Annotated in this window: 52 protein-coding genes and 1 tRNA gene (2 of these 53 running past the window's edge); 33 read left to right on the top strand and 20 right to left on the bottom strand. The window is 43.5% G+C overall.

Annotated elements, in window-relative coordinates:
* Both DK188_RS17150 and DK188_RS17145 read left to right on the top strand, forming a co-directional pair.
* Positions 1-637, top strand: partial view of a ferredoxin--NADP reductase gene (locus DK188_RS17150; protein ID WP_111672067.1) — the 3' portion only. 467 nt of this gene lie to the left of the window's left edge; the window shows 637 of its 1104 coding nt (coding positions 468-1104); its start codon lies beyond the left edge, outside the window; it ends in the stop codon at positions 635-637.
* 13 nt (positions 638-650) lie between these two features.
* Positions 651-1145: a hypothetical protein gene (locus tag DK188_RS17145; protein ID WP_157963267.1), complete on the top strand. Its 495-nt coding sequence runs from the start codon at positions 651-653 to the stop codon at positions 1143-1145.
* Between the two features lie 53 nt (positions 1146-1198).
* Here the strand turns inward: DK188_RS17145 and DK188_RS17140 are convergent, their stop codons facing one another.
* The 7 genes from DK188_RS17140 to polX all read right to left on the bottom strand — a co-directional run bounded on the left by DK188_RS17140 (position 1199) and on the right by polX (position 7783).
* A complete protein-coding gene (locus DK188_RS17140; protein WP_111672065.1) occupies positions 1199-2125 on the bottom strand; it encodes a DUF4097 family beta strand repeat-containing protein in 927 nt (308 codons plus the stop codon).
* An 18-nt stretch (positions 2126-2143) separates the two neighbouring features.
* Positions 2144-2944 (bottom strand): hypothetical protein, encoded by an 801-nt coding sequence (locus tag DK188_RS17135; RefSeq protein WP_111672064.1) that lies wholly within the window; start codon positions 2942-2944, stop codon positions 2144-2146.
* A gap of 58 nt (positions 2945-3002) precedes the next feature.
* Positions 3003-4046 (bottom strand): porin family protein, encoded by a 1044-nt coding sequence (locus DK188_RS17130; protein WP_111672063.1) that lies wholly within the window; start codon positions 4044-4046, stop codon positions 3003-3005.
* 36 nt (positions 4047-4082) lie between these two features.
* Entirely contained in the window at positions 4083-4883 is an 801-nt protein-coding gene (locus DK188_RS17125) for a hypothetical protein (protein WP_111672062.1), read from the bottom strand.
* Positions 4876-5445 carry an RNA polymerase sigma factor gene (locus DK188_RS17120; RefSeq protein WP_111672061.1) on the bottom strand — a complete coding sequence of 190 codons (570 nt, stop codon included), beginning with the start codon at positions 5443-5445 and terminating at the stop codon, positions 4876-4878. The genes DK188_RS17125 and DK188_RS17120 overlap by 8 nt, the downstream gene beginning before the upstream one ends.
* 147 nt (positions 5446-5592) lie before the next feature.
* The gene (locus DK188_RS17115; RefSeq protein ID WP_111672060.1) at positions 5593-5880 is read right to left on the bottom strand and encodes a hypothetical protein; all 288 of its coding nucleotides are present in this window, start codon (positions 5878-5880) and stop codon (positions 5593-5595) included.
* A 193-nt stretch (positions 5881-6073) separates the two neighbouring features.
* A complete protein-coding gene (polX, locus tag DK188_RS17110; protein WP_111672059.1) occupies positions 6074-7783 on the bottom strand; it encodes a DNA polymerase/3'-5' exonuclease PolX in 1710 nt (569 codons plus the stop codon).
* A gap of 201 nt (positions 7784-7984) precedes the next feature.
* Here polX and DK188_RS17105 point away from each other — a divergent pair, with 201 nt between their 5' ends.
* From DK188_RS17105 to DK188_RS17090, 4 genes are read left to right on the top strand one after another with little or no spacing between them, the layout of a single operon-like run.
* Positions 7985-8383 (top strand): EVE domain-containing protein, encoded by a 399-nt coding sequence (locus DK188_RS17105; RefSeq protein ID WP_111672058.1) that lies wholly within the window; start codon positions 7985-7987, stop codon positions 8381-8383.
* The gene (locus DK188_RS17100; protein WP_111672057.1) at positions 8380-9996 is read left to right on the top strand and encodes a transcriptional regulator; all 1617 of its coding nucleotides are present in this window, start codon (positions 8380-8382) and stop codon (positions 9994-9996) included. Before DK188_RS17105 ends, DK188_RS17100 begins: the two co-directional genes overlap by 4 nt.
* Positions 9997-10030: 34 nt before the next feature.
* Positions 10031-10579 (top strand): bifunctional pyr operon transcriptional regulator/uracil phosphoribosyltransferase PyrR, encoded by a 549-nt coding sequence (pyrR, locus tag DK188_RS17095; RefSeq protein WP_111672056.1) that lies wholly within the window; start codon positions 10031-10033, stop codon positions 10577-10579.
* A gap of 2 nt (positions 10580-10581) precedes the next feature.
* On the top strand, positions 10582-11508 hold the full coding sequence (locus DK188_RS17090) for an aspartate carbamoyltransferase catalytic subunit (RefSeq protein WP_111672055.1): 927 nt from the start codon (positions 10582-10584) through the stop codon (positions 11506-11508).
* Between the two features lie 84 nt (positions 11509-11592).
* Here the strand turns inward: DK188_RS17090 and DK188_RS17085 are convergent, their stop codons facing one another.
* The gene (locus DK188_RS17085; RefSeq protein WP_111672054.1) at positions 11593-12198 is read right to left on the bottom strand and encodes an OmpW family outer membrane protein; all 606 of its coding nucleotides are present in this window, start codon (positions 12196-12198) and stop codon (positions 11593-11595) included.
* 172 nt (positions 12199-12370) lie between these two features.
* Between DK188_RS17085 and DK188_RS17080 the strand changes: the two genes are divergently transcribed.
* The 4 genes from DK188_RS17080 (at position 12371) to DK188_RS17065 (ending at position 16939) form a co-directional block, all read left to right on the top strand.
* Positions 12371-13087, top strand: coding sequence for an ABC transporter ATP-binding protein (locus tag DK188_RS17080; protein ID WP_111672053.1), 717 nt, complete (start codon positions 12371-12373; stop codon positions 13085-13087).
* On the top strand, positions 13080-14717 hold the full coding sequence (locus DK188_RS17075; protein ID WP_111672052.1) for a putative ABC exporter domain-containing protein: 1638 nt from the start codon (positions 13080-13082) through the stop codon (positions 14715-14717). The genes DK188_RS17080 and DK188_RS17075 overlap by 8 nt, the downstream gene beginning before the upstream one ends.
* A gap of 188 nt (positions 14718-14905) precedes the next feature.
* Complete coding sequence (locus tag DK188_RS17070) at positions 14906-16273, top strand: cystathionine beta-synthase (protein WP_111672051.1); 1368 nt, start codon at positions 14906-14908, stop codon at positions 16271-16273.
* A gap of 9 nt (positions 16274-16282) precedes the next feature.
* Positions 16283-16939, top strand: a complete 657-nt coding sequence (locus DK188_RS17065; protein ID WP_111672050.1) for a DUF2189 domain-containing protein — start codon at positions 16283-16285, stop codon at positions 16937-16939.
* Here the strand turns inward: DK188_RS17065 and DK188_RS17060 are convergent.
* On the bottom strand, positions 16917-17645 hold the full coding sequence (locus DK188_RS17060) for a lysophospholipid acyltransferase family protein (RefSeq protein ID WP_317046879.1): 729 nt from the start codon (positions 17643-17645) through the stop codon (positions 16917-16919). The genes DK188_RS17065 and DK188_RS17060 overlap by 23 nt on opposite strands.
* 326 nt (positions 17646-17971) lie before the next feature.
* Between DK188_RS17060 and rpsA the strand changes: the two genes are divergently transcribed.
* Positions 17972-19744: a 30S ribosomal protein S1 gene (gene rpsA / locus DK188_RS17055; RefSeq protein ID WP_111672049.1), complete on the top strand. Its 1773-nt coding sequence runs from the start codon at positions 17972-17974 to the stop codon at positions 19742-19744.
* A 167-nt stretch (positions 19745-19911) separates the two neighbouring features.
* Complete coding sequence (locus DK188_RS17050; RefSeq protein WP_111672048.1) at positions 19912-20508, top strand: outer membrane beta-barrel protein; 597 nt, start codon at positions 19912-19914, stop codon at positions 20506-20508.
* A gap of 45 nt (positions 20509-20553) precedes the next feature.
* On the opposite strand, the gene DK188_RS17045 is transcribed toward DK188_RS17050, so the two are convergent.
* A tRNA-Cys gene (locus DK188_RS17045) sits at positions 20554-20624 on the bottom strand.
* A gap of 363 nt (positions 20625-20987) precedes the next feature.
* Here DK188_RS17045 and DK188_RS17040 point away from each other — a divergent pair.
* The 21 genes from DK188_RS17040 to DK188_RS16940 all read left to right on the top strand — a co-directional run bounded on the left by DK188_RS17040 (position 20988) and on the right by DK188_RS16940 (position 48000).
* The gene (locus tag DK188_RS17040) at positions 20988-22247 is read left to right on the top strand and encodes a c-type cytochrome (RefSeq protein WP_111672047.1); all 1260 of its coding nucleotides are present in this window, start codon (positions 20988-20990) and stop codon (positions 22245-22247) included.
* 39 nt (positions 22248-22286) lie between these two features.
* Positions 22287-25367, top strand: coding sequence for a TAT-variant-translocated molybdopterin oxidoreductase (locus DK188_RS17035; protein ID WP_111672046.1), 3081 nt, complete (start codon positions 22287-22289; stop codon positions 25365-25367).
* Positions 25368-25384: 17 nt separating this feature from the next.
* Positions 25385-26749 carry an NrfD/PsrC family molybdoenzyme membrane anchor subunit gene (gene nrfD / locus DK188_RS17030; RefSeq protein ID WP_111672045.1) on the top strand — a complete coding sequence of 455 codons (1365 nt, stop codon included), beginning with the start codon at positions 25385-25387 and terminating at the stop codon, positions 26747-26749.
* A gap of 2 nt (positions 26750-26751) precedes the next feature.
* Complete coding sequence (locus DK188_RS17025; RefSeq protein WP_111672044.1) at positions 26752-27282, top strand: DUF3341 domain-containing protein; 531 nt, start codon at positions 26752-26754, stop codon at positions 27280-27282.
* Positions 27283-27295: 13 nt separating this feature from the next.
* On the top strand, positions 27296-27985 hold the full coding sequence (locus DK188_RS17020; RefSeq protein WP_111672043.1) for a c-type cytochrome: 690 nt from the start codon (positions 27296-27298) through the stop codon (positions 27983-27985).
* Between the two features lie 2 nt (positions 27986-27987).
* Positions 27988-29283 carry a quinol:cytochrome C oxidoreductase gene (locus DK188_RS17015; protein WP_111672042.1) on the top strand — a complete coding sequence of 432 codons (1296 nt, stop codon included), beginning with the start codon at positions 27988-27990 and terminating at the stop codon, positions 29281-29283.
* A gap of 23 nt (positions 29284-29306) precedes the next feature.
* Positions 29307-30344: a cytochrome c oxidase subunit II gene (locus DK188_RS17010; RefSeq protein WP_111672041.1), complete on the top strand. Its 1038-nt coding sequence runs from the start codon at positions 29307-29309 to the stop codon at positions 30342-30344.
* 11 nt (positions 30345-30355) lie between these two features.
* Positions 30356-32236: a cytochrome c oxidase subunit I gene (locus tag DK188_RS17005; RefSeq protein WP_111672040.1), complete on the top strand. Its 1881-nt coding sequence runs from the start codon at positions 30356-30358 to the stop codon at positions 32234-32236.
* On the top strand, positions 32220-33296 hold the full coding sequence (locus DK188_RS17000; protein WP_111672039.1) for a COX15/CtaA family protein: 1077 nt from the start codon (positions 32220-32222) through the stop codon (positions 33294-33296). Before DK188_RS17005 ends, DK188_RS17000 begins: the two co-directional genes overlap by 17 nt.
* A gap of 1 nt (position 33297) precedes the next feature.
* Positions 33298-34203 carry a heme o synthase gene (gene cyoE / locus DK188_RS16995; RefSeq protein WP_111672038.1) on the top strand — a complete coding sequence of 302 codons (906 nt, stop codon included), beginning with the start codon at positions 33298-33300 and terminating at the stop codon, positions 34201-34203.
* A gap of 3 nt (positions 34204-34206) precedes the next feature.
* The gene (locus DK188_RS16990; protein WP_111672037.1) at positions 34207-34788 is read left to right on the top strand and encodes a cytochrome c oxidase subunit 3; all 582 of its coding nucleotides are present in this window, start codon (positions 34207-34209) and stop codon (positions 34786-34788) included.
* 28 nt (positions 34789-34816) lie between these two features.
* Positions 34817-35593, top strand: coding sequence for a cytochrome c oxidase subunit 3 (locus DK188_RS16985; RefSeq protein WP_111672036.1), 777 nt, complete (start codon positions 34817-34819; stop codon positions 35591-35593).
* A gap of 23 nt (positions 35594-35616) precedes the next feature.
* Positions 35617-35946, top strand: coding sequence for a cytochrome C oxidase subunit IV family protein (locus tag DK188_RS16980; RefSeq protein WP_111672035.1), 330 nt, complete (start codon positions 35617-35619; stop codon positions 35944-35946).
* A gap of 74 nt (positions 35947-36020) precedes the next feature.
* Positions 36021-36689: an SCO family protein gene (locus tag DK188_RS16975; RefSeq protein ID WP_111672034.1), complete on the top strand. Its 669-nt coding sequence runs from the start codon at positions 36021-36023 to the stop codon at positions 36687-36689.
* Positions 36676-37230, top strand: a complete 555-nt coding sequence (locus DK188_RS16970; RefSeq protein ID WP_111672033.1) for a DUF420 domain-containing protein — start codon at positions 36676-36678, stop codon at positions 37228-37230. Before DK188_RS16975 ends, DK188_RS16970 begins: the two co-directional genes overlap by 14 nt.
* A gap of 37 nt (positions 37231-37267) precedes the next feature.
* Positions 37268-37513 carry a hypothetical protein gene (locus DK188_RS16965; RefSeq protein ID WP_198673038.1) on the top strand — a complete coding sequence of 82 codons (246 nt, stop codon included), beginning with the start codon at positions 37268-37270 and terminating at the stop codon, positions 37511-37513.
* A gap of 54 nt (positions 37514-37567) precedes the next feature.
* Positions 37568-41275, top strand: coding sequence for an ATP-binding protein (locus DK188_RS16960; RefSeq protein WP_111672032.1), 3708 nt, complete (start codon positions 37568-37570; stop codon positions 41273-41275).
* Positions 41276-41321: 46 nt separating this feature from the next.
* Positions 41322-44786 (top strand): hypothetical protein, encoded by a 3465-nt coding sequence (locus DK188_RS16955; RefSeq protein WP_232825759.1) that lies wholly within the window; start codon positions 41322-41324, stop codon positions 44784-44786.
* A 63-nt stretch (positions 44787-44849) separates the two neighbouring features.
* Positions 44850-45554 (top strand): SDR family oxidoreductase, encoded by a 705-nt coding sequence (locus DK188_RS16950; protein WP_111672030.1) that lies wholly within the window; start codon positions 44850-44852, stop codon positions 45552-45554.
* Positions 45555-45557: 3 nt separating this feature from the next.
* Positions 45558-47540, top strand: a complete 1983-nt coding sequence (gene ispG, locus DK188_RS16945; RefSeq protein WP_111672029.1) for a (E)-4-hydroxy-3-methylbut-2-enyl-diphosphate synthase — start codon at positions 45558-45560, stop codon at positions 47538-47540.
* Positions 47541-47805: 265 nt separating this feature from the next.
* Positions 47806-48000, top strand: a complete 195-nt coding sequence (locus DK188_RS16940) for a DUF6728 family protein (RefSeq protein WP_111672028.1) — start codon at positions 47806-47808, stop codon at positions 47998-48000.
* A gap of 42 nt (positions 48001-48042) precedes the next feature.
* On the opposite strand, the gene DK188_RS16935 is transcribed toward DK188_RS16940, so the two are convergent.
* The 10 genes from DK188_RS16935 to DK188_RS16890 form a co-directional block, all read right to left on the bottom strand.
* Complete coding sequence (locus DK188_RS16935; protein WP_111672027.1) at positions 48043-48933, bottom strand: sterol desaturase family protein; 891 nt, start codon at positions 48931-48933, stop codon at positions 48043-48045.
* A 146-nt stretch (positions 48934-49079) separates the two neighbouring features.
* Positions 49080-49703 carry a hypothetical protein gene (locus DK188_RS16930; RefSeq protein WP_111672026.1) on the bottom strand — a complete coding sequence of 208 codons (624 nt, stop codon included), beginning with the start codon at positions 49701-49703 and terminating at the stop codon, positions 49080-49082.
* Between the two features lie 46 nt (positions 49704-49749).
* The gene (locus tag DK188_RS16925; RefSeq protein ID WP_232825758.1) at positions 49750-50982 is read right to left on the bottom strand and encodes a hypothetical protein; all 1233 of its coding nucleotides are present in this window, start codon (positions 50980-50982) and stop codon (positions 49750-49752) included.
* A gap of 355 nt (positions 50983-51337) precedes the next feature.
* Positions 51338-52207: a DUF6268 family outer membrane beta-barrel protein gene (locus DK188_RS16920; protein WP_111672024.1), complete on the bottom strand. Its 870-nt coding sequence runs from the start codon at positions 52205-52207 to the stop codon at positions 51338-51340.
* A gap of 66 nt (positions 52208-52273) precedes the next feature.
* Entirely contained in the window at positions 52274-52954 is a 681-nt protein-coding gene (locus DK188_RS16915; protein ID WP_111672023.1) for an ABC transporter ATP-binding protein, read from the bottom strand.
* Positions 52951-54195, bottom strand: coding sequence for an ABC transporter permease (locus DK188_RS16910; protein ID WP_111672022.1), 1245 nt, complete (start codon positions 54193-54195; stop codon positions 52951-52953). Before DK188_RS16910 ends, DK188_RS16915 begins: the two co-directional genes overlap by 4 nt.
* Positions 54192-55283 (bottom strand): efflux RND transporter periplasmic adaptor subunit, encoded by a 1092-nt coding sequence (locus DK188_RS16905; RefSeq protein WP_111672021.1) that lies wholly within the window; start codon positions 55281-55283, stop codon positions 54192-54194. Before DK188_RS16905 ends, DK188_RS16910 begins: the two co-directional genes overlap by 4 nt.
* Positions 55280-56605 carry a TolC family protein gene (locus DK188_RS16900; protein ID WP_157963266.1) on the bottom strand — a complete coding sequence of 442 codons (1326 nt, stop codon included), beginning with the start codon at positions 56603-56605 and terminating at the stop codon, positions 55280-55282. Before DK188_RS16900 ends, DK188_RS16905 begins: the two co-directional genes overlap by 4 nt.
* A 128-nt stretch (positions 56606-56733) precedes the next feature.
* Complete coding sequence (locus DK188_RS16895) at positions 56734-57507, bottom strand: hypothetical protein (RefSeq protein WP_157963265.1); 774 nt, start codon at positions 57505-57507, stop codon at positions 56734-56736.
* 19 nt (positions 57508-57526) lie between these two features.
* On the bottom strand, positions 57527-57671 hold the final stretch of the coding sequence (locus DK188_RS16890; protein WP_111672018.1) for a DUF2147 domain-containing protein. 284 nt of this gene lie beyond the right edge of the window; 145 of the gene's 429 nt are visible here — the last part of the coding sequence; its start codon lies off the right edge, out of view; it ends in the stop codon at positions 57527-57529.

Genomic DNA, 57671 nt, shown 5'->3' with positions numbered 1-57671 from the left:
GATCTATTGCAGCAGAAATGAGGAGCAGATCATTTTCAAAAATCAGTTGAGTCTACTGGAAAAAGCAAATCCTGATCGACTGAAGGTGATTCATAACCTGAGTCAACCGTCCGAAAGCTGGACCGGACTGAAGGGACGACTCTCGTCCGAACTGCTTCGGGAACTTTTCCTCAGAGCTGAATACGAGCAACGCTACGAAGAAGTGTACTTCATGTGCGGACCGGATGGAATCATGGATATCGCTCAGGATGTGCTCAATGAGCTGGAAATAGACAAAGACCGGATTCATCGGGAAAGCTTCTTTTCGGCAGCAGCTCATCAGGCTCATGAAGAAGCACTGAAAGGAATCAATACAGGGGCTTTGTCTAGAGATGTCACCATTCTGCTGGAAGGGGAATCGCATCTTGTGACCGTGAATCCTGGCAAGACTGTATTGGAGTCCGGGCTTGCTTCCGGATTGAATATGCCCTATAGCTGCCAAAGCGGGCTGTGTACCGCTTGCCGCGGAAAACTCCTGAGCGGACAAGTGAAGATGGATGAGGACGCGGGATTGAGCGAAAAGGAAATCGCGGCAGGCTATGTGCTTTGCTGTGTGTCCAGACCTTTGACAGACGACATCAAAATCACCATCGAATAACCCCAAACCTATTTTGGATAACGAAGAGATTGGAAGAATTTACCGCAAGACGGAGCGCCTGACTTTACTCATTCTGATGGTGTCATTGCCACTTTTTGGAATGGTCTACCTGTACGATACATCGGGAAATCTTTCTTGGGATTTGCCTAGTCCTCCCGGATTTGTGAATGGCTTTTTGATCGGATTCAGCAGTATGCTTCTGATCGGGCAGTATGTGATTTTTCACAAAAAACTGAAGCTTACCTTTGCTGTGGATGAGTTGGTTGATAAGGTGAGGATCTATTCTCAGGCGACAGATCAGCGGTTTTGGATTCTTTTTCTGACCTCTATTCTCGCTACACTCGGGTTACTCTTTTATCATAATCCAGTTTACACCGTGATCTTTGCTGTTACGCTGGTGTTTTTTTCTCTTGCCAAACCCAGTCCCGACAGGATGGCCAGATTGATGAAGTTGAAAAAAGAAGACCGGGAGCTTATCAGAGAAGCGTCCCGGCCTAAGGTAGATTAAAGATTTGGAATTTGAGATTCGAAATTTGTCTGAAATTTCAAACCTCTAATCATTTAATTAACAATCGTGATATTGCCAGAGGTGATGTTTCCTTTCACTAGGGATGATGATCCGTTGTCGATTTCTAAGGCTTTGCCTGAATTGATTCCACCCACTTTAAGATTTCCTGAGGATGCTTTTAGCGAGAAGTTGAAAGCCTTGAGATTGGATGGAGTCTGAATATTGAAGTTACCTGAGCTTCCACTGAGCTGGGTATTTTCGCCCAGTCCTGCATTGGAAGCGCGGATATTCCCAGATGTAAATCGGATCGATCCCAACTTTCCGATATTGTTAAGCTTGGCGTTGCCGGAAGTCAAGCCCACATTCAATTCTCCGGATACATTGTTTGCTTCTAGGGAACCACTTGTTGATTGAAAATCCAAGTTTCCAGTAATACCCGAAAAATCCGCATTGCCAGATGTAATGCCTGCAGTCACATCACCTGCTACATTGTTGACTTCCAGATTTCCAGATGTAGCCTTGATGATGAGGTTACCCCGAAGATTGGTCGCCGTAAGATTTCCTGAGGAGACTCTTAAAGAGGTGGTTTCGTTGCTGACATTGTCCACGGTAATATTTCCAGAGCTGCCTTTGAGGTCAAGGGCGATCATTTCCGGTCCGGAAATGGTAATGTAGCCTTTGTTTTTTGAGTTCCAGGAGTAGTTGTTTTGCTTCTTGGTATGGGTGATTTTCAATACATCTCCCACGGTGACAAATACAATATCCTGTGCCGTGTCATTGGATTCCAAGTAAGCCTCGACATTGACTTCGGAACCCGTGCCACCGGTGTAGGTGACGTTGAGCCAGCCACTTTCCACTTCGATTTTTTTGATCCCTGAATAGTTCTTTTTGGTGTCGACGAGCACATTTTGTGCAAAAGCCGCAGCGCTGACCATAACCAGGATCAGGGCGAGTGAAAGTTTTGAATAGAGTGTTTTCATAGTAGTAAGAAAGTTGAATTAATCGATGTATACTCCAAAGCTCATGGCTTGGAATTCAGGACCTTTGCCGGGTTGGAAGAGATCGTTGAGATCATAGTTGAAGAAGAAAGTGACATCTCCTACACCGACTTCGGAACGAAGGCCATATCGCAGGTTTTCGACATACATATTGGACTTTTCAAATTGCTTGCGCTGATTTCCTTCCGCGTCGTCATAGACGAATTTCCCACGTCCACCGACTCTCAGACCTGCGTATGCACCTGCTCCAAATCTTAAATTTCCGTCATTGGTCCGTAGGGTTGGCATCAGCGTCAAATTGACAAAAGATGCCGAGATCTTGGACTTGGTCCCAATGCCTTGGTCGAACTCTTGAAACTCAAGCCCATCTGGAGTTTTGACGGCGATGATGTCTCTATTTTCGAATTTGAAATTGTACCAACTTACCCCTAAGGAAGATTTGAAGTGGAAGTTTTTGCTGGCTTTCCAGGTTCCTGTAGAGTTGAGTGCCACATACCAGCTTCCCCAAGGCTTTACCGCAGGAGCTCCTTCGTCGCTTGGCCAAATATTGATGCCGATCTCGGACTCAAGGAAATTGTAGGAGAAATTTGAAGATTTATGGCTTTCGTAATTTGTGTAGTCGATGTCTTCGACTTCCCATTCGTAGGTTTTGGAACCGTCAGAATACTTGGTCACCTGCCAGGTCTTGCCTAAGACCGTGTACATTTTGGTTTTTTCACCCTCCATGGCGGTCTTTTCCTGAGCCAGCACAGGAGAAAGAACTAGTAAAAAGAGTAATGAGGAAATAATTGTTGATTTCATAGTTGGTAAAGTTTAAAATCAATGGAAAAAGAGGGGGAGGCGGACTCCCCCTTGATTATCAGAATACTATACCGAAAGTGATCGGGTTCAGTGCGGGTCCTTTTCCTTCTTGGAAAAGCTCATTGAGATCGTAAGTGGTGAAGAATTTCACTCTGCCAATGCCAAGCTCTCCTCGGATACCGTATCGGAGATTTTCAAGATAAAGGCCAGTTGCTTCTTTATCTTTTCTTCGGCCAGATCCGCCGATTTCCTCATAGACATACTTGGACTGACCTCCCAGTCGATAGCCTACATAAGGTCCGGCAGCGATTCGCATGCCTCGTCGGCCATTGTCATTCATTTTACCAAAATCAAGCTCCAGCATGGTAGTGGCAGTCAGGTAGGAGGAAGAGATTTTGCTTTTGAATCCGTCTACGTCTGTTCGCTGGAGAAAGTCAATGGCATCCTCTCCGCGTACGGCCTGAAAATCTCTGTTTTCAAACTTGAAGTTGTAGAATTGAAATCCGATTCCAAAATCCCAATAAAAGCCTTTGGAGATTCGCTGGGCTGCCATCCAGTTGAGTCCTACCATCCAGCTTCCCCAACCTTTGACGGAATAGGGTTTGTCCGAAGTCGGAAATGAACCATCTTCCAGGTAATTGTTTACACCCAGATCTATATTGAAATAGGTTCTAAAGGGAGGGTCAGATTTTTTCTTGGTCCCGGTTTCTACTTTCACCCGGGTATTGTCACCGGATTCATCGACATAGACGCGCATTCCGGCTACATTGACTTCGGTATTTCCACCGTCTTCGTACACTTTGACGACCTCTTTGACTGAGCCGTCACGCTTGCGGATTTCTACAATGGTCAGGTCACCGGTTTCTTTGTTTTCCTCCAGATCCAGCTCGCTGATGATCTGGTTGATGTTCATGAGCTTGAGTTTTTCAAAATCTTCCTTGGACTCGACGATGATGACCACCTTGCCGGATTTTCCAAATTCAACGACTACGCTATCCTTCATGACTTTCGTTTCGGTCAAGATCGGATGGTCTTTCAGGTTGGATGCAAAAGCGACCTGAACCACTGCCATCAGGCAAAATAAAAGCAGGTATTTTTTCATAATATCAATAAATTAAAAGGTGGGTGTTGGTTTAGTTTAAGGTTTTTCGTCTCCTTGGCTCTTTTTGGTAGTCAGCGAGGCGAAAAGGTTATCTTTTTTGTCCTGAAGGGTAATCAATCCTTCATCTACTTTGCCGATCAATCCCTCCACTTGGCCTACGGTCTTGCCAAGTTCGGTGATGAGATTCTTCTCTTGAGGTTCTCCTTTTTTGACTCCGTCAGAATAGATACTCACACGGTAGAGTGGTTCTTCGGTAGCTTTGGCGGGAGCTTCGGCAACCAATTTTTCGACTTCAGGAACTTTCAATTCCGGCATAGCCACTTCCAACTCATTGGTCTTGAGCGCTGGTACCTCTACGATGATTGCTGATTCGATCTTTTCAGGCTGAGTTTGCGGAGTTGCTTCTGCGATCAGAGTTTGTGGTGTTGAGTTTAAAGCAGGCTTAGGATTTGATTTTTTATCGGAATTGGCCGGAGATTTTACTTCAGTTTGGATTTCGGTCTTTACAGGATCTTGGTTTTCAATGGGTTGCTCGATTTCTTCTTTCGGTTCAAGAGGCTGATTACCAGCTTCCTGGGGTGTTTCTACGGATAGCTCGGTCTTTTCCGCTACTAGATTTTCCTCAGTCAGTCCATTTTCAGATGGCCAAAACGAGTATCCGGCCACAAGCAGTGCAGTCACCGAGGCAGCGATCGCCCACCAAATCCCGAAATTAGGTTTGGATTGTTTTGGGAGTTGGCTTTCGAGCCTTTCCCAGGCAAGTGCACTTGGTTTTTCGCGGTGTCCGTTCAGCTTCTCTTTGAAATGCTGATCGAATTGTTCGTTTGTCTTAGCCATGATTCGTCTTGGTTTTGGGTTGCAGACTGGCAATTTTTTCTTTGAGGGCTGTTCGGGCCCGGTTGAGTTGAGACTTGGAAGTGCTCTCTGTAATACCGAGTAGATCGGCGATTTCCTGGTGAGCAAATCCCTCGATTGCGTACAGATTGAATACAGTGCGGTAACCTACAGGCAGGCTTTGCACCAGTTCCATCAGCTCGGCTGCCTCTAGCTGAGTCAGTTCGTAGTGGTGATTGCTGTAGTCAAATTCCGGCTCCAGGTTTACTTCCATCATCAAGTGACGATTGCTTCTCAACGTCATGAGGGCCTGCGTGACGACGATTCGCTTCATCCATCCCTCAAAACTTCCCTTGGCCTGAAACTGCGGGAGCTTTTCGAAGATTTTCATGAAACTCTCAATCATCACGTCCTCGGCATGTTCACGATCCTTAAGGTACCGCATGCAGATGGCCAAGAATTTTCCCGAATAGGTATCATACAAGTGACGCTGGGCTGACCGATCACCCTTGAGGCATCCCTTGATTAGTCCTTCATCAGTAGAAAAGTTGGTTCTGTTGAACATTCCGGTTGGCTTTCAAATAGGTAGATGCGGGCTTTGAAAAATTGGTTGCGTTGAGATCTGAAAAAAAGTTAAAATTATTTATCCGTAAAATAAAAAGCCTGAAAATCAGTTGTTTTCAGGCTTAAGATGTTTTGAAGAATCTTTTTTTCAGAGGGAAAGAATAAAAAAGACCAATGCTACGGACAAGATCAGGATCATCATTTGGGATTTTTCCTTGTATTCTTTGGCGAGTTTTCGCTTGCGCAAAACCAAAATCGCCATTCCCAAGCCTGCGAACTGAAGCAGCAAACTGACTCCGTTGAGCGGCCCCATCGGTGCTTCGACGAATCGCCAAGTCGTATTCAAAATCGAAAGTGCTCCCAACACAATACCAACTATCCCGAATAAAAAGGAGCGCTGCAATAGGACGGGTTCGGGAAGGTCAGACCATTTCATTTTAGAGTATCAAGTATTTAGATTTTAGTATCAAGAATTAGAGGAAAGAGCCGAGAAACAAAGAGGGTATGAAGCAAGAGTTAAGAGATGAGATTTAAGACACAAGATTGAAGACAATTGCCCAAATTTCACTTTTCCAGCAACTTTGACAAACCGACAACCATTTCAACCAAATACTTGGCACTTTTTCTTTTTACATCACAGGAATTCTTTCCTTCCGGCCCGCAAAGTAAGCAGCAATTTCTTCTCTGTTGAGTGTATTGAGCGTCATTTCTTTGGTCAGTCCACCTTTTCTCCCAATTAGCACACCGTATTTCATGTCGGCATAGCCATCCATTTCGTGCGCATCAGGATTGATGGAGAGTTTCACTCCCTGATCCATGGCATAGCGAATCCATCTCCAGTCCAGATCCAGCCTCCAGGGATTGGCGTTGATTTCGATGACTACATTATGAGCGGCACAGGCATCAATTACTGCCCGGTGATCGATCGGGTAGCCTTCTCTTCTGAGCAAAAGTCTTCCGGTCGGATGGCCTAGAATCGTAGTGTATGGATTGGAAATGGCCCGGACCAATCGGTCTGTCGCGCGTCTCACATCCATATTCAAGATCGAGTGGACTGATGCTACAATAAAATCAAAGCTAGCCAAAACCTCAGTCGGATAGTCTAGACTTCCGTCACCTAAGATGTCACTCTCGATTCCTTTGAAGATTTTGAATGGCGCCAATTCTTTATTTAAAGCATCAATCTCCGCCTGCTGCTTCATCACTTGCTCAATATCCAATCCTCCTGCATAGCTGGCTGTGCGGCTGTGATCGGATATTCCTAGGTATTCGTACCCGAGTGATTTGCAGTATTCTGCCATCTGCCTCAGGCTATGTTTCCCGTCGCTGTAGGTGGAGTGGTTGTGGAGAATTCCTTTCAGGTCGGAATCCTGAAGCAATTCAGGGATTTTATTTTCTTTGGCCAGCTCCACTTCTCCAAATCCCTCCCGCAGCTCTGCAGGGATAAACTGGAGTTGGTTTTTGGTGAAAAACTCTTCTTCAGAGCTGAAATCCTTCTTGTTGAGTTTTTCAGCGACTGATTCATTTTCATCTACCAAACTCAAAAGATGCGCTTTGGAAGCGGAATGGCTTAGTTTTTTCCAGGCAAAATCACCTTTTGAGCAGAAATGGAAGGTCAGAGACAAGTCCAAGTCCCGAACTTTCCCACGCAAGGTTTTTGGTCCCGAATTGGTCAGATCCCAGCTGACCGATTCGAGGGTTTTTAGCCTTGCTTTCACCGGAATTAAATCATCCGATGAGATGAGAAACTCAGCTTGGGAGATGATTTCCATTTTTCTTGCAAAATCTCCTACTACAGCGAGCTCGCAATCTGGAAGTAGTTGTTTGATTTCCATTTCCAGCGAAGCAATAGTTTCTTCGATATCTGCATAGAGCCATTTTCCAGCATTGGAGGCTTTGAATTCCAGATTTTGAATGATGGTTTCCTGAGTTTTTTCACCAAAACCTTTGATCTTCGCCACCTTTCCGCTTTGGCAGGCTTCCATCAGTTCATGCGTAGAAGTGATGCCCAGCTCCTCCCAGAGTATTTTGACTTTCTTTGGTCCGAGCCCTTTGATCTGAAGAATCTCAAGAATTCCCGTAGGGGTTTTTCCTATAAGTAAATCCAAAGCCGGGAAAGTTTCTGTGGATTTAAGGCTTTGAATGGCTTCGATGATACTTTTACCGACACCGTTGATCTGTGTGAGTTCGGCGTCACTTAAGTGCATAATGTCCTGATCCCCACGCTCCAGCGAGGTCAGGGCACTTTGATAGCTCCGTATCTTAAATGGATTTTCATCGTGAAGCTCCATCAGCTGAATGCTCAGCTTGAGTTTCTTTAAAATAGTTTTATGATCCAAAACAGTCAGATTTTCGTGTCAGTACTCAGACAAATGTCTTTAATTATTGTTTCAATTTAAAGTCGCAAGCGGTAACTTATGTCGGAAGATTATGGCAGACAGGATTCTGTCAGATTGGTCAGATGGAAATGATCAATGGGCAATGAGTAATCACTTCAAATTATTTACCATTAACCTATAACCCTTAACCCTTAACCCACCATGAACTACTGGATGGTAAAAACTGAACCAAACGCATACTCTTGGGAGGATTTTTCTAAAAAAGGAGAAGATGTATGGGATGGAGTGAGAAATTATCAGGCACGAAATTTCTTAAAGGAAATGCAGCTCGGAGATCCGGTATTATTTTATCATAGTGGTAAGGATAAAGCTGTAGTCGGTCTGGCCGAAGTATCTGCTCCTGCATTCCCCGACCCAAAGGATGAAGCTTGGGTGGCGGTAGGACTTAAAGCAAAACATGCATTGAAAAATCCCGTGACACTAGAGGTCATCAAATCAGAAGATGGCTTATCCGAAATGTTAATGCTTCGTCAGTCTCGACTTTCTGTGATGTCTGTGACCAAAGAAGAATTTAATCTGATCCTGAATTTGAGCAAATGAAGTTGATTCTTACACTATTGTTTTTTGTATGCTCCATGGTTGCCGTTCAGGCACAGGTGAAGTTTTTATCAAGGTTTGAAATAAAGGGACAGCCCTATGATCCGGTGTTTGAGATGATGCGAATTCCTAATGGATTGGTGACTTTTCGGACGTATCAGGCGCGTAATTTTTCCAGCGAAAAAGTTTTTCAGTTTTTCAAAACTAACCTTGATCTCAAATCTGAGGGGTTGATTGAACTAAATCTCCGTCAGGGATTTGATATGATTGGATACGATATTGAAGGGGATAATCTCTTTGTCCTGATGGCCAAAGGCTCAAATTCCAATGCCGATAAATACATTTTGCAGGTCAATCTGGAGACCAACCAAGGCTTTGAATTTTCGGTAGATAACCTGCTCAGTATTGAGTTGGTGGAGTTTTTGGTTCAAAATCGTAAGGCAGTTTTTATGGGTAATTCAGAAAGTAGGCCTGTTTTGCAGATTTATGACCTTGACGACAAGAGCATCCACACGGTACAGGGAATCTACAACAACAATACTCAGGTACTGCAAATCCGCAAAATGCCAGAATTGGAATCACTTGAAGTGGTAGTCAGTCGACGGGGTCAATATAAAAACCGGGAAACCTCCATTTTTACATTTGACATGGAAGGAAATCTGATCAGAGAGGTGAAAGTGGATCAATTTGGGGAGCAGGGACAGGAGATTCTGGAAGGGTTGTTGTTGGCGGATCAGAATTACCAGCAAGTGATGGTAGGCTCCTATGGACTGGATGGACGAAATTCCTACCAAGGGGTCTACATCATGGAGATTAATGAATTTGGAGAATATGCGTTCAAAGTCTATACCCTGGAGGATTTTCCCAATTTCTACAATTACCTGCCCGAAAAGCAAAAAGTAAGGCAAGATCAGTCGGTTTTAAAAGATCTGGAGAAGTCTAAAATCCCTTCGATCCGGAATACCTTTTCCATACGGGATGTCTGGGAGACCCAAGATGCCTACTTCCTCTATTTTGATGAGGTGAATATTGTCAATTCCAGAGGGAGTCGCGCAGGTGGATGGTCTCCGACCAATCAATACCGCTACGACCGCGCTAGTCGAATGGGCTATGCTCCAACTTTCAGTGACATAATGGTGCTGCCAAATGATATCAGCCAGGCCTTCACCCTTACGAATGAATTCCAATATGAGGCGGCACATTTTATCAAAATATCTAAAGAAGGTCAGGTACTTTGGGATAATGCGGCTACCTATGATGATTTCACGACGGATTTTCCAGAGGCTTTTGGAGAAATGGCAGTGGTGGGAGAGGACGTCTATCACCTCTATGTGGAAAATGACCAGATCAAGGCTAGTTTTTTCAGAAATGGAGAGAAAATATTTGAGCATCTGAGTTTCGACTTGGAGCTCCGCGACGAAGGAGATCGGTTGAAAAATACCGATCTGAGCACACTGCGACTTGCTCACTGGTATGATCGGTACTATATTCTCTCCGGTCAGCAGTCCATCCGTTTTTTGAATGCTGAAAATAGGGAAGAAGTCAGAGATGTATTTTTCATGAGCAAAATTGTGGTAGACGGAGATTTGTACCAGCCGGAGGAAGTTCAGGACTAGTTTTATTTTCTATATTTACGCCCAAATCCAACCCATGCAGAAGCGGCTTGTACTCGATCAGCAGCAGATTGCCATCATTCTGAAGCGATTTTGCTACCAACTCATAGAAAATCACGACGATTTTGAGAATACCGTGATCCTAGGTCTTCAGCCTAGAGGCACTTTACTTTTAGACAAAATCGTCAGCTTACTGGAAGAAATATCTGGGATAAAAGTGCCTTCAGGATATCTGGATGCGACCTTTCACCGGGATGATTTCCGAAGAAGAGATTTTCCGCTCAAAGCCAACGAAACCAAAATCGACTTTCTGGTAGAAGGTAAAAAAGTAATCCTCATCGATGATGTGCTTTATCAGGGGAGGTCTGTGCGGGCAGCAATGGATGCGATGATCGCCTTTGGCCGGCCTCAGAAAGTCGAGTTGATGGTGCTCGTGGATCGCAAGCTGACCCGAGATTACCCCATCATGCCGGACTATTTCGGAGTGAAAGTAAATACCCTAGAGACGCAGTATGTGGTAGTGGAGTGGAAGGAGCAAGGCCATCCGGCAGATGCTATTTGGATCACAGAGAAAGTTAAAAGTTAATCATGTCGCAACTCAGCACCAGACACCTGCTAGGAATCAAAGACATTACCGAGACAGATATACGCCTGATTCTCGATACTGCAGCCAATTTCAAAGAAGTGATCAACCGACCGATCAAAAAAGTCCCTTCACTTCGCGACATCACGATTGCCAATATTTTCTTCGAGAATTCCACCCGCACCCGACTCTCGTTTGAATTGGCTGAAAAGCGCCTGAGCGCCGATGTGGTTAACTTTTCCTCTTCCAATAGCTCGGTTAAAAAAGGCGAAACTCTCGTCGATACAGTCAATAATATTCTGGCGATGAAAGTGGATATGGTAGTCATGCGGCATGCCAGTCCAGGAGCACCACATTTTCTTTCCAGAAATATCACCGCCAATATTGTCAATGCAGGTGACGGTACCCATGAACACCCTACACAGGCGCTTTTGGATGCCTTTTCTATGCAAGAGAAACTCGGAGATCTCACGGGCAAGAAGATCGCCATCATTGGAGATATCCTTCATTCCAGAGTCGCCTTGTCGAATATCTTTTGCCTACAAAAACTCGGTGCCGAAGTGATGGTCTGCGGACCGATCACACTCTTGCCCAAATACATTTCCAGTCTGGGAGTCAAAGTGGAATTGGATGTGAAAAAAGCCCTGGAATGGTGCGATGTGGCCAATGTCTTGAGAATCCAGCTGGAGCGGCAGCAGATCAAGTATTTCCCGAGCCTGAGGGAATATTCGCTCTACTACGGGATCAATAAAAAGATGCTGCAAGCCTTGGATAAGGAGATCGTCATCATGCACCCCGGCCCGATCAATCGCGGCGTGGAACTCAGCTCCGATGCAGCCGATTCAGAGCATTCTATCATTCTTCATCAGGTAGAAAATGGAGTAGCAGTCCGAATGGCAGTCTTGTACCTCCTGGCAGGAATCAAAGGCTAAGTAAATTGCGGACGAAAGAAAAAGGCGATGAAATGGACTTTCATCGCCTTTTTTATTTCAAATGCCCAAAAATTTGAGGCTCGGTTAGTTTCTCCATCTTCCTCCACCCACGAAAAAGCCGAGGGTAAAGCCAAAATATTGATTAGTCGCTTCGCCGATTACCTGGCCACTGACATTTTGAAGATTGCTGGTAGGTACAAAATTGTATTCGGCGCCAATCCGGAACTTCCCAAGCTCTACCCCAGCGCGAACCATAGGAGCCCAAGCGAACGTGGCTTCCAAATTTCCGATTTGATCCTCATCGATAGTGGTGTCTTCGATGTCAATATTACTCAAAGCATAATACCCAAATCCTGCTCCGATGTAGGGAGCAACACTGCTATTCCCTTTGTTGAAATAGTAATTTACCGTGCCGGTAATGGAAGCATTGGCTGCAACTTCACCATTATAATCATCCGGAATATTGTAATAGGTCACATCCTTGGCCAATCCTACTACCCCAAGTCTCAACCCAACGGCAAGGTTTTCCTTGACCAAAATCTGGGGTTCTAAATTGACCAATGCGCCAATTCCTCCGTCCTTTGGGACTGCTGCCCCTAGGTCCATCTGGAATCTGAATCCGCCTGCCCGTTGGGCAAAAGTGGTTTGAGTCATGAGTAGAATGACGATCACTGTGAAAAGTTTTTTCATATACGTTGTGTTTTTAAGCCTCCTACCAAAAAAGATTCCAAGTTTTTTAAACTACTGGTTTTTCGTATGGTTATTTTCGGCAGACAGCGCTGATGGATTAAATTCTGCACTTCTCTAAAGTAAACTAGGACATCCTGGCTAATTTGCCGAAAATCACGAAACGATTCTGAAAATGCTCACAGTTACCAATCTGATCAAACAATACGGAAAGCAAAATGCAGTAGACGATGTCTCCTTCCACTTGGATGGAGGCGAGGTAGTGGGATTGCTCGGGCCAAATGGTGCAGGTAAAAGCACCACGATGAAGTGTATCGTTGGCTTGCTTCGCAAAACTTCCGGTGAGATCCTGATCGGAGGCCATGACCATCTCAGTGTGGAGGCGAAGCGATTTTTCAGTTACATTCCTGAAACTCCTTATGTATATGATTTGCTCACGGTCAAAGAGCATCTTCAGTTTGTCGCTCAAGCTTATGGAGTGAAAGACTGGCAAAGTCGTGGAGCTGAACTTTTGGAACTGTTTGAATTGGATGACAAAGCCAATAAACTGGGACGTGACTTGTCCAAAGGAATGCGTCAAAAGGTTTCCATCTGCTGTGCGTTGCTGCCGGATCCTCAGCTGTTGTTTTTTGACGAACCGATGATTGGCTTGGATCCAAAGGCAATTAAAAACACCAAACAGGTATTCAAAAACCTAAAAGAGGCCGGAAAAACCATCCTGGTCAGTACCCACCTGATCGACAGTGTGGAGACTATCGCAGATCGGATTATGATCCTGAAAGACGGGAAAATCATCGGGAATGATACTATTTCCAACCTCAAGCTTCAGGCCGAGCAGAGTGAGATTTCTTCCTTGGAGGATTTGTTTTTAGAAATGACCAAAGATGCATGAAATAAGACTTCTGTTCAGGAAAGATATCTTCATCCTGATCAATAACATCAAGCTTATTCTCAAGAATCCGCTTCGCCTTCTACCTTATGGAGCTTTGGTGGGCTATTTCACCTTTATCTATTGGCAAGGAGCAAAAAGACGTCAGGAAGATGGACTGGGGGATGTTCAGAATTTGAATCTCGAGGGGATTCCAGAGCCTGATTTTGCAGTTCAAAACATCATCGGTGGGATTACACTTTTGGCTTTAGGATTCTTGGTATTTCAACTTTACCGTGCGACCAAAAACAATGTCAGCTTTTTCAAGATGGCGGATGTTAATCTGCTGTTCATTGCGCCGGTTAAGCCTGAAAATCTCTTGCTCTATTACATGGCAAGATCAATTCTGCCTTCTTTGGGGGGGTCCATACTTTTCATGGTATATGGAGGGAGTCAGATGGCCAGCCAGTTTGAGATGACTATTGGCATAGCGCTGTTTTTGATTATCGGATTTGCTCTGTTTTTCTTTTTGATATTTCCGATCCGCTTTTTGATTTACACGCTTCACACTAAATATGGCGTGATGGAATACATCCGTGGTGGAATTATCGGCTTGGGAGTCGGTTTGACACTGATGATTTTGATTCCGGGTTTTATAGCGGATAAATTCTGGCAGGGAATGTTTGCTTGGGTCGCTTCCCCTTGGTTTGATCTTTTCCCTTTTGTGGGCTGGAGCAGGGGGATCATGAGCTATGCAGCTCACGGAAATGCTCTCCTGTCACTTGCTTTCATCGGATTGTATGGGCTGACCTACTTCGTAGTGGTGAAATTGGTGATCCAATACGCCGGATATTACTATGAAGATGTGCTCGAGGCTACCAAGACGAATGAAGATAAGCTGGACAAAGCACGAGGGAAGCAAGAAGTGGACGAGGGGTCCTACAGTCTAAATGCCAAAAAACAGTTGGCATTGCCTGATTTTGGTGCTGGCGCAAAAGCTTTTTATTGGCGGAATTATGTCCACAGCAGCAGGCAAGACTTTCATCCTTTGTTTGGAATTTACTCCCTCAGCATGGCAGGAATCGGGATTGTGATGGCAGGACTGTCGAATTTCGATTGGTTTTCTCATAAGGTGTTGTATTTCTATCTAATTCTTATGCTGGCTTTTTACTTTATGGCGGGAATAGGAAGAGCGAATATTGGAGACCTTAAAAAGCCGTTTTTTATCCTAGTTCCAGCGAGTTGGTCTGCTAAATTCTGGAATATGATCAAGTTGGATATTCTTCAAACCTTGATTTTTGCCGCGGTTTTGATTGTGCCTTCAGTATTTTTGGCGCATGTCAGCTGGCTGTTGATTCCTTTGTTTTTAGTAGGGATCGTGGTGTTTTACTTGATTGGATTTTCGATCAATCTTATTCCTCAGGTAGCACTGGACGAGGGCTGGGATCGAAAGCTTATCAAGCCTTTCATGATCGGAGGAATCTTCCTTTTTGGAATCATTCCAACTGTGATTATGAGTGTTTTGATATTCATTATTACCAAGCAGTTTGTCTGGACCCTCCTCACTTGCGTGATAGGAATGACTTTGGTAGCTGCTATTCTCTTGCACGTCTCCTTGGATGTATTGAAGCGATTGGAATTTAAGGAGGTCTAATCCGGTGGTCGATATTCACTTTCAAAGGTTTGGTTAAGAACGCTCAACCAAGAAACCTGAAAAGAAAGGAAGCAATTGGTGCCGATGGATCATGATTTTCTGCAAAATATTATTTGGTTAAAAAAATGGCATTTGCCTGAGAGCAGAAAAATTCCTGTAATTTTGACTCGTCCAAATATAACTGCACTATGATCTACAATTCCATCATTGAGACAATCGGCAACACACCGATGGTACGCCTGAATAAACTTGCCAAAGACATCAAAGGAGAGGTTTTGGTAAAAGTCGAATACTTCAATCCGGGTAATTCCATGAAGGACAGGATGGCGATCAAAATGGTAGAAGATGCTGAGAAGGCGGGACTTTTAAAGCCAGGAGGAACAATCATCGAAGGAACCAGCGGTAATACCGGCATGGGGCTGGCATTGGCAGCTGTGGCCAAAGGATACAAGTGTATTTTCACCATGGCTGACAAGCAGTCCAAGGAAAAAATCGATATCCTCCGAGCAGTGGGTGCCGAGGTAGTGGTTTGCCCGACAAACGTTTCTCCCGAAGATCCAAGATCATATTATTCAGTAGCTAGAAAGCTGAATGCTGATATCCCGAATTCTTTTTATCCCAACCAATACGATAACCTATCCAATACAGCGGCCCATTATGAAACCACAGGTCCAGAGATTTGGAAAGATACTGATGGCAAAATCACGCATTACGCAGCGGGAGTGGGTACTGGGGGTTCTATGTGCGGTACTGCCAAGTACCTGAAAGAGCAAAATCCAAACGTAGTGACCGTAGGTATTGACACTTATGGCTCGGTTTTCAAGAAGTACAAGGAGACGGGAATTTTTGACGAAAAGGAAGTTTATCCCTACCTGACCGAAGGAATTGGCGAAGATATTCTTCCAAAAAACGTCGATTTCAGCCTGATTGATCACTTTATCAAAGTGACGGACAAAGATGCGGCGGTGATGACGCGACGTTTGGCTCGAGAAGAAGGACTTTTTGTAGGTTGGTCCTGCGGATCAGCCGTGCATGGCGCTTTGGAATATGCAAAAGAGCACCTGAAAGAAGGTGACCGCATGGTGATCATCCTACCAGATCATGGCACTCGTTATTTAGGCAAAGTTTATAACGACGAGTGGATGAGAAATCATGGTTTCTTGGAGGACAAAACGTACTCCACAGCCCGTGACATTATTGCTCAGCGAAGTGGTAGTTATCAGCTGTTAGGTGTGAAAAAATCTGATTCTGTCAAAGAAGCGATTGCGATCATGAACGGAAAGAGTGTTTCCCAAATCCCTGTCATGGAAAATGGCGAAGTCGTAGGAAGCTTGACTGACAATAAATTATTGTCAAAAATCATCGATAACCCTGGCTTGAAAGACGGAAAAGTGGCCGATGTCATGGAGGACTCGATGAAGTTTGTAGCCTTAGATTCTACACTGGATGTGCTTTCATCTATGGTTGAAAAGGAAAAGGCCGTGCTCGTAAGAGATACAGCAGACAATATTCACATCATCACCAAACACGATATCTTGGAGGCTTTCACCAAGTAAAAACTGCAGATGACCCCAACTCAGATCGAAAAGCTGTTTCGGCAGTTTCCTGAATTCAGTATTCAGGAAAGTATTTACAGAGCTTGGGAAATGTTTAAAGACCAATGGTTGAATACGCTCGCATATTCACTGTTGGTTTTTACTATTCAGGGCGTGTCGACGTATTATTTGGGCGATTACGCCTTGATGGTCAGTATTTTTCTCTCCCCGCCGCTTACGGCAGGATTCTTCCTGATTGCCAATCGGATCAGTCGGGGAGTAGATGTATCCTTTTCAGATTTTTTTGAAGGGTTTTCTTTTTGGGGGATTTTGATCGTTACCTCGCTTGTTTCAGGCATCTTGACCTTTTTTGGAATTTTGGCATTGATTCTTCCTGGGGTCTATCTGGCAATTGCGTTCATGTTTGGGATTCCCTTTGTCCTGTTTTCAGGAATGAACTTTTGGGTTTCGCTAGAACTCAGCCGAAGGTTGATCACGATGAACTGGTGGAAGTTTTTTGGATTTGTCATCGTTTTAGTTGTTCTGAATATTCTTGGTTTTCTATTCTTTTTTGTCGGGATTTTAGTGACTCTACCGGTGAGCTATTTTGCCATTTATGTGGTTTTTGAGGAATTGACAGCGGATGCATTGGCGGAGTCAGAGGTTACTCATGCGCCAAAATCATAGCTTCTAATCGATTTCTGCACTTTTCAGTAAACTCATTGACAGCGTCATCTGAAGTTATGGGTGGGTTGATCGCCGCTGAAAAGTACACGCTTACTTTTCCGGGAGAAAGCAAAAGCGACCCCCGCTTCATAATTTGATCTGCACCGATGATAGCCATAGGAAGAATGGGAATGCCTGTTTCAATGGAAAGTCGGAAAGCCCCTTTTTGAAAAGGCAAGAGCGTTTCTGAGTTGTCGTTTCGGGTGCCTTCCGGAGCTACGACGATCGAACTACCCTGATTCAGGAATTGGACAAGTTTTTCCAGACTGACTCTGCGGGATTCCGAATCGCTTCGATCTACCCATACCGCAAGTTTGCCTATCACTGTTCCAAAAACCGGGATTCTGGAGAGTTCTTTCTTCCCTATGGCACGCACTTCCTGAGGAATGGACAAGGGGATCATTGGTGCATCGATAAAGGAACGGTGATTGAAGATATAGATGTACGATTTGGAGTTCGCAATATGCTCCAGTCCATATACTTCAAATCGTATTCCGGAAAGAAGGGCCCAGGTTCCCGCCCAAAGTCGGATAAAAAAGAAAGAAATTTTATCGCCTTTTTGGCTGATTACCAGTGGAATCAGTACAAAAAGTCCAAAAATCAGCATCAAGAGTACAAAGAGAATTGCTGAATAGGTGGTATAAATCCATTGGAAGAACTTGATCATCCGGGAAATTCGTTAAATTTGGGTTCGAAAATTATCCTTTAACTCTTTGCTTGCAAAGCCCCAGAGCGATCTGGGGCTTTTATTTTTGTCAAATTAAAGTAGAAATTAATTCTCGAATTTCATTTTTACATATTGTATCCCTATCGATTCGACTAGATTTCCAAGTTGAATTTTTTGCCAAGTTGACTGGAAATAAAAGAAAATCAGTACTTTTGCAGTCCGTTCGGGTGAGCGGCGTGCTTTGTGGGTTCAAGGCACTGATTTCTAACCACAAAACTTCAGTCCCACGGCTCTAAGACTGAGGCTAATCAGAGTCAAATTTTACTATGTCTAGTACAAAAGAATTTAACTGGGAAGACTTCGACACCAAAGGGTTCGGAGAAGGTTACTCCAAAGAGCAAAGAGCTCAGATGGAAGCCATGTATGCCGGCACTTTGAGCGAGATCACTGAGAAAGAGGTCATCAAAGGTGTGGTAGTAGGAGTAAATGACAAAGATGTGATCATCAACATCGGGTTCAAATCTGACGGACTAGTTCCGCTTTCTGAATTCCGTGACGTAGCTGGCATCAAGCCAGGTGACGAGGTTGAAGTATTCATTGAGGAGCAGGAGAATGCTCTGGGTCAATTGATCCTTTCCCGTAAAAAAGCAAAAATCGTTCGTGCTTGGCAGGACATCGAAGGCGCATTGGAAAACGACAGCGTGATCGAAGGTCTTGTGAAGAGAAGAACCAAGGGTGGTCTGATCGTGGATATCTACGGTGTGGAGGCTTTCTTACCAGGTTCTCAGATCGACGTGAAGCCTATCAGAGATTTCGATATCTATGTAGGTAAGAAGATGGAAGTGAAAGTGGTGAAAATCAACCACGCAAATGATAACGTAGTAGTTTCTCATAAGATCCTCATCGAGAAGGATTTGGAGAAGCAAAAAGCGGAAATCCTCAACAACCTGGAAAAAGGTCAGGTATTGGAAGGTGTGATCAAAAACATGACCAACTTCGGTGTATTCATCGATTTGGGTGGAGTGGATGGTCTCCTTCACATTACGGATATTTCTTGGGGTCGTATCAACCATCCAGAAGAAGTATTGCAGCTTGATCAGAAAGTTCAGATCGTTGTGCTTGACTTTGATGACGACAAGAGAAGAATTTCTTTGGGTATGAAGCAATTGACTTCTCATCCTTGGGATTCTTTGGCGTCTAGCCTTGAGATCGGTTCAAGAGTACAAGGTAAGATTGTCAACGTAGCGGACTACGGTGCATTCCTTGAGCTTGCTCCAGGTGTAGAAGGTCTGATCCACGTTTCTGAAATGAGCTGGTCTCAGCACTTGAGAAACCCAGCTGACTTCGTGAAAGTAGGAGACGAAATCGAAGCAGTAGTATTGACTTTGGACAAAGACGACAGAAAAATGTCTTTGGGCATCAAGCAACTTACTGAAGATCCTTGGACTAAAGGTGATATGTCTGCTAAGTATGCAGTAGGAACCAAGCACAAAGGAGTGGTAAGAAACCTAACCAACTTCGGTCTTTTCCTTGAATTGGAAGAGGGTATAGACGGTTTGGTACACGTATCTGACCTTTCCTGGACTAAGAAAATCAAGCATCCATCTGAGTTTGTGAAAGTCGGCGATGAGCTTGATGTAGCAGTTCTTGAATTGGATGTAGAAAACAGAAGACTTGCTTTGGGTCACAAGCAGTTGGAAGAAAACCCTTGGGATACCTTCGAAACTGTTTTCCCAGTAGGTTCAGTTCATAAGTGTACTGTAAACTCCAAGAATGACAAAGGTGCAGTCCTTGAGCTTCCTTATGGACTAGAAGGCTTCGCTACAGTTAAAAATCTGGAGAAAGAAGACGGTTCACAGGTAGAAGTTGGAGAATCTCTTGACTTCAAAGTGACTGAGTTCTCCAAGGATGACAAGCGAATTGTACTTTCTCATACTGCTACCTTCAGAGAAGAAGCAAAAGCTCCTAAGAAAGCTGCTGCTCCAGCTGGAAAGAAGAAAGAAGATTCAGTAGAAATCCCTGCTCAAGCTGAGAAATCAACTTTTGGTGATATCGGGGCTCTTGCTGAATTGAAAGAGAAAATGGAGGGTAAGAAGTAATTCTTGATCCCCTGAGTTAAATACAAAACGCCGGCTGAAGAGTCGGCGTTTTTTTTTGCTCGTAGCGATATGTTGATTTTTCCCGTTACTATTTTGAAGAAATTTTTAATTCTCTAATTGAAGCTTACCAGAGCGAGATACCAGCTAAAAAATGAATTATTTAGGCTATGAAAAAATATATTTTGGTTTTGACCTTTTCTTTTTTTGCAATTACTGCAGTAGGACAATCCAAGTACTCGGTTAGAGGATTTGGTGGATTCTCTGGTTCCAGAGTTGCTACTACAAAGGATTACATTGGACTCGGATCGGTAGATATGCGGGAATTTTTCGAGTTTGGGATCATCTTTTCCAGAAAAATTGGCGATAGGTTTTCTATTAATTCCGGAATCTCCTATCTGAGCTCCAAGGTCGATTTTATCCCTGGATCCAGCTGCCCTAATTGTTCCCAGATTTTGATCGCGCACAATTCGGATTTTAGGATGATCTCTGTGCCAATTTTTGCTGAATATGATCTTGGGAAGGTGTTTTTCGTCAGTGCTGGACCTCTAGTTGATTTTCAGCTTAGCGAAGGCAATAACTTTGATGAGCTTAGTGGCTTGGGTTATTTTGTCGGGATGGGTGCTAGGATGAATTTGGGGTCTTTTGATTTTTCCCTACTACCCAATTATAAGCGACATGGGGTGGTGCCTTTTGAAAAAAGTGAGGGAGCAAAGTATGTGCTCCAAGAACTTGGAATACAGCTCAGTTTAGGCTACAATTTTTGATAAAAAGCAAAAAGCATTCACCTGAGTGAATGCTTTTTTTAATTGAGGTCGAGAGCGGATTCGAACCGCTGTACAAGGTTTTGCAGACCTCTGCCTAGCCACTCGGCCACTCGACCATTAGTTTTCGGATTGCAAATGTAGAATTTTTATTCGCTCATACAAACAGTCATTTTAGATTTTAAGGTTCATGATTGAATTTGTTTTAAGCCAATTCAATGGAATTTCCCTTTTTCAAAGTCATGAAAGCTGAAAATCAAGGGTGTATGATTTCGATTCAAAAATTACATTATTTATATCGATTCTAAATAAAATCTTTGTCATTAAAGAGAATTTAATCAACTGAAAATCAATTTAATAAGGGAATATTTTCAGACTTGAAAGCTATTTTGCCCTTACCGAATTCTTGTTTGAATAATTAGCATCGGGTAGTACCTTTGCAGGGGTTAAAGAGAACCTTAAACTATTTAATTAGCTAAAATATGTTATCCAAACGCTCGTTAGTAGGGATTCGATGGAGTTTCCAGACACTGGCAGTGCTGCTTTTCATGCTGATTGGAGTTTCAGCTTATGCTGCCGATCCAGCTGTTCCAAGTAGCGATGAGGCAATCGCGGCAGGTAAAACTGTTTTTAATGCCAACTGTAAGCAATGCCATAAACTGGATCAGAAATACACTGGGCCCGCATTGCGAGGTGCCACTGATCGTGAATCCATTGAACTTGTAAAAAGTTTCATTAAAAACTCTACAGCTGTAATCGAATCTGGGAATGCGTATTACGCGAACCTTTACAAGGAATATTCAAATCTTCAGATGCCAGCTCATCAGTTTTTGACTGATGATGACCTGAATAACCTTCTTGCCTATATCGAATATGGAGACAAGGTAGATCCTAATGCTTCAACTTCCACTGTCGGAGGAGAAGCAGGAGCTTCAGGTGGAGGAGGGATTCCAAGCGAATACCTAACCATCATACTGGGCGTTCTAGTTTTGGTTTTACTTTTAATCTTGGTAGTCCTTGGATTGATTATTTCAGTACTGACCAAGTATATCAACAAGCAGGATCTTCCAGAGGATGACAAAGAATTCGTTTCTCAGAAGTTTGAGCTTGGCAAAGTTTTTAAAAGTGATGCATTCATCATTATCATCACAGCGCTAGTAATTGCATTGGTGGCTAAAACAGCGATTGATGGATTGTACTCGGTAGGTGTTCAGCAGGGATACGCGCCTTCGCAGCCGATTGCTTTCTCCCATGCACTTCATGCAGGCCAATATGAAATTGCCTGTCAATATTGCCATACCGGTGTAGAAATCGGCAAATCAGCTAACATTCCTTCGGCCAATATCTGTATGAATTGCCATACCCATATTCAAAATGTGGGAGGTAAAGAAGGAATCTCTCCCGAGATTGCAAAAATCTATGCGGCCGTAGATAATAATCAGCCAATTGAATGGGTGAGAGTACACAACCTTCCCGACTTGGCCTATTTCAACCACTCCCAGCACGTAGCTGTAGGAGGTATTGAATGTCAGACTTGTCATGGCCCTATTCAGGAAATGGAAGTGGTGGGTCAGCATAGCTCATTGACTATGGGTTGGTGTATCGATTGCCACAGACAGACTGAAGTCGCTACGCAAGGCAATGCTTATTACGACAAGTTGGTACAGCTTCATTCAGATTCTAAGGATGCTTTGAAAGTCAAAGACATTGGTGGTCTGGAGTGTGCTAAGTGTCACTATTAATTCCTTATCCTATTTGCTAATTCATTCCTAGAAATAAAAATGAAGGAAAATAAAAAAACCTACTGGAAAGGGCTCGAGCAACTCAGCAACGATCCGGAGTTTGTAAAGCATGCCGACGGGGAGTTTGCGGAACTACCCAAAACGCTAAGCGAAGATGGCAGTGCATCCCGAAGAGACTTTCTCAAAGTAATGGGTTTCAGCTTGGCAGCAGCTTCTTTGGCGGCTTGCGAGGCTCCGATCAGAAAGGCTATCCCTTATGTCAATAAGCCGATCGATGTCAATCCATCCATCCCGAATTATTATGCGTCGACATTCGCCTCAGGCGGTGACTACGCTGCCGTAGTTGTAAAAACAAGAGAAGGTCGTCCTATCAAAATAGATGGCAATGAGCTTTCTCCGGTCAATAAAGGTAAAGTTAATGCCATCGTAGAAGCTTCTGTGCTTTCTCTATACGATAAGCAGCGATTGACTGGCCCAATGATCGGTGGTGCTGCTGCGGAATGGGCAGCCGTTGATACGGAAGTAAAAGGAAAGCTGGCATCTGCTGGGACGGTGAAAATTGTCGCAAATACAATCCTTTCTCCATCTACTGAAAAAACATTACAGGAATTTGCAGCAGCTTATGGCGGAGCAGAAGTCATCATGTATGATCCTATCTCCAACTATGGTATAGCTAAAGCATCTGAATCATTTTATGGTTCAAGCGTGATTCCTTCCTATCATTTTGATAAAGCAAAAACCATCGTTTCCTTCGGAGCAGATTTCCTAGGTACTTGGATTTCTCCAATAGAATTTGCGGGTGCTTACGCTAAAACACGGAAAATCAGCAAGGAGAAACCTGAAATGTCAAGACATTATCAGTTTGAATCCAACCTGTCCATGACTGGTGCTAACGCCGATTACAGAACTCCGATCAAAGCTTCTCAAAGCGGATTGGCAGTATTGGCACTATACAATGCGATTGCGAGCAAATCCGGTGCGGCTACGGTAACTGCTCCAAAAGTAGAAATTGCCAACCTTGACAAAGCGGCTGCGGATCTTTTAGCCTCAAAAGGTGCTTCTTTAGTCGTATCTGGATCAAATGATCCGAACGTTCAAATCGTAATTCATGCAATCAATGAATTGCTCGGCAATAATGGCTCAACGGTAGACTTCACTACGCCGGTTTTCTTCAGAAAAGGAAATGACGAGCGAATGAATCAGTTTGTCACTGAGCTAAAAGCAGGTCGTGTGGGAGGAGTTGTTTTCTACAACTGTAATCCGGTATACGACCATGCTCGTGGAGCTGAAATCGCAGAGGGAATTGCCAAAGCAAAAGTAAGTATTGCCACTAATGGTACATTGGATGAGACTTCATCTTTGGTACAGGTTGTAGCTCCGGATCATCATTTCTTGGAATCTTGGAATGACTTCGAGCCTAAATTCGGTCATTACTCTTTGGCCCAGCCTACTATTTCTCCACTTTTTAAAACCCGTCAGGCCCAGGATTCATTCTTGGTATGGGCTGGTTCAGCTACTACTTACTATGACTTCTTGAGACAAAATTGGGAATCCTCAATTTTCACTCAAGTGGAATCAGGAGGCGAATTCCAAGAGTTTTGGGATCAGTCACTATACAATGGTGTCCTAGCTTCCAATAAATCTGCTACTGCTCTAACTCAAGTTGGTGACGCCTCAGCTGCTGCTTCTGCCGTTGCTCAAACGTACAAGGCTGACAATGCGGGAGCTGAATTGGTAATCTATTCTAAAGTTGGTATTGGAAACGGCGCTTTTGCCAACAACCCTTGGCTTCAGGAAATGCCTGATCCGATCACTAAAGCCACTTGGGATAACTACCTGACTGTTTCCCAAAAATGGGCTGCGGAAAATGGTGTGACCATGTTTGAGGAGAACACCAAGAAAGCTTCAATTACTGTCAACGGTAAATCTTTGATCGTTCCGATTTTGATTCAGCCAGGGCAGGCGAATGGAACCTTTGGATTGGCGATCGGCTACGGCAGAACCAAAGCAGGTAGAGTCGCTGACGGAGTAGGTGTGAATGCCTATGATCTTCTTGATGCTTCCAAAGGATTTGTAAACTTTGACATCACTACCGGAGTAGAGGTAGCGGTGACTGGTGATTCCTATAAGATCGCCCGTACGCAGACGCACCAGACTTTCATGGGACGTGAAAACGTCATTCAAGAATCTGTGCTTTCTGCCTATAAAACAGATGCTTCTGCAGGAAGATACAAGCCTGAGATATACAAAGACGGAGAATTTGTGAAGCCGTCCAAACTTTCTCTTTGGAAAGGTCACCAATACAGCCAACATCACTGGGGTTTGGCGATCGATATGAACTCTTGTATCGGTTGCGGTGCCTGTACTGTTGCTTGTCAGGTTGAAAACAACGTGGCAGTAGTAGGTAAGCAGGAAGTACTCAACAGAAGAGAAATGGCTTGGATCCGGATCGATCGATACTATTCTTCTGATGCTCCTGCTGATGATCTTTCAGGAATGGAAGTGGCAGCGGAGAATCCTGAGGTCACCTTCCAGCCGATGATGTGTCAGCAGTGTAACAATGCCCCTTGCGAGACTGTATGTCCTGTGGCAGCTACTACGCACTCTTCAGAAGGCTTGAACCAAATGACTTACAACAGATGTATCGGAACTCGTTATTGTGCCAACAACTGTCCGTATAAAGTGCGTCGATTCAACTGGTTCAAATATCACGACAATAAAGATTTTGCTGGAGTGAACATCGCTCAAAACGATGACTTAGGCAAAATGGTTCTGAATCCTGACGTAACTGTACGTGTACGTGGAGTTATGGAAAAATGCTCCATGTGTGTCCAGCGAATTCAGGCAGGAAAACTTACTGCCAAGCGTGAGAAAAGGGCTGTACAAGATGGTGAGATCAACGTAGCTTGTGCTGTAGCTTGTCCTACCGATGCGCTGGTATTTGGCGATATGAATGATCCAAACAGTAAAGTATCCAAACTTCTGAAGATTGAAGAGACTACTTCTGCATTGAAAGAAGTGGGAGAGGAAAGAGCCTACCACGTGCTGGAAGAAATCAACGTCAGTCCAAACGTGTGGTATTTCACCAAGATCAGAAATAAAGAAAAAAACGAAGCGTAATCATAATTTTATAAACTATGCAGGTTACTTCATCCGTACGCCAACCGTTAGTTACCGGAGGTAAAACCTACCATGATGTGACACATGATGTGGCACGTCAGGTAGAGGGCAAACCTTCCATGCTTTGGTTTTTGGCTTTCCTCACCGCAGCTGGAGTTCTGGCACTTGGTTCATTAGCCCTTATCGCTACTCTCTGGGAAGGGATCGGTATGTGGGGTCTAAACAAGACTGTAGGCTGGGCTTGGGATATCACCAACTTCGTGTGGTGGGTTGGTATCGGTCACGCCGGTACACTGATCTCAGCGGTATTGTTGCTATTCAGACAAAAGTGGAGAACATCCATCAACCGGGCAGCGGAGGCAATGACCATCTTCGCAGTTATTTGCGCAGCAATGTTCCCGGTGATCCACATGGGTCGTCCATGGTTGGGGGCTTATTGGGCTCTTCCGCTTCCAAATACTTTTGGATCACTTTGGGTAAACTTTAACTCTCCGCTTCTTTGGGACGTTTTTGCGATCTCGACCTATTTCTCAGTTTCGTTGGTATTCTGGTACATCGGGTTGATTCCTGATTTTGCTACCATCAGAGATAGAGCTACTGGTTTAAGAAAGACTATTTACGGAGCACTTTCCTTCGGTTGGGATGGAGCTGCTAAAACTTGGATGAGGTACGAATCCGTGTCCTTGATTTTGGCTGGTCTCGCTACTCCGCTTGTACTTTCTGTACACACTATTGTATCTTTTGACTTTGCCACTTCTGTAATTCCAGGCTGGCACACGACGATCTTCCCTCCATACTTCGTTGCTGGAGCGATTTTCTCAGGATTTGCGATGGTGTTGACCTTGATGATCATTACCCGAAAAGTGTTCAAGCTTGAGGATTACATCACCATTGGTCACATCGAGTTGATGAATATTGTAATTATCATCACAGGTTCTATTGTAGGTATTGCCTACATCACGGAATTTTTCATCGCATGGTATTCTGGAGTTGAGGCTGAGCAATATGCATTTATCAACCGAGCTACCGGACCGTACTGGTGGGCTTATTGGTCAATGATGACTTGTAACGTTATCTCCCCACAGCTTTTCTGGATCAAAAAAATCAGAACCTCCATCATTGCGACTTTCGCCTTGTCTATCGTAGTGAATATCGGAATGTGGTTTGAGCGATTTGTAATCATCGTGACCTCCCTTCACAGAGATTACCTGCCATCATCCTGGGCGATGTTCTATCCGACTTGGGCTGACGTCGGAGTTTATATGTTCACCTTTGGTTTGTTCTTTACCCTGTTTTTCCTTTTTGCGAAATTCTTCCCAGTAATCAACATGGCTGAAGTGAAGTCTGTATTGAAATCTTCATCTGAAAAAGTGCTTAAATAATCATGGAAAGAGACACACATTTTATTTTAGGAGTGTACGACGATGAGGACGTATTACTTCATGCGGTAGAAAAAGTAAGGAGCAAAGGTGTAAAAATCCATGAGGTATATACTCCATATCCTGTTCACGGTTTGGAAGATGTACTTGGTTATAAGCGGAGCCGACTTCCAATCGCAGCATTTCTTTTTGGAATGTTGGGAACTTCGTTGGCGATGACCATGCAGTTTTACATGATGCGGTTTGATTGGCCAATGATTATTGGTGGTAAAGATTATGCTGCTTTTCCTGATTTCATTCCAGTGGGTTTTGAGATGACAGTCCTTTTGGCTGCATTTGGTATGGTCGGTGTTTTTATGATCAGCTCCAATCTCAAGCCTTGGGCTCAGCCAAGAATATTTGATGTAAGATCTACAGATGACAAGCATATCATGGCTATCGATCTTGCTAATAACAGTGCAATGGAAGTAGAAAAGATCCGCGAGATCTTAGCTTCATCCGGAGCCACTGAAATCAATAAAAAAAGTTTTGAATAGAAAATCCGGATATATGAATATTGCAAAAGCATTAATTTTCGGAGGTTCTGCATTAGCCATATCAGTATTGGCAGGATGTAAGGCTGGTGGTGAAAACCAAGGGCTGGAATATGCGCCTCAGATGTATCATTCCGTGGCCTACGAACCTTTGACCCAAATCAAGGATGAATCTCAAGGGTCTTGGCTATCTACAAGAGAAGATGGCAAAGGCGAGTTTTATAACTCCAATGGATATAATCCGCATGGGATGAACATGAGGGAGCCGGTTGCAAATACAGTTCCTCGAAACAAGCAAGGCTACCTGCCCTACAGACTAAAGGCATTTGAACTGGAGCAAGCTGCATTAATCGAAAATCCTATCGAATCTTCAGAAGAAGTGTTGAAGGCAGGAGAAGCGCTTTACTTGCAATACTGCAATGCGTGTCATGGAAAAGGCGGTCAGGGTGATGGTAAAGCCGGTGAGGTAATCGGTGGTGTAGCTAACCTTACTGGTGGAGCTTATGTCAATCTCCCTGAAGGACATATTTTCCATGTGATCACCAAAGGTAAAGGAAGAATGGGAGCTCATGGTTCTCAGATTCCTGAGGAAAGCAGATGGAAGATCGTTCACTATGTTAAACAAGTTATCCAAGGTCAAACTGCTGCAGCTCCAGCTGCGACTGCAGATTCTACCATGGTAGCACAAGCAACCCCAGCTAATTAATCATGGCTCATCACGGCGAACAACATTATAACTTAGATCAGCGGTTTGATTTCACTGCTGCTACTAAAAAGTCTATCCTTACTGTTCTAGTAATAGGTGCGATCCTTTTGGGGATCGGAATCGTACTGGCAATGACTGGCGGAGGCCACGAAGAAGCCGGTGAAGCTGGAGGACATGCCTTCCATTGGTATGAAAGGCTTTATGCTAACCTCTGGATCAATAACGTATTCTTTACAGGTATTGCAATCGTAGGAGTTTTCTTCTTTGCAATTCAGTTTGCAGCGCAGGCAGGTTGGTCTACTCCTCTTTTGAGGGTGATGCTATCTTTCGGTAACTGGCTTCCATTTGCAGGTATATTGATGCTTGCTACTTTCCTTTTTGCAAATCATGATTTGTTTCACTGGACTCATTCCTATCTTTTTGATAAAAATGATCCTCAGTACGATTCAATCATTGATGGGAAAGGTGCGTTTTTCTTTTGGCCAATGGAAAAAGGAACATTCCCGATTTTCTTCATTGTAAGAATGGTGCTGTTTTTTGGACTTTGGGTGTTTTTCTTCAAAAAATTCCAACAAATCAGTGATCAGGAAGATCAATTGGGAGGCAACTCGCATTGGTTCAAAATGAGAAGCTGGTCGGCTTTCTTCCTAATCTTTTTTGCAGTTTCTTCTTCAGTTTCTGCTTGGGATTGGGTGATGTCTATCGATACGCACTGGTTCTCTACCTTATTTGGATGGTATGTTTTCGCTTCTTGGTTCGTTTCTGGACTTTCAGCGATTACGTTATTGACTATTTTCCTCAAGGGTAGAGGATATTTGGAAATGATTAACCAAAACCACATTCATGACATGGGTAAGTTTGTGTTTGGTTTCTCAATTTTCTGGACCTACCTCTGGTTTTCACAGTTCTTGTTGATCTATTATGCCAACATACCTGAAGAATCAGTTTATTTTATTGAAAGATTGTCAAGCGACGTGTATGGACCGTTCATTTTTGTAAACATCGGTCTAAACTTCTTCCTACCCTTCCTTGTTCTTATGACTAGAGATGCGAAGAGACACGGAATTTTCCTTAAGGTAGTTTGCTCGATTCTGTTGGTTGGTCACTGGGTGGATTTCTTCTTGATGGTTCAGCCAGGTACCTTGGGACATAATGGAGGAATTGGATTTATGGAAGTAGGAATGTTCCTTGTATTTGGTTCTGCGGTGGCATTGGTTGTGTTAGGAGGTCTTGCGAAGAAAAATCTGATCGCTAAAAATCACCCAATGCTTGAAGAAAGCTATCATCATCACATTTAATAATTATCCGAAAAAACTAAGATATGTACGGATTTCTGATTGGAGTAGGGGTTCTTCTGTTATTTTCCATCATTTGGATGGTATACAGAATTCAGACTTTGGTTTCTGTTGTAAAAGGTTCCGACAGGAAAATTGCCTCTGGGAGTAATAAAGTAAATGCTATTCTGTTTATCGTATTTCTAGTTGGAACCGGAATTTTAATGTTCTGGTATTCTATCAAGGAGTTTGATAACTATCAATTGCCAGTGGGTTCTGAGCACGGTGTCATTACTGATAAATTGTTTTGGATCACAATGGCTGTGACTGGAATTGTATTCCTCATTACTCACATTTTGCTGTTTATATTTCCATATAAGTATCAATACAAGGAAGATAGAAAGGCTACTTTCTACCCTGACAACAATAAGCTTGAGGTGATTTGGACAATTGTTCCTGGAGTAGTTCTTGCTGGATTGGTGATTTCAGGTTGGATGGCTTGGTCGGATATCACTGCTCCTGCTCCTGAAAAAGCTCACGTCGTAGAAATCATGGGATATCAGTTTGCTTGGGACGTAAGATATCCAGGTAAGGATAATGTATTGGGTGATTATGATTACAGATTGATCAATGCTTCCAATTCTCATGGTGTTGATTTCACTGATAAAAACTCTATTGATGATTTTCCTTCGCCGAAAGTAGTTATTCCCAAAGGTGAGCCGGTGCTATTCAAAATCAGGGCACGTGATGTATTGCACTCAGTCTTTGCTCCGCACATGAGATTGAAGATGGATGCAGTTCCTGGTATGCCAACTCGATTCTGGTTTGTTCCGACTAAAACTACGGAAGAAATGAGAGCGGAATTGAAAGATCCGGAATTTGAATATGAGATCGCCTGTACGGAGATATGTGGGCGTGGGCACTTCTCTATGAAGAAGGTGATTGAAGTGGTAGAGCCTGAGGCTTACCAGAAGTGGTTGGTAGAACAGAAAACTTTCATTCAGAATAACCCTGCCCTTGCGGAGGGATTAACTCCTGAATTGAAAGAACTGGCAGAGATTCAAATTAGAGAAAGCAATAAATAAAATTATAAGTTATGGCAACAGCAACTGTAGCACATCATGACGAAGCAGCTCACGAGCACCATGAGCATCATGATAATTTTATAACAAAATATATTTTCACTCAAGATCATAAGATGATTGGAAAGCAATTTCTAATCACGGGGATGTTTTGGGCGATAATTGGAGGATTTCTTTCCATTCTATTCAGATTACAGCTCGGTTTTCCTGAAATGAGCTTGGAGTTCCTTCGCCCGCTTTTGGGTGGATGGATTGATGAGACAGGGGCATTAGATCCTACATTCTACCTTGCGCTAGTTACAATGCATGGTACCATTATGGTGTTCTTTGTATTGACTGCAGGCTTGAGTGGAACATTCTCAAATTACTTGATTCCTCTTCAGATCGGTGCCCGTGACATGGCCTCTGGATTTATGAATATGCTATCTTACTGGTTCTTCTTTGTATCCGGTGTGATCATGTTTATTTCCTTGTTCATCAAGACAGGCCCTGCAGGTGGTGGTTGGGTAGTTTATCCTCCGCTTTCAGCTTTGGAGCAGGCTATTCCTGGATCTGGTCTTGGAATGACGCTTTGGTTGATTGCCATGACATTCTTTATTGCTTCTTCCTTGTTGGGAGGTATCAATTACATCACTACGGTAATTAACCTTAGAACGAAAGGGATGTCTTTCTCGAGACTTCCCCTGACTATCTGGGCATTCTTCTTGACTGCAGTAATCGGTCTTCTTTCTTTCCCTGTCTTGTTTGCTGCAGCTTTGTTGTTGGTATTTGACAGAAGTTTCGGAACATCCTTTTACCTCTCAGATATTTACATTGGTGGAGAAGCGCTTCCAAATACTGGCGGTAGCCCAGTGCTCTACCAGCACTTATTCTGGTTCCTAGGTCACCCAGAAGTATATATCGTATTGCTTCCTGCATTGGGTATTACTTCAGAAGTAATCGCGACGAACTCAAGAAAACCAATCTTTGGTTACAAGGCGATGATTATCTCCATGTTGGGTATTACGATCCTTTCATTTATCGTATGGGCTCACCACATGTTCGTTTCAGGTATGAATCCATTCTTGGGATCTATCTTCATGTTCTTGACCTTGATTATTGCTGTGCCGTCTGCTGTGAAGGTATTCAACTATCTCACCACGCTTTGGAGAGGTAATTTGATTTTCACGCCAGCCATGTTGTTTTCGATAGGACTTGTTTCCTTCTTCATCTCGGGTGGTTTGACAGGTATTTTCTTGGGTAACTCTGCCATTGACATTCAACTCCACGATACCTATTTCGTCGTTGCTCACTTTCACCTAGTAATGGGTTCTGCATCTTTCTTTGGATTGATGGCTGGAGTTTATCACTGGTTCCCTAAGATGTTTGGTAGAATGATGGATGCAAGACTAGGTTATGTCCACTTCTGGTTGACTTTTGTGGGTGTATATCTCGTATTCTTCCCAATGCACTATATCGGAATAGCAGGCTTCCCTAGAAGATATTACAATTGGACAAACTTTGAGTTTACCAACATGTACACTGATTTGAATATGTTCGTTTCAGCTGCTGCGATTATCACATTTGCTGCCCAGTTTATCTTCATTTTCAATTTCTTCTACAGCATGTACAGAGGAAGAAAGGCAACTTTGAATCCATGGAGATCAAATACACTGGAGTGGACCACACCATTGGAGCCGGGTCACGGCAACTGGCCTGGAGAGATTCCAACTGTGTACAGATGGCCATATGATTACTCCAAGCCAGGAGCAGCTGAAGATTTTATCCCTCAGACCGTTCCTTTATCTGCTACTCCAGAATCCAATCTTCCGCACGAGCAAGAGCTTGTGAAACTTGAGATGGAAATCATGAAAGAAGAAGCAGAGGTTTTGGTGGCAAATGAATCTAAGCACTAATACTTCAATAAACAGCTTTCGTAAGGTTTCCAGCCTTACAGTGATCGCTGTTTATTTTCTGATATTGGTTGGAGGAATAGTACGAAGTACTGGCTCAGGAATGGGCTGTCCCGATTGGCCAAAATGTTTTGGGAGTGTGATTCCACCAACAAGTGTGGATCAGCTCCCAAAAAATTATCAGGAAATCTACCTTCAAATAAGACTTGCTAAGAACGAAAGGTTTGTAGCGACACTTGAAAAATTAGGATTTGAAGAAACAGCTGGAAAAATTGCCAATGACAAGTCCATTTTGGTTGAAGAGGAATTTAATGCTACCAAGACTTGGATTGAATACATCAATAGGCTGATAGGTGTGGTGATAGGTTTATTCATCCTTCTCACAGTTTGGAAATCGTTCAAACTTTGGAAGATTGATAAGTGGATTCCGATCAATGCAATACTTTCCCTAATTCTGGTTCTGTTTACTGGTTGGATTGGTTCTATTGTAGTATCGACCAACTTATTGCCGTGGATGATCACCTTTCACATGTTGCTTGCGCTTGGTGTAGTTGGGGTCTTGCTGTACATCAACCATCGATCAGAGCGGCTTCAGGTTACCCATGGAGTGCAAATGGATGTGCCTGCTAAAGTCCAATGGGTTTTAGTCATCGGAACGATCTTGATGTTGGTACAGGTGGTACTTGGAACTCAGGTTCGAGAGCAAATTGATCAAGTAGCTTCGTCTTTGGGTGATATGCTCCGTGGCGAGTGGGTAGATCGTGTTGGGGTAGTTTTTCTTATTCATCGGTCGTTCTCTTTAGTTCTCTTCGGTATCCATGTCCTCTATTTCTTTTGGGCATTTAGATATGCTCTGAGGAGATCCAAAGTAAATCTTTGGTCACAGGTGCTGGTAGTATTGATAATATTGGAGATTGGCTCTGGAATGGGAATGGCTTATTTCGGTATCCCTGCGTTTCTTCAGCCAATTCACTTATTACTTGGCTCGGTAATCTTGGGTGTTCAATTTATTTTGATCCTTCAATTAAGAGACCATTTACAGTTTAAGTTAAACACAAATTGAAATGAGGACAGTTGGCGTAACTGACCATACAATAATCAGCTTTATTCTCACGAGAATCAAAGCTTATTCCGATTTGATCAAGTTGAGGTTATCCGCTTTGGTGACTTTTTCTGCTGTTTTTGGGTATATTTTAGGCGACCGGGGAGCTAGTTTTGGATGGACTGGGTTTCTTGGGTTAGCGCTAGGTGGGTTTTTGATTTCAGGTGCTTCAGGTGCGGCCAATGAAATCATGGAGCGGGACTTGGATAAATTAATGAAGCGTACTCAGAATCGTCCGCTTCCTCTCCACATTATTTCTCTCCAAGAAGCCTATTGGTTTACTTCATTTGTCGCTATTCTTGGAGTTTTCCTCTTATGGACTTTTACTAATCCACTCACCACTTGGTTGGGTATTTTGAGTATGGTGTTGTATGTTTTTGTTTACACTCCGCTCAAAAGAGTTGGGCCAATAGCCGTTTTTGTTGGGGCTATTCCTGGCGCCATGCCCCCATTGTTAGGCTGGACTGCAGCCACCGGTTCAATTACTTATGAAGCGCTAATTATCTTTGGTATTCAGTTCATTTGGCAGTTTCCACACTTCTGGGCGATAGCTTGGGTAAGCGATGAGGATTACAAAAGAGCCGGTTTCAAATTGCTTCCGAGTGGAGGAGGCCAAGATTTGAATACTGCTATTCAGATTATGATTTACACCTTGTTTCTTCTTCCTTTGGGATTATTGCCAAGTTATTTTGGACTCACAGGCCTCAATTCTGGAATAGTTGCGACTGTTTGTGGTGTGCTTTTTCTAGCGCAGACATTTTCCCTCATGCGTGATTGTTCGCGAAAGTCAGCTTTGAAGATCATGTTTGGATCATTTTTGTATTTGCCCATTGTCCAGATTGCTTACCTACTCGATAAACTACCTTAACACATGGAAAAGGAATTGAAATACGTCGATATGGTGGAACAGCCGATCTCTATGCACCCAAAGAAATTTGCGCTTTGGTTGTTTATGGTTTCGGTGGTGATGGTTTTTGCTGGCTTGACGAGTGCTTATATCGTTAGACAGGCCGAAGGAAATTGGCTTGAATACGATCTCCCTGAGATTTTCTGGATTACTTCGGGTATTGCATTAGCCAGTAGTGTTACACTTCATTGGGCCTACTATTCTGCTAAAAAAGATAATTTTCTTAACCTGAGAATTGGCATGTCTATGACAGTTTTGCTAGGGATTGCATTTCTTGTAGGTCAATGGTATAGCTGGGTGGCAATGGTGGATCGTGAGGTATTCTTTGTAGGGAATCCTTCGGGCTCCTTTTTATATGTATTTACAGGACTTCACGCTGCTCACCTGATCAGTGGTGTGATATTTCTGATTATTGTATTAATTTCGACACTTAGATTAAAGGTGCATTCCAAAGCCATGGATACGATGGAAATGGCAACGACTTATTGGCATTTTCTCGGAGGTCTCTGGTTGTATCTGTTCATGTTTTTGCTTCTTAATCATTAAAATAAAACCTGGTACTAATTATTAATTTATGTCTGCGCATTCTACTGCTATTGGAGTAAGCTCGAAAAGAGGCGTTTGGGGAGGAGGAAATGAACCCCTAAAAGCAAGCTATGGAAAACTCATGATGTGGTTTTTCCTGCTTTCCGACATCTTCACTTTTGCCGCATTTTTGATCAGTTACATCGCTATCCGAGTGAGCTACCCCGCTTATGAAGGCCCAGCCACTGATTTTGTCGGTTCAAATGAATACTGGCCGGTACCTGAATTGGTATTCGAAGCACTTCCTTTTCTACATGGAGTTCATGCCCCGTTGATTTTCGTAGGTATCATGACCTTTATTTTGATTGCAAGTTCCGTGACAATGGTACTGGCGGTGGAAGCTGGTCATAGAAATGACAGAAATGACGTAGTAAAATGGATGCTTTGGACTTTAGTAGGAGGTATTACTTTCCTTAGCTGCCAAGCATGGGAGTGGAACCACTTCATCCATGGAACTGATGGAGGTACTGTCTTAACTTATGTCAATACCCTTGGGCAAAACGTCACTGAAACTGTCTTCGGTGCCAATCTGGTAGTCAACGAATATGGACCATCCTCTTTTGCACAACTATTCTTCTTCATCACTGGATTCCACGGATTCCACGTGACCGTTGGCGTCTTTTTGCTATTCCTTTGCTTTTATCAGGCTGCTGTGGGGGTTTATGACAAAAGAGGTCATTACGAAATGGTTGAAAAGATTGGCCTTTACTGGCACTTTGTAGACCTGGTTTGGGTATTCGTATTTACGCTATTCTATCTGATCTAAGCACGCTATTAAATCTTTGAAATATGGAAATTCAGGAAAATAAGTCAACGCTGATTGTCGAAAAGCGTGACGAACAAAAAATCAAAAAGATCTGGAAAACAGCTTTTATACTGTTGGCGATAACCGTGGTAGAGTTCATTATGGCTTTCACGATTGATAGAGGATTTATTTTATACTTTCTCTTTATCGCTCTGACTATCTGGAAGGCCAAGTACATCATGATGGAATTCATGCACTTGGGTGACGAGGTGAAGCCTTTGTTTTATTCGATCATCGTACCGCTGATTTTCTTGGTATGGCTAGTGATCGCTTTAGTTAAAGAAGGTTCAGATATCTTCCTAATGCGTTGGTAAAAAATTGAAAAAATCGATAAAAATGGAAGGTTGGAGTGAATCACTTCAACCTTCTTTTTTGTTAACAGCATAGTATGAGAAGTCTGAGGTTACTACAAGGGATGGTGCTGGTGTGCATCTTATTGATTCCTGTTTTGGTTTTTATGTTTTTGAGGGGATTTGGGACAAATGAATATAATTTGCCGGTTTTCTTCGAAAAAGGCGTGGACAATCCATTCCTGGAATGTCCTGTTACAGACACTACCCAACATTACATTCCTGAATTTACTTTTACCAATCAACAAGGATTGCCAATTGGCAAAGGTCAGATGGAAGGGAAAATCACCATAGTGGATTTCTTTTTCACTTCTTGTCCAAGTATTTGTCCAGTCATGTCCAAAGAAATGGAGCGAGTCAATGACATGTTCAGAGAAGAACCAAAGGTTCAAATCATGTCAATCAGTATCGACCCAGAGTTTGATACTCCTGCTATTCTCAAAGACTATGCTGATGAACACGGGGCGATCCCAGGTAAATGGCATTTTCTATCTGGACCCAAGGAGGAAACCTACCAACTTGCCCGTTGTGGATTTGTGATTCCAACACTAGATGGAAATGGAGTCCCGGATGATTTTGTCCATAGTGACAAATTTATCCTTGTAGATGAGCAGGGGAGAATTCGCGGCTACTATAGCGGAACAAATCGCGAAGATGTTGATTTATTAATGTTAGAGACTAAAGTACTATTACATGCAAGCAAATAACGGATCGATGCTTCAAGAAGAAGCAAAAGTAAAGAACTGGATCATTGGAATCTCGATTGCTATTCCTTTGGCTGTGGCGGTTTTATTGTTTATGCCGGCCAAAATCACTGCCTTGGGTGATTGGGTATACTTTCTTCCGCATTTGAATGCAGTCATCAATTCTGCAGCCTCTCTTGCCTTGATCTTAGGTTTGGTCTTTGTGAAACAAAAGAAGTACAGTTATCATGGCGCCACGATGACGATTGCTTTTGTTTTGGGAGCAATTTTCTTGGTTTCGTACGTGATTTATCATGCTTCGGCAGAGAGCACCTCCTTTGGAGGTGAGGGAGCTATCCGTTCGGTGTATTACTTTCTGCTGATCACACATATTGTATTCGCTGCCGTCGCACTTTTCCCAATACTCTTCGCCTATTACTATGGCTATACAGATCAGCGGGAAAAGCACCGAAAAGTGGTTAAATTCGCCTATCCGATCTGGCTTTACGTATCTATCACTGGAGTGATCGTCTATTTGATGATCAGTCCCTATTATGTGAATTGATCGCCTAATCATCTCAACTAGCTAATCCTCAAATGATATGAAGCTGAAATCACTCTTTCTCGTAGTATTCTTCTTTGGGTTCCAGATGGCAAGTTTTGCCCAGTGTGCAATGTGTCGCGCTTCTGTCGAAAACAATGTAAGTAACGGCGATACCAGTATCGGCGCAGGACTGAATAGTGGCATTCTTTACCTCTTTGTCATGCCATATCTCTTGGCTGCCGTGATCGGGTATTTATGGTATAGATCATCCAAAAAGAAAAAAGCCAAACTCTCGCTTCGATAAGAGATCTAAAGGCAAAGTTTGATACCAGACTTTGCTTTTTTATTTTTAGGATAAATGAGCTTCAAAACCCGACGACTGATCATCTTGATCAGTATTCTTTCCCTTTTCGTAGTACTGGTTCTCAATTTTTTCGTTTTTCAAAAAAGCGAAGAAGAGAAATCCTATGAAGCCATCCAGCTTAAAATTCAAGCTGCGGATAGAGAATTTGACGATGATTTTATTCGGGTGTTGATGGATGTTAGGCCTGAAGATTCCATCACTTTTGAGCAGGTCAGTAACCCAGACCATACCTACCCTTTCTTTGTTCTGGATATGTCCGGGGATTTGGTTTTTTGGTCAGATTTCACCACGACGTTCGATTTCTCGGAATTGGACCTGAACAAAGAATTTCAGCTCTTGGAAGATCCCTTTGGAACCTTCTTTATCAAGATCCGAAAGGTCAAACGAAATGCCAAGGACTATTTTCTGGTGCATACCTTACGGCTAGTCTGGCCCGGGAATATCGAAAATGACTATCTCAGTACAGGGCCTAATCCGGATTTTTTCGGAAATGACAGATTTCAGCTCTATGAAAATCCAGAGGACGGTGCGTTTCAAATTCTGTCTTCCACGGGTAAGCCTTTGTTTGGTATCAGTTTTCAATTGGGCTATGAGCCTGTCGGCAAAGTGTCAAATACGGCACTTCTTATATTTATCTCCTCGATTTTTTTGCTCTACTTTTTGTTAAGCTTTGATTTTCTGCGAAAAAAATGGAGCGATGGCCACCAATGGCAGACCATCAGCTATGGTTTTTTGATTCTGGCCACTATCCGGCTTGGAATGGTTTTGCTGAATATTCCCGGAGGATTTTTTGAAACAGAACTATTTGACCCGGCGAATTATGCCTCTTCGTGGTTCAATCCTAGCTTGGGTGATCTCTTGCTTAATACAGTATGTTTTGGTTTTATTTTGGGTTTGATCGTCTTTCAGCTTTCATCCAAGAAGACCTTACAGCAAGTATCCAACTACCTTCAGGCCAAGAATGGATTTGAACTGGGCTTGTTTTTTTCACTACTACTGAGTTCGGTGTTTTTTGCCTTAGTTTGGTTTTTCCCGAGAGACTTGACCTTCAATTCCCAATGGGTGCTGGATATCCGCTCGATTCCTACCTTTGATGTTTTCAAGGGATTGAGCATCCTGATTTTGTTTTTGTGGGGCTCTGTGTATGTGTTGATTTCGCTTACGGTCTTCAGCGTATTATTCAGTTTGCAAAAGAGCAAGGCCATGTATCTGAAATACATTCTGGCTTTGGGAGCCCCTATTTTAGTGGTGTCCTTCTGCTTCAATTTCTGGTTTGGGGTGGCTTGGTTGATCCATTTCCTCTTTTTATTCAGCATTATCCGTTTTGAATTGTTCCAGAATGTTTTCAGGCTGGGACTGGACACCTTTCTGACGTTTTTCTATGCCTGCTTGGTCACAGCAGGAATTATTGGCGTGAGTACTTTTCAGTCGGATCAGGAGCGGCTGATTCAGTCCAAGACTCGGTTTGCTAATCAAAACCTAATTGAAAATGACGTGATGACGGAGTTTTTTCTCGAGGATATTTTTTCCCGAATGAAAAATGACCTCTTTATCCAAAACAGGATGGTGGACCCTTTACTTTCTAAAGATCCTGTCGAAACTAAAATTCGGAAGATTTATCTCGATAATTATTTTGATCAGTTTGAGGTGGTGATTCGCATCTTTTCTGCCTCAGGACAGCAGATTCAAGGCCCGGCAGAGCAGCAGGACCTTAAAGAGCTTCGCCAAAATTATGTCAAAAGTGACTTTGCGACCGGGGTTAGAGACCTTTATTTCATTCGGGGAAAAGAAGCCACTGCAGGAAATAAGTTTGTAGCCTTCATTCCGGTTTTGAAAGAAGATAATTTGTTGGGTACCGTATTTTTGGAATTAAATCAACTCCGGATCCAGCCCGGTAGTGTCTACCCTAAACTTCTCCTGGATCGAAAGTATGCTGATAAGCTCGATCCGCTCAATTACGACTATGCTGTCTTTCGGGAAAAAGAATTACTACGGAGTTCCGGTACGTTTAATTACTATCAGGGTGAGTTTCTAAATGAGCTCGAAAGAGATCAATTGTTTGAAACCGGGATTTTATCACAGGGATTTCATCATTTTGGGATGAAAAATGGAGAGGAAATCATCGTGATTTCTTCCCCAACTATCTCATTCTCCCAATTTTTTGGAAACATCTCACTTTTCTTTGTGGCATTTGTCTTTTTGACCTTTCTCGCTATTCTGCTGAATACTTTGCTCAAAGGCTACCGCAACTTTGAATTCAACTATTCCACCAAGCTTCAGTTGTACCTGAACTTCGCTTTCTTTTTCCCGATCATTATCATTTCGATCATCACCATCGGCCTGTTGGGTGGCAGCTACAAGGACGATCTCAATCGACAGTACACTGAGAAGGCACGATTGATCCGCAGCAATCTCGGCGTATTCTTCAATAATCAGAACCCCGCCAGCGTGGATCGGGATCTGCTCAATGAAGAGATCAATTCTCTAGCCAATACTATTGCCAGCGATATCCACCTGTACACGCCTGAAGGCTATCTGGAGTCAACCAATAGGCCCAATATTTTTGAAAAGAAAATCTTGGCCCCCTGGATCAATCCGGCTGCCATGGCAGGGATCATGGAGCAGAATCAAATCCAACTTTTGGTCAATGAGCGGATCGGTAAACTACGCTACCAGACCGTCTATTTGGCTGTGCCTTCCCAAGTAGACCAATCGTATATCGGTATTTTGGCGGTTCCGTTTTTCGAGTCTGAGACCGAGCTGAATTCGTTGATTTCAGACGTGTTGAGCAATATTTTTAATGCGTTTGTGGTCATTTTCATCCTGTTTTTGATTGTTTCCTCCTTTGTGTCCAAAAATCTGACTTTGCCTTTTAAGCTGCTCACGCAAAAGCTGAAAGCGACTAACCTCGAGAATAACGAACCGATGTACTGGGGATCTAAGGATGAAATTGGTCTGCTTGTCAATGAATACAACAACATGCTCTTCAAACTTGACGCGAGTAAAAAAGTCCTCGCCTCTACGGAAAAAGAGTCGGCCTGGCGTGAAATGGCCAAGCAAGTCGCCCACGAAATCAAAAATCCCCTTACTCCGATGAAACTGACACTGCAGCATCTTCTTCGGTTGGATCAAGAGGGGAAGCTGGAAGATCAGCAGAAGCTCCGCAAATCCTTGGAGACGCTCATTCACCAAGTCGACGCGCTCAGTGGGATTGCATCCTCCTTTTCCACTTTTGCAAAAATGCCCCTACCCAAGAACGAATTAATGAACTTCAAGACGGTCTTGACGCAGGTCTTGGAATTATTTAAAAACGATAAACGGGTGCAGTTGGAGTTTCTGGATGATTCCTACACTGAAGAAATCATCATCATGGGGGATGACAAGCTTTTCGGTAGAGTCATCGCCAACTTGATCATCAATGGAATTCAGGCCGTACAGCCAGGAAAAGCACCACATATTAAAATCTGGCTGTGGATGACTGAGCAGTCGGTTTTCTTGGAGATTGCAGATAATGGGAAGGGGATTCCGCCCGAATTGAAAGATAAAATCTTCATCCCTAATTTCAGTACCAAATCAACCGGCTCCGGTTTGGGTCTAGCCATTGCCAAAAGTGGAGTCGAGACCGCAGGAGGAAAGATCTGGTTCGATACGGAAGTGGGGAAAGGGACGACTTTTTACCTCACATTTCCATTGGTCGAATAGTTTTGGCTTTTTACTACCTTGAAACGAAAAAGGGCCGAAAGATCTGATGCGTGTTTGGTTAGCTTCCGTTTTTTTGTTTTTTGGACTGAGCTTTACGAGTCAGGCTCAGGAAAAATGCCGCTGGTTTCCTGCCGAATACTTCTCCCAGCCCAGTATCCTCGATTCGCTTTTTGCAAGTGAACAAAGCATCCGTGTCCTCGATAAGTCGGGCAAAACTTACCCGTTCACTTACGACCTCTCCAATCGCACACTTCTTATCGACTTTGATCCCTCTTCGACCCCGGATTCTGTGCAGGTGTGCTATAGAACACTGGCTATTCGGATGGATCAGACGTTTGCCAAGCGAACTTTGCTGGAAGATTACGATTCTACCGCCATTTTTAAGGATAATCGAATTCAGACTCTTCCTGATTTTGACATTCGGGAAGAGCTTTTTCCCAGTACCAATCTCTACAAAACCGGAAGTCTAACCCGTGGAGTTTCTTTTGGCAATACACAAAATGTATTTGTCAATTCAGCACTCAATCTCCAATTGGAGGGAGATATCGGCGAAAATCTGAAAATCAGGGCAAGCATCACTGATCAGAATGTACCGTTTCAGCCCGAGGGCAATACCCAGCAAATTCAGGATTTTGACAATGTACTGATCGAACTTTACAATGATAACTTCAGTCTGGCCGCAGGGGATGTGGTCCTGCAGCAGCGGCAATCGGAGTTTCTTCAATATTATAAAAATGTGCAGGGGCTGCAGTTCACTTCCAAATACAAGCTAAAAAACAACTGGGAGGCCAGTTCGCAGGGATTTGTATCGGTGGCCAAAGGAAAATTCGCCTCCATCCAGTTGCCGATCATCGAGGGTACACTCGGACCTTACCGCATCAGTGGACCAAACAATGAGCGCTTTGTGATAATTATGGCCAATTCGGAGCGGGTTTTTTTGGATGGGAAGCAGCTGCAGCGGGGGTTTAATGCAGATTACGTGATCGATTACAATCAGGCTGAGATAACCTTCACCCCCAAAGTCCTCATCACCCAATACTCTCGGGTTCGGGTGGATATTGAGTTTGCCGAGCGAAACTACTCCCGGTCAATTCTGGGAGCCAATCACCTGCAGACGAATGGAAAAGTTGATTTCTACCTGAATTTCTATCAGGAAAAAGACAATCGAAACCGACCACTTTTCACCGAGTTTTCCCAAGGAGAACAGGCTTTATTGGCGTCAGTGGGAGATCGAGTGGAAAATGCTGTGATTCCAAGGATAGATTCAGTTGCCTTCGATCCTACTCGAATTCTCTATGAAAAAGTGTCCGAAGTGGATGACTTTGGAAATGTGACTACATTTTACCGCTACTCCACGGATCCTGAGTTGGCACATTTTGCCCTTTCGTTTTCTCAGGTGGGAGTCAATCAGGGTGATTACAGACGGACTTCCCAGCTTTCCAACGGGACTGTTTTTGAATATGTCCCTCCCGTCAGTGGACAGCCCCAGGGTGACTATTCAATCCTTACCCAGCTTCCTGCACCGGACAGTAAGCGAATGACGACTGCAGGTACACGGATTAAATTGGGGGAATATGAAAAAGTTTACACGGAAGTGGCGCTTTCCTCTGTGGATAAAAACCTCTTTTCTTCCCTCGATGATGAGGACAATCAAGGCCTGGGATTGAAAGTCGGACTTCAATCGGAAAATCGGGAGTTCGGGATTTTCAAAGGGTATAAATTTAAAGGCTTGACCGAGATCGAGTACAACACGACCAACTTCAATTTTATCGATCGTTTTCGATATATCGAGTTTGACCGGGACTGGGGATTATCTCCCGAAACCTTGGAAATTCCTGCTGCGGAGCGGTTTTTCCTAACGCAGATTGGCCTGGAAAAAGATGTCAAAAACACCTTCAATTACAAGCTTTACCTCAGAAATCGGGAAAATGTCCTCAGCGGATCTCAGCATACAGCCAATTGGACAGCCGAACTCGGACGGCGGTTTTTGATCCGTCAGGAGTTTTTCAGGATGCAGAGTGATCAGGACAGCTTGACTTCAGACTGGACCAGATATCTGGGAAATATCAGCTACCAATCCAAAATCTTGGTGCCAGGCTACCAGTTTTCTTTAGACGAAAATGCGTTCAAAAATGCTGAAACTGACTCCGTGATCAGTACGGCCATGAATTTCAAAGAACATTTGGTATATCTCCGAAGCAGTGACACGCTGAGTTATTCATTTTTGGTAGATGCAGCCTGGAGGGAAGACAAAGCTCCGGTAAATGGGCGCTTGCTCGACGATACGCAGGCTTTCACTTCCAATTTTACCTTCAGAAAGCAATGGGTCCAGCATAGTCTCAGCAGTACATTCACTTATCGGGAATTGGCATACCTCCAGCGCGACCTCCCTACCGAACTGACCGTGATGGGAAAAGTGGACTACGCGGGAAGCCTGGGCAAAAACATCATCAGAAATGAAATCAGTTACGCCATCGGAAATGGACGCGAGCTCCAGCGGGAGTTTGTTTTCCTGCCTGCTCCCAATGGTGACGGAACCCACACTTGGCGGGATGATAACGGTGACGGAATCCAGCAGCTCAATGAATTTTACATCGCGATCAATCCTGAGGAAAAGCAATACATCAAAATCTTTGTCCCTACGGATACTTACGTGCAGGCTTATACCAGCTTGCTCAATTACCGCATCCAAGCCAGATTTCCCGAATCCTGGAAAGAAGCTGGGGGCGTCTTAGCATTTCTCCACAAATTCTCCAACACCTCCAGCCTGAGTGTGGAGAAAAAAGTAACCTCGGATGATTTTTGGGATCGAGTCAATCCATTTATTGGTTCGATAGACCGGGATCAAATTCTTTCCCTTCGACAGATTATTCGGACGAGTTTCTTCTTCAATCGGGCTTCGGCCAAGTATGGATTTGACTTGTCCTTGTTTGATTCTCAGTTGAAGCAACTGCTCTCCGGAGGATTTGAAGATCAAATCCAGCAGGACTGGAAGCTCAATACCCGCTATAATTTCAATGCTGTCCTTACCCTGAGAGTCATCGGAAGTACCGGCAACAGAGTTTCTGCCTCTGACTTTCTTGACAACCGAAACTACACGATTAATCAGTCCAGTATTGGACCTGAATTGGCATGGCAGCCCTCACCATACTTCAGGACGACGGGCTCGTATTCGTTTACAGGAAAAGAAAATACGCAGAATATAGAGTTTGAGGAAAGGGCCCAGACCCATCAGATAGGCTTGGATATGCGCTACGCGAAAGCGATAAAAACTACCCTGACGGGAAATCTGCGACTGATCCAGATCGATTACAATGGGGAAGTCAATTCGCCTGTGGGCTATGAAATGCTGCAAGCTTTGACTCCCGGAACGAATGTGACATGGTCGCTCAATTGGCTACAAAAGATCGGAGAAGGGCTTCAATTAAATCTTGTCTATGAAGGGCGAAACTCCCAAGGGCTCGATCGGCTCGTGCATGTCGGTCGGATGCAAGTCTCCGCGCTGTTTTGATAAAAAAATGTAACTTTGCTCGCTGTAGATAGTTGTCATACTAACTATTAAAACACGAACAAAATGAACAAAAGTATCCTCGTCACCGGAGGCACTAAAGGAATTGGACGGGCCATCATTGAGCGGTTTGCAAAAGAAGGCTTTGATATCTTCACCTGTGCCCGAAATGAACAGGATCTGATTTCCCTTCAGGCATATTTGGAAACAACCTTTCCGGGTATTACCGTTTTGGCTTTGCCGGCTGATCTTTCCAAAAAAGAAGAAGTCGTCTGGTTTTCCGCTGCAGTGAAAGCTGTTGCGCTTCCGGATGTATTGGTGAATAATACCGGGATTTTTCTTCCTGGATCCATTCATAATGAACCTGAAGGGAACTTTGAGTTTATGATGCAAACCAACCTATTTTCCGCATACTACCTGACTCGTGCTTTTGTCAACGAAATGATGGCAAGGAAATCGGGTCATATATTCAGCATGGGATCCATTGCTGGATTGACGGCCTACCCTAACGGCGGTACATATGCGGTGACCAAATGGGCCATGCTTGGCATGACCAAATGCCTGCGCGAAGAGCTCAAACCTTTTCAAATTAAAGTAACTTCCATTCTTCCCGGAGCGACTTACACAGCGAGTTGGGAAGGAGTGGATCTGCCAGAGGAACGTTTTATTCGTGCCGAAGATGTGGCAGAAAGTGTCTGGGGCGCTTATAACCTTTCCCCACAAACTGTTGTTGAAGAAGTAATTATCCGCCCCCAACTAGGAGATTTATAAACTATGGAGTCACTGATCAAATCCCTCGATTCCCTGTATTGCGATAGTCTCACGAGCTATTCCAGACGTAAAACGATTCCAGTTCGTGTCGGTGACATCACCATTGGTGGTGACAATCCTATCGTGGTACAGTCCATGACTACTATCGACACCATGGACACCATCGGCTCAGTCGAGCAATCCATCCGGATGATCGAATCGGGATGTGAGTTGATCCGAATCACAGCTCCGAGTATTAAGGAAGCGGAAAACCTGAGAAATATTAAAGCCGAACTGCGCAAAAGAGGGTACCAAACCCCACTCGTCGCAGACATTCATTTCACGCCAAATGCTGCTGAACTGGCGGCTCGAATCGTAGAAAAAGTTCGGATCAATCCAGGAAACTACGCAGACAAAAAGAAATTTGAAGTCATCGATTATACTGATACAAGCTATGCCGAAGAGCTGGATCGGATCAGAGATCGCTTTTTGCCCCTAGTGAAAATCTGTAAAGAGAATGGTACAGCGATGCGAATCGGTACCAATCACGGATCACTATCGGATCGGATCATGAGCCGCTATGGCGATACGCCACTCGGAATGGTGGAGTCGGCCTTGGAGTTTTTGAGGATTTGCGCAGATGAAAACTACCACGAAATCGTCATTTCGATGAAGTCTTCCAATACCCAAGTGATGGTGCAGGCTTATCGACTTTTGGTCCAAAAGCTAAATGAGGGTGGATTCAAACCTTACCCATTGCACCTAGGGGTGACTGAAGCCGGCGAAGCGGAAGATGGGCGGATCAAATCCGCAGTCGGAATCGGAACCTTGCTGGAAGATGGATTGGGAGATACAGTTCGTGTTTCCTTGACCGAAGATCCGGAGTTTGAAGCCCCCGTTGCCAAAGCCTTGATCGATCGCTATACTGAGCGCAAAGCACATTCGCCGATTGCCGAAATCTCCCACTATCCCATTACTCCATTCGAGTACAGCAAGCGGCAAGTCGCCGAGATTTACAATTTTGGCGGGCACAATGTCCCACGAGTGATCACAGATATTTCCAAGATCGAAAAAATCACTGATCGGGAGATGAAAGCAGTTGGACATTTCTATTTACCGGAACTCGATAAGTGGAAAATGAATGACCAAGGCTGCGATTTCGTGTATTCGGGTAAAAATCCAATCCCGTTTATGCTGCCAAATGGCATGAAAGAGATTCAGGATTATTCGGTTTGGCAAAATACAGCTGATGGGATCAATAAGTTTCCACTCTTCAAGTTGGAAGAATATAGAGCAGCAGGAAAATTCCATTCTGAGCTGAACTTCTTGGAGATTTCAGATGAGGAAATAGAAGCGACAATCCCGGAAATGGAAGATAGAAAGGACACTGTTTTGATTCTGAAGACAGACAATACCCATTCTATGCCGGCTTTGCGCCGAGCATTTGTCAGTCTTTTGGAAGCCAAGTCCCAAGTGCCTGTCGTGGTCAAGGTAAGTTATCCCGATCAGTCGGCTGACTCCACCACACTCTATGCAGCTACGGATGTAGGAGGATTGCTGATCGATGGATTGGGGGATGGGATTTTGATTTCTTTGGAAAAAGAAGCCGAAAATTCCCGTCAGGAGGTATTGGATCAGATCAAACTGCACAACTCAGTGAGTTTTGGAGTGCTGCAAGCTGCCCGAACCCGGATGTCTAAAACGGAATACATTTCCTGTCCGTCTTGTGGTCGAACGCTCTTTGATCTTCAGGAAACTACCGCAATGATCCGCAAGCGAACCGATCACCTGAAAGGTGTGAAGATCGGAATCATGGGCTGTATTGTAAATGGCCCCGGTGAAATGGCCGATGCAGATTACGGTTATGTCGGTTCTGGTAAAGGCAAGATTACCCTCTACAAAGGCAAAGAAGTGATGAAAAAGTCTGTGCCTTCAGAAAGAGCCGTGGACGAACTCATCAACATCATCCGGGAAGACGGGATGTGGAATGAGCCGGAGACGATTTAGAAAATTCTTCAGTTGAAATACGGTTGAAATACGGTTGAAATAAACGACGCTTCGCGTCGTGAAATACCAAGCGTAATTTTCATGCATTATTCCGCCAAAGGCATAGTTTATTTTGTAAAGCAAAAATTTATTTCAACAATATTTCGCGAAACATATCTCCATCATATCTCGCAAAGCTTATTTCGACAGCATTTCGCGAAGCATATTTCTTCTTTAACCAAACTTATCACTCACTCATACTGTTAACGAACCAAAGCCAGAAGTCATGTCAGAAAAAAATAAAGTACAGGAATTCTTCAAACTGGGTGAGGTCGGAAATTACTTTCTGAATGTATTTCGAAAGCCTGATCCCAATAAGCCAACTAATTTCAACCTTCGGATGATGCATGGGATCAACAAGATTTCCATCATCGTGTTCCTATTTGCAATCATCGTCTGGACAATCAAGCGATTTATCTAATCGTAAAATCGGTTTTATATGGTTCTTAAAGCTGATTTCTGATCAGCTTTTATTTTTTCCAAAAATCCGCTGAAAGGGCTCGACATTTTGCCCGATAAAGTCCTCTGGGAACTTTTCTTCTTCTGGCAATCCGACAGGTAAATTTTCATCATCAGCCGGCCAATAGTTCGTCCGGAAAATAAAATCCCAAACACTCAAGGTAATTCCATAATTGAATCCGTTGGGATGGCTCTCGGGAAGGTTTCGGGCATGGTGCCAAAGGTGCATTTGCGGACCGTTAAGGATGTACTTGAATGGGCCGAGCGGGATTTTTAGGTTGGCATGTCCCAGTTGCCCGGTAACCAAGGTGAAAATATGGACGATAAAGAAGTCTGTAATCCCAACTCCAATCATGGCCAAAGGCAAGTATTCTAAGGTTCGATAAATCACATTTTCCATCCAGTGAAACCGAAGCAATGCGGCAAAACCCATTTGTCGTGTACTGTGGTGCACTTTGTGAAACTCCCACATCCAGCCCACATGATGGTACATCCGGTGAATATTCCACTGCATAAAGTCACGCACGATAAAAATCAATACGATTTTTGCCCAAAATGGCCAGGTTTCGATATGGATTGCCACCAGATTGGTGATACCAAAAAGCCCCAAGAAATCATTGAAAAGCTCCACTGCGACCATGGACAGGGCATTGTAGGCAATTAGCGCAAAGAGAAAGTAATTCCAAAACAGATAAAACAAATCCATCCAAAAGTCCTGCCGAATGGCGGGTTGATCTTTTCTCCAGGGGAATACCAATTCCAAAATCCAAATCAAGATTGAAGCGGCTACCAACCAGTAGAAGTAGTTATGCCAACTGGGATGAATGATTTCATTGTACAGGTAATTGGCATAGCCGTAATAGCCATCCACAATCGCCTTGCCGTATTTTTCCATTGATCAAATATCAATAATCAATCTCTAAACTGAGTGATTTACTTCCTTGTTTGTCTGTCAAAAGAAAAAACAATTGGAGCCCACCATTGGCAATCCGTTTCTTTTAAATAGGAATGAGGAAATTCGATAAAAAACTTGAAATCTGATCAAAAAATAAATCCAATTCTCCCCACCAAACTGTGGTACAAGTAGTTCGTCTCGGTGATTGAATTATATCCTGCAGGCAGTTTTAAACTCGAAAAAGGCCTTGGCGTAATCATCGGCTCAAAGAATCCCTGAAAGAATTCCAGTTCTTGCCGTTTGTATGCGATACTCATGGTGAGCGAAGTTTTTCCTTTTTTCGCAGGTAATCTGACCCCCAGAGATGGACTGAACATGATGCCGCCCTGATACCAGCTTTCATACCATTCTGTTTCTTCTTTTTTCTCCAGAAATGCCGATCCTCCACCGATATCCATTCCTCCGATAAATTGGGGGCGGTTTTCTTTTCCCAGAAAACCCCTCCAGCCCAATGCAATGGGTACAATGGAAATGTCCTCATACTGATCTAACCCCACCGAGAAACCGAGTGCATGATGCTTTGAGATTTTTGCACCATGAAACGTAATGATCGAAAAATCCACCCGACTCTGATCTTGGCCATCCCATGTATCTGTCTTTTTTCCTGCTAAAATTCCGATCTCGGTCTGGTTGTAATAGACTTTTTCCTGCCCAAAAACAGATTGGACAGAGCTGAAAAAAATGGCGATGACCAAAAGTTTGACTTTCATTTTTGCGATGAAAAAGAAGGGTTTTGTTTATGTAGTTCCAAAGGTGCTATTGTACTGTCACGGGATTTTTCACATCAATACAGCTCAACTTCACCAGTTTGGACGGGGTGCTGTAGTCAAACTGGCAGACGCCATCCGGACCGATGACGATGAGGGATTTGGGTCCAGGGATCAGATCAACAGATTTCATAGATTCCAAAAACTCCATCTGGTTTTGATCGATCTTCATCACATCGGCCACATTGAAGCTTTTCAGCCCATGGCGACCCTCGGCAATGTAGAGATTGTCATCCGCAAGGCCCAGTCCATGGGGATTGAGCATGGGGTAGGACTTCATCATGTAAGGTTTGTAGGGATCTTCGATATTGATGACCTGTAGTTCGTTGATGTTATTGACGCAGAAGTTGCCACTGCGCAGCGTGACGAAAGCGAATTCTTCGTTGACTACGACAGGATCACATGCTACCATATGCTCGTACACAGCCATTCTTGTCGGGCTGCTAGGCGTAGAGGCATCGTAGATGTGCATGCCTCTGTTGGATCCGATGAAGAGTTTGTCTTGGAAAGGGAAAATGGTCTCAATACCCCAACCCAGATCGATGGGCTTAATGAACTTAGGGGCTTTGGGGTCTTTCACATCAAACACGCGAAGTGAAGTCTCATCCACAGCATAGAGGTGTCCACTCGATAGCGTAAATCTAGCCATCGACCCTCCCGTGCCATAGCTCTGAGCTGCTGCTGAAAAATTGGCTGCAAAACTCATACTACCATCCATGGCAAAAAATGCACAATTGACACAGCCCCAATAGGGATTTTCGGAGGTAATTACTGAGTCCCGGAAGGTGATGATTTGTCCGGTATCATGCTGGTACATCTGTGTAAAAACGTCCTCGACACGGTTGACCAGGCTGATATTGTTGATGTTGCTGATGTCAAAGGCGAGCAGATCCACATAATTGTCCGCATATAGGATGTTGCTGTTGACAGCTAAGTCTACATTGCCTTCGATGGGGATAAAGTTCTTGTTGATCGGATTTGCCGGATTGGTATTGTCCAGGATGTGGATGCCTTTGGTCGGTTCGTTGATCAGGAGGTAGTCGCCATAGAGGTAGATTTTGCCAGGATTTTCCAGTTCCTGCGGAGGTGCAATAGTGATCGTTCTGGCCCGAACATCACTCATCTCCAGATAGATCGGCACCATAGCCCTGAAGGTATGTGTGGTCGTGATTTCATCCTGACAGGAGCTGATGGCAAGCGAAACCAGTATCAGGGTTATCATCGGAAGTAGTCTAAAAATTCTCATTATAAGGCAGCGTTAGAGTAGAAGTAATCGGAAACTACTAAGATTACGAAAAGGCCATTCGATTCGCTACAGGTGTTGGTGATTTTTTGAAAAAGGAGTATTTAATTGGGAATCTAGCCAATTCTGCAATTTTTGAGAATGCTAGAATTGAGGAAAGAATTATACAATTCAAGGTGGAAGCCATCGATATCCAGTAGGGTATAGGTAGTTATACCGATTGTTATTTCATTTTTCAAAAAGTGTAAAGTGCAAAAAGCCTCAAGGGCGAAGTTCCAAGCATTCAATTATTGAATTCGGTGGATTATTCCCACGCTTTTAAAAATTTACAGTCTTAATTTTTTATTAGCTGGGGTCTAATATAAAGCCTTATAGACAAAAATAGGCCGTTATCTAGGCTTAAATCGATATCATCACTTCCAATAATTTCGAAATCATAGGTTCGTCTTGCGGCAATTCCTGCAAAAAGTTCGATAAATAGAGGTCCAACAATTCGATACTGGAATTCAGGTCCCAATCTTACTCGTGAGAACCGAACCAAGTCTACTTCAGATCCATTGAATGTTTCATTGTTGAGATTATACTGACTCCCATTTACGTCAAACTTTAATCCGTAAGAGAATCGATTGGTATAACTCCACATCGTTTTCACAAAAAAAGGTAGGTTCATATCCAATTTCATTTTATTACCCAATCTAGTCAGGCCTAGGGAAGGTAAAATCAAAGGTCTACCAAACCTTGAGGTACTGATTACGCCAATGCTATAAGAAACCTGTTCGTTCTTTTGGGTTTTGAATAGAATTCCACCTTGCATCAAAAAATTATTTCCCGAGAAGCTTCCTGGTTCGTCAGTTGTGGAAATAGCTGGATAAGCGCTTACAATCAATTGTTTATTTTCAGACAGGTTGAAAACCCCAGCAAATCGTAATCCCAGAAAAAACAGGTCATCATTTGATTGACGATCGGCGCTTTCAGGAACTACCAATCGATAGGTTGCTCCGACGAGTAAGGACCATTTTTCCTTCTGAATCGCAGGTAAGAGAAATGAAACTTGATATTCTGAAATAATGGCCTCAATACTATCTGTCTTGCTTACAGATGCTTTAGGATATCTTGCGTATTCCACTTCCAGCAATTCAAATTCCTGACCCCAGCAATTGCCAGCAAGAGCTATTAGTAGGATCGTCCCAAATAGTATTTTCATTAAAATGATATTTTTTTGATTGGCAGTGAAGTCGGCCTACCTCAATTTCTCCTGCTATAAATGGTATCAATTCAAAATACGGCCATCGGCCATTTCTAAAATCCTGTCACTTTTCTGTGCAAACTCATCGTCATGTGTAACCGCAATAATGGTTTGTCCCCTTTCGGCCGCTAGCTGGCGAAAAATATCGAAGACGATATCTGTATTCTTTGAATCCAGATTGCCGGTTGGCTCATCCCCCATGATAACGGCAGGCTGGTTAATTAATGCCCGTGCTATGGCCACCCGTTGCTGCTGTCCGCCGGACAGTTTATTGCTTTGCTTCATTGCCTGAGCTTCGAGGCCCAGCAATTTCAAATTCGAGTAGGCATCTTCTCTGATTTCCTCTTCGGATTTTCTACCTAGTTTGAGGGCTGGAAGCATCACGTTATCCAATGCTGTAAACTCCGGAAGCAGGTAATGAAATTGAAAAACGAATCCAATGTGGGCATTTCGGAAAGCGGCTAACTGATTTTGAGTCCGTCCTGTAAGGCATTCTCCATTGATAGTAATTTCACCTGTGTAATCCGTATCCATGGTAGACAAAAGATAGAGCAAGGTTGATTTCCCTGAGCCCGACTTACCGATCATGGATAAGAACTCGCCCTTTTTGACATCAAAAGAAATATCCTTTAACACCTGAAAGGTTTCTGGTTCGTGAAAGTATTTGCAAATTGCTCGGGCGGATAGTGCTATTTCTTCGTTCATCCTCTTATTATTTCTACAGGGTCCACTTGAGAAGCTTTTTTGGCAGGGAGATATCCTGCTACAAATGTTGTGATCAATCCAAAAATGAAGGCTAGGATATAGTCCTGGGGATCGTAAACCATCGGAAGTGTATCCAATGTTGCCACGCGAAAGGGTATATAGCTTACCAATACAGAAACTAAATAGCCGAAAGTGATCCCTACTATTCCACCGATCACCCCTATGATGACAGACTGAACCAAGAATATTTGAATGATGTCTGTTCCGTCAAATCCCATGGCCTTAAGGATTGCGATCTCTTTTATTTTTTCATTCACAGTCATGTTCATAATGTTGAAAATTCCAAAACCGGCTACCAGAAGGATGGTGAGGGAAACAGCTACAGCAATGATATTCCTTAAGTCATTTCCAGCTTGAAGTTGGCCGTTAGACTCATTCCAGGACTCCACTTTATAGGACACTTTGGGGGCTAGTTGAGTGGCAACTTTGGTGGCCTCATTGAAATTTTTGATGTTAATCTGAATATCAGTGACATACCCCTGATTTTTGGAAATTAACTGCCTTGCCGAACTGATGCGGACGTAGCCTTTGGCATTGTCTACTCCTCCGATCGTTGTTTTGATGATACCGATTACTTTAAAATTGCGACTGACACCATCTGCAGTAATCACCGTCACATTATCATCCAAGGTCAAACTTAATTTCTCAGCCAAGCCTGCTCCCAATACCACTCCATCGCCTCGGTCTTCCATACTACTCCAGCTGCCCTCTGTAATGTATTTTTCAGTGCCAAAGAGGAAGCTTTCCTGCTTCACATCAATGCCTGATAAAACTCCATTGAGTTTGGTAGCTCCATTTCTAAAAAACACATTGACATTGACTTGGGGAGTAATGCCGGTAATAGCTGGATGATCTTCTATGGCAGCGATAATTTTTGCGGAATTCTTAATTCCTTCTGTATACTGAATCACCTTGGCATTCCTAAGATTTACCAGTTTATCCTCTCCGTATTTCTTTTGTAGAAGATTAGTGTTGTCTTCAGGAAGGTCATTATAAATATGAAGGTGCGCCAGAGTACTGAAGGCGAGCTCGGTCTGCGTATCATTGACACCAGTCATGAACCCATTCATAAATATGTACATGGATATCCCGAAGGTTACGCTCAGGATCGCTACCATGGTTTGCTTGACCCTTGAGGTAAGGTGCGCTCGGGAAATCTTCAGATTGGTCACCCGGCTCATGGCTTTTTCATTTGTTTAATGAGCCTGGATTGGTCAAGTCCGGAGATGATCTCCACCCAATCACTAGTTCGGATTCCTACTTTTACGGCTGCTTTTTCCCCGTCTTTATAGAGAATACTATCTCCAGGCAAGAGATAAGCACTAGGGATGACCAAGGCATTTTCTTTCTGAGCAATGATGATATTTGCCTGAAGCTGCGTGTTCACATAGAGTTCAGGGGTTTCTACAAATGCTGCTTCACAAATAAATGATTGTTGCTGCTCATCAAAGGCAGGATAAATCTTTGAAATGCGGGCGTCAAGTAAGTCGTCTTTTTGGGTATTCAGCGAGATGGTGGTCAGCTGCCCAACTTTGATCTTGTCAATATCCTCCTCTCCAACACACAATTTTATCAAAGGCTTTCCTCCACCAATCCTGGCTATAGTTTCTCCTCGTCTTACCAGATCTCCCTGGTTTTTATATACTTCCAGTACCCTGCCATCAATAAATGAGGAGAGGAAATAATCGCTGGTGTTTTCCTTTTGGATATTGAGTTGGGTTTCGGCATTGATGAGGTTAAGCCTGAGTTTTTCTACCAGATCACTCAGAGATTTTTGTAGGATATCCACTTGGCGGCTGGAGTTTTCATATTGCACCTTGGCACGCTCGAGCTCCTGCTGCGATACCGCTCCAGTATTAGATAGATTCTGATATCGTTTGTAATTGGCGCCGTCTATTTCCAGTTGCGATTTGGCCTGTTCGATTTGCAGTCGAAGCTGACTCTGTTGAGGTGAGTTTTCATTCAGATTCTTAAGGGCGTCTTGGTAGGTGGCTTGAGCACCTGACAACTGCTCGTTTTGCACCTCGCTGGAAAGCTGGAAAATCGGCATCCCAGCATTTACTGAATCACCTTCTTGGATAGAGGCGGCTACCAAATAGCCTTCACTGTTTGCTGTGACCATGTACTCATTTTCCATGATGATAAGACCACTGGCAAATACCGCATCTACAATGTCTTTCTGCTCGGCATGGGTAGTTTCTGAAGTATTGCAAGCGCTAAGCAGGGCCAAAAAGCCACTACAAAGCAATAGGATTCGGATATTTTTCATTGGATTCGTGGAATGATTTGGCTGTAAAAGGAATAGGTGTTTAACAGGGCATTTAAAAATGCATTTTCGGCTTTGAGGTAATCTTCAAAGGCGTAGAGGTAGCGATCCAAGCTGATCAGACCTTCTGAATACTTTTGTAGGGTAAGTCTTTCGTTTTTTTCATAGAGTTGGAAAGCCTCAAGAGCGAGACTCGCATTGATCAGACTAGAGTGATACTCCTCAATTAGCTGGGCATCCTGAATTTGGAACTTTAGGTTTACCTGATTCAGCTCATATTCTGCCAGTTCAAGATCCATTTTGCTGGCCCTTAGTTTATTTTGAGTAGAGAAACCGGTGAATATGGGAATGGAAAAGTTCAGTCCGAGATAACTATAATTTGTCCAAGAATTATTGCCAAAGTCAATTCCGAAATCTTCCCTGAATTGTTGTTTGCCATAATACCCATACAAGGAAAGCTTAGGGACAAACAGGGATTTTTGGATGTTGACCTGATTCTGGGCCTGCTGCGCACTGATGCTGGCTAGTCTGATTTCCTCATCTGGCCCAAGCGCACCCGGGCTATATTTTGGAGGCAATTCATAATTTAAATCGGCTGAAACATGGATTGAATCTCCTACTTGCAATCCCAACAGTAGCTTAAGGTCATTGCTGCTGTTTTGATAATGTTGCCTGCTGGTAGTCAGATTTTGCTTGGTGATATTGGAATTGATTTTAGCTTGGTTTACAGCTAGTGCATCCATTGCGCCTTCTCTGAATTTTTGCTCACTCAACGAAGCAATGCTGTCAGCGATTTCCAAATCCTTCTCAGCTAGGGCTATGGCTTGCTTGGAAATCACCAGAGAGTAATAGGTGAGATGGACCTGTTGGTCGAGTAGTTGTAGGTAAGCCGCTTGTTGTGCCTCAGCGGCTTCATAAGTCAACTTAGCCATTTTCACCTTCAGTACAGATTGCCAGTCGATCAGACTCATTGATACATTGAGGCCAGCATTGTAGGCGTATTCCTGTCCAAATTGGGCATCCACTGTGCCACCTGGCTGACCAAAGAAATCACCTGGGACAGGAGTAGTGGGCAGCTCAAAGTTCTTTTGTCCACCAAAGCTGCCGGTAATTTGAGGCCAAAAGGATGCTTTAGAAGCCTTTACCTCATAATTGCTCTTTTCTACGTGGAGCAAATAACTCTTCAGATCTGGGTTTTGCGTTCTGGTCAGCCTGATTAGCTCTTCCACAGAAGAAACCTCCATCAAAACAGGATCGGTCTGTGCACCCACCTCAAAGCAAATGATGAGTAAGAGCAATAGCATGATTCGCTTATAAAAATTCATAGGTGATTTTTTTGCTTGTGTATGAAATTTGATTTTTCCATCCAATTGAAATGGCCTAGGATGCCTCAGAATAGAGATTTCATCTTTTGAAAAGGTTATTCATTTGGATTGGTCTTCTTTTAGCTAGTTCATCTCACTCGATTTCCTTTGCCAATAATGAATTGTAATGCTAGCGTAGAGGTAATTCCACCCGGGGAAATAATTCCACCCAAATTCTTGGATCTTGATGCATGGAGATAGCCCATGTTAAAATCAATCATCAGTTTTGGCGAAAGTCGATGGGCAATACCAAATAAAATATTGCCATAGTTGTAATTCCTACTTTGACGGATGGTTTGCTGATACTGGCCTTGTGTAAGAGTAAACCCGCCGCTTCCACCTTCAGCCACAGCTTTTATTATTCCTAGCTTTAATCCAGAATAGATTCGAGTGAAAACTCCGATATTGAAAAAATACTTGCCTCCAATACCAACATTGACCATTGCCCCTCCACTGCCACTTCCCTCGGCTTGAATTCCATTAGGCCCACCAATTGTTAGAGAAGTGATCGTTTGATTCTTGGGTAAGGACATAAAATCCATCGCAAGGAATACCTGTATGTCTTCTGAAAGAAAATACCCTCCTTCCAAACCGATAAATGAGCTCTTGCTGGTAAAATCCGTTAGGGTAATCGTATCGGGTAGGTTGGACCGACTAGAATTGGACACGAACCGCTGACCATATTCCAACCCAATAGTCCATCTTGTTTTGTAAACCCCTCTTAGTGAATCGATAAGAAATGGTCTTTTCTCCAATTCTTCAATCGATTTGAAGGCTTCGGAAAAGGGGATATAATCTGAGTTTTGGGCCATTAAGCTACCTAATGTCAGTTGTAAGGCTAGCAATACCAGTATCCTTCTCATTTTACCTGAATCTGCTAGCTTACAGAGTTGATCTAGTCCAGGTTTGCTTGCGTGTAAATCCTCGGTATGATACATTCAACTCCAGTTTATCTTTTCCCGAGCTTACTATTACCACATCCATTTCCAAGCCGCGCTTTGGAGCGTAGATTTTACCGTACCACTTT

It is taken from the genome of Algoriphagus litoralis (genome assembly GCF_003259255.1).
Classification (GTDB): Bacteria; Bacteroidota; Bacteroidia; order Cytophagales; family Cyclobacteriaceae; genus Algoriphagus; species Algoriphagus litoralis.
The sequence above is the reverse complement of the archived record's forward strand: the minus strand, read 5'-3'. Positions and strand labels throughout refer to the sequence as shown.

What these genes read in the sequence shown, in the direction of transcription:
- DK188_RS17140 (WP_111672065.1), bottom strand. Translation starts at nt 2,125, where the DNA reads ATGAAAACACTCTATTCAAAACTTTCACTCGCCCTGATCCTGGTTATG.
- DK188_RS17135 (WP_111672064.1), bottom strand. Translation starts at nt 2,944, where the DNA reads ATGAAATCAACAATTATTTCCTCATTACTCTTTTTACTAGTTCTTTCT.
- DK188_RS17130 (WP_111672063.1), bottom strand. Translation starts at nt 4,046, where the DNA reads ATGAAAAAATACCTGCTTTTATTTTGCCTGATGGCAGTGGTTCAGGTC.
- DK188_RS17125 (WP_111672062.1), bottom strand. Translation starts at nt 4,883, where the DNA reads ATGGCTAAGACAAACGAACAATTCGATCAGCATTTCAAAGAGAAGCTG.
- DK188_RS17120 (WP_111672061.1), bottom strand. Translation starts at nt 5,445, where the DNA reads ATGTTCAACAGAACCAACTTTTCTACTGATGAAGGACTAATCAAGGGA.
- DK188_RS17115 (WP_111672060.1), bottom strand. Translation starts at nt 5,880, where the DNA reads ATGAAATGGTCTGACCTTCCCGAACCCGTCCTATTGCAGCGCTCCTTT.
- DK188_RS17105 (WP_111672058.1), top strand. Translation starts at nt 7,985, where the DNA reads ATGAACTACTGGATGGTAAAAACTGAACCAAACGCATACTCTTGGGAG.
- DK188_RS17100 (WP_111672057.1), top strand. Translation starts at nt 8,380, where the DNA reads ATGAAGTTGATTCTTACACTATTGTTTTTTGTATGCTCCATGGTTGCC.
- pyrR (WP_111672056.1), top strand. Translation starts at nt 10,031, where the DNA reads ATGCAGAAGCGGCTTGTACTCGATCAGCAGCAGATTGCCATCATTCTG.
- DK188_RS17090 (WP_111672055.1), top strand. Translation starts at nt 10,582, where the DNA reads ATGTCGCAACTCAGCACCAGACACCTGCTAGGAATCAAAGACATTACC.
- DK188_RS17085 (WP_111672054.1), bottom strand. Translation starts at nt 12,198, where the DNA reads ATGAAAAAACTTTTCACAGTGATCGTCATTCTACTCATGACTCAAACC.
- DK188_RS17080 (WP_111672053.1), top strand. Translation starts at nt 12,371, where the DNA reads ATGCTCACAGTTACCAATCTGATCAAACAATACGGAAAGCAAAATGCA.
- DK188_RS17075 (WP_111672052.1), top strand. Translation starts at nt 13,080, where the DNA reads ATGCATGAAATAAGACTTCTGTTCAGGAAAGATATCTTCATCCTGATC.
- DK188_RS17070 (WP_111672051.1), top strand. Translation starts at nt 14,906, where the DNA reads ATGATCTACAATTCCATCATTGAGACAATCGGCAACACACCGATGGTA.
- DK188_RS17065 (WP_111672050.1), top strand. Translation starts at nt 16,283, where the DNA reads ATGACCCCAACTCAGATCGAAAAGCTGTTTCGGCAGTTTCCTGAATTC.
- DK188_RS17060 (WP_317046879.1), bottom strand. Translation starts at nt 17,645, where the DNA reads ATGATCAAGTTCTTCCAATGGATTTATACCACCTATTCAGCAATTCTC.
- rpsA (WP_111672049.1), top strand. Translation starts at nt 17,972, where the DNA reads ATGTCTAGTACAAAAGAATTTAACTGGGAAGACTTCGACACCAAAGGG.
- DK188_RS17050 (WP_111672048.1), top strand. Translation starts at nt 19,912, where the DNA reads ATGAAAAAATATATTTTGGTTTTGACCTTTTCTTTTTTTGCAATTACT.
- DK188_RS17040 (WP_111672047.1), top strand. Translation starts at nt 20,988, where the DNA reads ATGTTATCCAAACGCTCGTTAGTAGGGATTCGATGGAGTTTCCAGACA.
- DK188_RS17035 (WP_111672046.1), top strand. Translation starts at nt 22,287, where the DNA reads ATGAAGGAAAATAAAAAAACCTACTGGAAAGGGCTCGAGCAACTCAGC.
- nrfD (WP_111672045.1), top strand. Translation starts at nt 25,385, where the DNA reads ATGCAGGTTACTTCATCCGTACGCCAACCGTTAGTTACCGGAGGTAAA.
- DK188_RS17025 (WP_111672044.1), top strand. Translation starts at nt 26,752, where the DNA reads ATGGAAAGAGACACACATTTTATTTTAGGAGTGTACGACGATGAGGAC.
- DK188_RS17020 (WP_111672043.1), top strand. Translation starts at nt 27,296, where the DNA reads ATGAATATTGCAAAAGCATTAATTTTCGGAGGTTCTGCATTAGCCATA.
- DK188_RS17015 (WP_111672042.1), top strand. Translation starts at nt 27,988, where the DNA reads ATGGCTCATCACGGCGAACAACATTATAACTTAGATCAGCGGTTTGAT.
- DK188_RS17010 (WP_111672041.1), top strand. Translation starts at nt 29,307, where the DNA reads ATGTACGGATTTCTGATTGGAGTAGGGGTTCTTCTGTTATTTTCCATC.
- DK188_RS17005 (WP_111672040.1), top strand. Translation starts at nt 30,356, where the DNA reads ATGGCAACAGCAACTGTAGCACATCATGACGAAGCAGCTCACGAGCAC.
- DK188_RS17000 (WP_111672039.1), top strand. Translation starts at nt 32,220, where the DNA reads ATGAATCTAAGCACTAATACTTCAATAAACAGCTTTCGTAAGGTTTCC.
- cyoE (WP_111672038.1), top strand. Translation starts at nt 33,298, where the DNA reads ATGAGGACAGTTGGCGTAACTGACCATACAATAATCAGCTTTATTCTC.
- DK188_RS16990 (WP_111672037.1), top strand. Translation starts at nt 34,207, where the DNA reads ATGGAAAAGGAATTGAAATACGTCGATATGGTGGAACAGCCGATCTCT.
- DK188_RS16985 (WP_111672036.1), top strand. Translation starts at nt 34,817, where the DNA reads ATGTCTGCGCATTCTACTGCTATTGGAGTAAGCTCGAAAAGAGGCGTT.
- DK188_RS16980 (WP_111672035.1), top strand. Translation starts at nt 35,617, where the DNA reads ATGGAAATTCAGGAAAATAAGTCAACGCTGATTGTCGAAAAGCGTGAC.
- DK188_RS16975 (WP_111672034.1), top strand. Translation starts at nt 36,021, where the DNA reads ATGAGAAGTCTGAGGTTACTACAAGGGATGGTGCTGGTGTGCATCTTA.
- DK188_RS16970 (WP_111672033.1), top strand. Translation starts at nt 36,676, where the DNA reads ATGCAAGCAAATAACGGATCGATGCTTCAAGAAGAAGCAAAAGTAAAG.
- DK188_RS16965 (WP_198673038.1), top strand. Translation starts at nt 37,268, where the DNA reads ATGAAGCTGAAATCACTCTTTCTCGTAGTATTCTTCTTTGGGTTCCAG.
- DK188_RS16960 (WP_111672032.1), top strand. Translation starts at nt 37,568, where the DNA reads ATGAGCTTCAAAACCCGACGACTGATCATCTTGATCAGTATTCTTTCC.
- DK188_RS16955 (WP_232825759.1), top strand. Translation starts at nt 41,322, where the DNA reads ATGCGTGTTTGGTTAGCTTCCGTTTTTTTGTTTTTTGGACTGAGCTTT.
- DK188_RS16950 (WP_111672030.1), top strand. Translation starts at nt 44,850, where the DNA reads ATGAACAAAAGTATCCTCGTCACCGGAGGCACTAAAGGAATTGGACGG.
- ispG (WP_111672029.1), top strand. Translation starts at nt 45,558, where the DNA reads ATGGAGTCACTGATCAAATCCCTCGATTCCCTGTATTGCGATAGTCTC.
- DK188_RS16940 (WP_111672028.1), top strand. Translation starts at nt 47,806, where the DNA reads ATGTCAGAAAAAAATAAAGTACAGGAATTCTTCAAACTGGGTGAGGTC.
- DK188_RS16935 (WP_111672027.1), bottom strand. Translation starts at nt 48,933, where the DNA reads ATGGAAAAATACGGCAAGGCGATTGTGGATGGCTATTACGGCTATGCC.
- DK188_RS16930 (WP_111672026.1), bottom strand. Translation starts at nt 49,703, where the DNA reads ATGAAAGTCAAACTTTTGGTCATCGCCATTTTTTTCAGCTCTGTCCAA.
- DK188_RS16925 (WP_232825758.1), bottom strand. Translation starts at nt 50,982, where the DNA reads ATGATAACCCTGATACTGGTTTCGCTTGCCATCAGCTCCTGTCAGGAT.
- DK188_RS16920 (WP_111672024.1), bottom strand. Translation starts at nt 52,207, where the DNA reads ATGAAAATACTATTTGGGACGATCCTACTAATAGCTCTTGCTGGCAAT.
- DK188_RS16915 (WP_111672023.1), bottom strand. Translation starts at nt 52,954, where the DNA reads ATGAACGAAGAAATAGCACTATCCGCCCGAGCAATTTGCAAATACTTT.
- DK188_RS16910 (WP_111672022.1), bottom strand. Translation starts at nt 54,195, where the DNA reads ATGAGCCGGGTGACCAATCTGAAGATTTCCCGAGCGCACCTTACCTCA.
- DK188_RS16905 (WP_111672021.1), bottom strand. Translation starts at nt 55,283, where the DNA reads ATGAAAAATATCCGAATCCTATTGCTTTGTAGTGGCTTTTTGGCCCTG.
- DK188_RS16900 (WP_157963266.1), bottom strand. Translation starts at nt 56,605, where the DNA reads ATGAATTTTTATAAGCGAATCATGCTATTGCTCTTACTCATCATTTGC.
- DK188_RS16895 (WP_157963265.1), bottom strand. Translation starts at nt 57,507, where the DNA reads ATGAGAAGGATACTGGTATTGCTAGCCTTACAACTGACATTAGGTAGC.